The sequence below is a fragment of the Stenotrophomonas sp. PAMC25021 genome, assembly GCF_004795795.1.
Taxonomy (GTDB): Bacteria; Pseudomonadota; Gammaproteobacteria; order Xanthomonadales; family Xanthomonadaceae; genus Stenotrophomonas; species Stenotrophomonas muris.
Genome location: NZ_CP039255.1, coordinates 1,238,967 through 1,294,830, shown reverse-complemented (window position 1 = coordinate 1,294,830; position 55,864 = coordinate 1,238,967). Strand labels below are relative to the sequence as shown.

The 55,864-nt window shown below is 68.1% G+C and carries 54 protein-coding genes and 1 pseudogene (2 of these 55 only partly in view); 25 read left to right on the top strand and 30 right to left on the bottom strand.

The window, feature by feature from the left end:
• On the bottom strand, positions 1-1,124 hold the 5' portion of the coding sequence (metK, locus tag E5790_RS06290; RefSeq protein WP_010481882.1) for a methionine adenosyltransferase. It extends 88 nt beyond the left edge of the window; 1,124 of the gene's 1,212 nt are visible here — the first part of the coding sequence; the start codon lies at positions 1,122-1,124; its stop codon lies beyond the left edge, outside the window.
• Between the two features lie 335 nt (positions 1,125-1,459).
• Here metK and E5790_RS06285 point away from each other — a divergent pair, with 335 nt between their 5' ends.
• From E5790_RS06285 to E5790_RS06275, 3 genes are all read left to right on the top strand, one after another.
• Positions 1,460-3,175 (top strand): lysophospholipid acyltransferase family protein, encoded by a 1,716-nt coding sequence (locus E5790_RS06285; protein WP_014645963.1) that lies wholly within the window; start codon positions 1,460-1,462, stop codon positions 3,173-3,175.
• Positions 3,172-3,972 (top strand): UDP-2,3-diacylglucosamine diphosphatase, encoded by an 801-nt coding sequence (locus E5790_RS06280; protein WP_111205771.1) that lies wholly within the window; start codon positions 3,172-3,174, stop codon positions 3,970-3,972. The genes E5790_RS06285 and E5790_RS06280 overlap by 4 nt, the downstream gene beginning before the upstream one ends.
• 119 nt (positions 3,973-4,091) lie before the next feature.
• Positions 4,092-5,159: a metal-dependent hydrolase gene (locus E5790_RS06275; protein ID WP_049440175.1), complete on the top strand. Its 1,068-nt coding sequence runs from the start codon at positions 4,092-4,094 to the stop codon at positions 5,157-5,159.
• Between the two features lie 57 nt (positions 5,160-5,216).
• Here E5790_RS06275 and E5790_RS06270 read toward each other — a convergent pair whose 3' ends face one another.
• The 5 genes from E5790_RS06270 to E5790_RS06250 all read right to left on the bottom strand — a co-directional run bounded on the left by E5790_RS06270 (position 5,217) and on the right by E5790_RS06250 (position 10,122).
• A complete protein-coding gene (locus E5790_RS06270) occupies positions 5,217-6,044 on the bottom strand; it encodes a class I SAM-dependent methyltransferase (RefSeq protein ID WP_005415318.1) in 828 nt (275 codons plus the stop codon).
• A 64-nt stretch (positions 6,045-6,108) separates the two neighbouring features.
• A complete protein-coding gene (gene dusB, locus E5790_RS06265) occupies positions 6,109-7,104 on the bottom strand; it encodes a tRNA dihydrouridine synthase DusB (protein WP_111205775.1) in 996 nt (331 codons plus the stop codon).
• A 147-nt stretch (positions 7,105-7,251) separates the two neighbouring features.
• On the bottom strand, positions 7,252-7,683 hold the full coding sequence (locus tag E5790_RS06260; RefSeq protein ID WP_049406097.1) for a hypothetical protein: 432 nt from the start codon (positions 7,681-7,683) through the stop codon (positions 7,252-7,254).
• 149 nt (positions 7,684-7,832) lie between these two features.
• On the bottom strand, positions 7,833-8,798 hold the full coding sequence (locus E5790_RS06255) for a ribokinase (RefSeq protein ID WP_014645967.1): 966 nt from the start codon (positions 8,796-8,798) through the stop codon (positions 7,833-7,835).
• Positions 8,799-8,823: 25 nt separating this feature from the next.
• On the bottom strand, positions 8,824-10,122 hold the full coding sequence (locus tag E5790_RS06250; RefSeq protein WP_014645968.1) for a nucleoside transporter C-terminal domain-containing protein: 1,299 nt from the start codon (positions 10,120-10,122) through the stop codon (positions 8,824-8,826).
• 193 nt (positions 10,123-10,315) lie between these two features.
• Between E5790_RS06250 and E5790_RS06245 the strand changes: the two genes are divergently transcribed.
• From E5790_RS06245 to E5790_RS06225, 5 genes are all read left to right on the top strand, one after another.
• Positions 10,316-11,287, top strand: a complete 972-nt coding sequence (locus tag E5790_RS06245; RefSeq protein WP_111205776.1) for an aldo/keto reductase — start codon at positions 10,316-10,318, stop codon at positions 11,285-11,287.
• A 193-nt stretch (positions 11,288-11,480) separates the two neighbouring features.
• Positions 11,481-11,675 carry a hemin uptake protein HemP gene (locus E5790_RS06240; RefSeq protein ID WP_005412278.1) on the top strand — a complete coding sequence of 65 codons (195 nt, stop codon included), beginning with the start codon at positions 11,481-11,483 and terminating at the stop codon, positions 11,673-11,675.
• Between the two features lie 189 nt (positions 11,676-11,864).
• Positions 11,865-14,021: a TonB-dependent hemoglobin/transferrin/lactoferrin family receptor gene (locus tag E5790_RS06235; RefSeq protein ID WP_111205772.1), complete on the top strand. Its 2,157-nt coding sequence runs from the start codon at positions 11,865-11,867 to the stop codon at positions 14,019-14,021.
• A 4-nt stretch (positions 14,022-14,025) separates the two neighbouring features.
• Entirely contained in the window at positions 14,026-14,625 is a 600-nt protein-coding gene (locus tag E5790_RS06230) for a hemin transporter (protein ID WP_032956720.1), read from the top strand.
• 73 nt (positions 14,626-14,698) lie between these two features.
• Positions 14,699-15,634: a DUF6607 family protein gene (locus E5790_RS06225; RefSeq protein WP_032956723.1), complete on the top strand. Its 936-nt coding sequence runs from the start codon at positions 14,699-14,701 to the stop codon at positions 15,632-15,634.
• A gap of 102 nt (positions 15,635-15,736) precedes the next feature.
• On the opposite strand, the gene E5790_RS06220 is transcribed toward E5790_RS06225, so the two are convergent.
• Both E5790_RS06220 and E5790_RS06215 read right to left on the bottom strand, forming a co-directional pair.
• Positions 15,737-18,247, bottom strand: coding sequence for an FtsX-like permease family protein (locus tag E5790_RS06220; RefSeq protein WP_111205773.1), 2,511 nt, complete (start codon positions 18,245-18,247; stop codon positions 15,737-15,739).
• On the bottom strand, positions 18,244-18,891 hold the full coding sequence (locus tag E5790_RS06215) for an ATP-binding cassette domain-containing protein (RefSeq protein WP_111205774.1): 648 nt from the start codon (positions 18,889-18,891) through the stop codon (positions 18,244-18,246). The genes E5790_RS06220 and E5790_RS06215 overlap by 4 nt, the downstream gene beginning before the upstream one ends.
• A 75-nt stretch (positions 18,892-18,966) precedes the next feature.
• Between E5790_RS06215 and E5790_RS06210 the strand changes: the two genes are divergently transcribed.
• The 3 genes from E5790_RS06210 (at position 18,967) to E5790_RS06200 (ending at position 21,835) form a co-directional block, all read left to right on the top strand.
• A complete protein-coding gene (locus tag E5790_RS06210; protein WP_032956728.1) occupies positions 18,967-19,608 on the top strand; it encodes an arylesterase in 642 nt (213 codons plus the stop codon).
• Between the two features lie 87 nt (positions 19,609-19,695).
• Positions 19,696-20,409 (top strand): response regulator transcription factor, encoded by a 714-nt coding sequence (locus tag E5790_RS06205; RefSeq protein WP_002811889.1) that lies wholly within the window; start codon positions 19,696-19,698, stop codon positions 20,407-20,409.
• A gap of 154 nt (positions 20,410-20,563) precedes the next feature.
• Complete coding sequence (locus tag E5790_RS06200) at positions 20,564-21,835, top strand: HAMP domain-containing sensor histidine kinase (protein WP_014645975.1); 1,272 nt, start codon at positions 20,564-20,566, stop codon at positions 21,833-21,835.
• A gap of 135 nt (positions 21,836-21,970) precedes the next feature.
• Here E5790_RS06200 and E5790_RS06195 read toward each other — a convergent pair whose 3' ends face one another.
• Entirely contained in the window at positions 21,971-22,672 is a 702-nt protein-coding gene (locus E5790_RS06195; RefSeq protein ID WP_014645976.1) for an SGNH/GDSL hydrolase family protein, read from the bottom strand.
• A 213-nt stretch (positions 22,673-22,885) separates the two neighbouring features.
• On the opposite strand from E5790_RS06195, the gene E5790_RS06190 reads away from it, so the two are divergent.
• From E5790_RS06190 to E5790_RS06150, 9 genes are all read left to right on the top strand, one after another.
• Entirely contained in the window at positions 22,886-23,281 is a 396-nt protein-coding gene (locus E5790_RS06190; protein ID WP_014036025.1) for a diacylglycerol kinase, read from the top strand.
• 33 nt (positions 23,282-23,314) lie between these two features.
• Positions 23,315-24,064, top strand: coding sequence for a TerC family protein (locus E5790_RS06185; RefSeq protein WP_005408127.1), 750 nt, complete (start codon positions 23,315-23,317; stop codon positions 24,062-24,064).
• A 226-nt stretch (positions 24,065-24,290) separates the two neighbouring features.
• Entirely contained in the window at positions 24,291-25,451 is a 1,161-nt protein-coding gene (locus tag E5790_RS06180) for an MFS transporter (protein ID WP_014645977.1), read from the top strand.
• Between the two features lie 544 nt (positions 25,452-25,995).
• Entirely contained in the window at positions 25,996-26,616 is a 621-nt protein-coding gene (locus tag E5790_RS06175) for a LemA family protein (RefSeq protein ID WP_049404134.1), read from the top strand.
• 3 nt (positions 26,617-26,619) lie between these two features.
• A complete protein-coding gene (locus tag E5790_RS06170; RefSeq protein WP_136191709.1) occupies positions 26,620-27,507 on the top strand; it encodes a TPM domain-containing protein in 888 nt (295 codons plus the stop codon).
• A complete protein-coding gene (locus tag E5790_RS06165) occupies positions 27,507-28,001 on the top strand; it encodes a TPM domain-containing protein (protein WP_032955917.1) in 495 nt (164 codons plus the stop codon). Before E5790_RS06170 ends, E5790_RS06165 begins: the two co-directional genes overlap by 1 nt.
• A gap of 95 nt (positions 28,002-28,096) precedes the next feature.
• Positions 28,097-28,984 carry a prolipoprotein diacylglyceryl transferase gene (gene lgt, locus E5790_RS06160; protein WP_046428907.1) on the top strand — a complete coding sequence of 296 codons (888 nt, stop codon included), beginning with the start codon at positions 28,097-28,099 and terminating at the stop codon, positions 28,982-28,984.
• The gene (locus E5790_RS06155) at positions 28,981-29,775 is read left to right on the top strand and encodes a thymidylate synthase (RefSeq protein WP_046428910.1); all 795 of its coding nucleotides are present in this window, start codon (positions 28,981-28,983) and stop codon (positions 29,773-29,775) included. The genes lgt and E5790_RS06155 overlap by 4 nt, the downstream gene beginning before the upstream one ends.
• A gap of 5 nt (positions 29,776-29,780) precedes the next feature.
• On the top strand, positions 29,781-30,272 hold the full coding sequence (locus E5790_RS06150) for a dihydrofolate reductase (protein WP_168708243.1): 492 nt from the start codon (positions 29,781-29,783) through the stop codon (positions 30,270-30,272).
• 128 nt (positions 30,273-30,400) lie between these two features.
• On the opposite strand, the gene E5790_RS06145 is transcribed toward E5790_RS06150, so the two are convergent.
• The 10 genes and pseudogenes from E5790_RS06145 to E5790_RS06100 form a co-directional block, all read right to left on the bottom strand.
• Positions 30,401-31,048 (bottom strand): DUF1287 domain-containing protein, encoded by a 648-nt coding sequence (locus E5790_RS06145; protein ID WP_134808531.1) that lies wholly within the window; start codon positions 31,046-31,048, stop codon positions 30,401-30,403.
• On the bottom strand, positions 31,045-32,061 hold the full coding sequence (locus tag E5790_RS06140) for a symmetrical bis(5'-nucleosyl)-tetraphosphatase (protein WP_014645985.1): 1,017 nt from the start codon (positions 32,059-32,061) through the stop codon (positions 31,045-31,047). The genes E5790_RS06145 and E5790_RS06140 overlap by 4 nt, the downstream gene beginning before the upstream one ends.
• A gap of 15 nt (positions 32,062-32,076) precedes the next feature.
• A complete protein-coding gene (gene apaG, locus E5790_RS06135; protein ID WP_008268668.1) occupies positions 32,077-32,460 on the bottom strand; it encodes a Co2+/Mg2+ efflux protein ApaG in 384 nt (127 codons plus the stop codon).
• Positions 32,461-32,473: 13 nt separating this feature from the next.
• On the bottom strand, positions 32,474-33,277 hold the full coding sequence (gene rsmA, locus E5790_RS06130) for a 16S rRNA (adenine(1518)-N(6)/adenine(1519)-N(6))-dimethyltransferase RsmA (protein ID WP_014645986.1): 804 nt from the start codon (positions 33,275-33,277) through the stop codon (positions 32,474-32,476).
• A complete protein-coding gene (gene pdxA / locus E5790_RS06125; RefSeq protein WP_046428925.1) occupies positions 33,274-34,254 on the bottom strand; it encodes a 4-hydroxythreonine-4-phosphate dehydrogenase PdxA in 981 nt (326 codons plus the stop codon). Before pdxA ends, rsmA begins: the two co-directional genes overlap by 4 nt.
• A gap of 18 nt (positions 34,255-34,272) precedes the next feature.
• Positions 34,273-35,604 (bottom strand): annotated as a pseudogene (locus E5790_RS06120) (peptidylprolyl isomerase); the annotation flags it as partial.
• Positions 35,601-38,108: an LPS-assembly protein LptD gene (gene lptD / locus E5790_RS06115; protein ID WP_168708230.1), complete on the bottom strand. Its 2,508-nt coding sequence runs from the start codon at positions 38,106-38,108 to the stop codon at positions 35,601-35,603. The gene lptD and the pseudogene E5790_RS06120, both read right to left, overlap by 4 nt.
• An 89-nt stretch (positions 38,109-38,197) precedes the next feature.
• Positions 38,198-39,136 (bottom strand): histone deacetylase family protein, encoded by a 939-nt coding sequence (locus E5790_RS06110; protein ID WP_046428929.1) that lies wholly within the window; start codon positions 39,134-39,136, stop codon positions 38,198-38,200.
• A 9-nt stretch (positions 39,137-39,145) separates the two neighbouring features.
• Positions 39,146-39,700, bottom strand: coding sequence for a cob(I)yrinic acid a,c-diamide adenosyltransferase (locus E5790_RS06105; protein WP_014645991.1), 555 nt, complete (start codon positions 39,698-39,700; stop codon positions 39,146-39,148).
• An 8-nt stretch (positions 39,701-39,708) separates the two neighbouring features.
• Positions 39,709-40,293, bottom strand: a complete 585-nt coding sequence (locus E5790_RS06100; RefSeq protein WP_014645992.1) for a hypothetical protein — start codon at positions 40,291-40,293, stop codon at positions 39,709-39,711.
• Positions 40,294-40,402: 109 nt separating this feature from the next.
• Between E5790_RS06100 and ubiH the strand changes: the two genes are divergently transcribed.
• Positions 40,403-41,611, top strand: a complete 1,209-nt coding sequence (gene ubiH, locus E5790_RS06095) for a 2-octaprenyl-6-methoxyphenyl hydroxylase (RefSeq protein ID WP_014645993.1) — start codon at positions 40,403-40,405, stop codon at positions 41,609-41,611.
• Positions 41,608-42,789 (top strand): UbiH/UbiF family hydroxylase, encoded by a 1,182-nt coding sequence (locus E5790_RS06090; protein ID WP_049440151.1) that lies wholly within the window; start codon positions 41,608-41,610, stop codon positions 42,787-42,789. The genes ubiH and E5790_RS06090 overlap by 4 nt, the downstream gene beginning before the upstream one ends.
• 68 nt (positions 42,790-42,857) lie before the next feature.
• On the opposite strand, the gene E5790_RS06085 is transcribed toward E5790_RS06090, so the two are convergent.
• The 6 genes from E5790_RS06085 to E5790_RS06060 all read right to left on the bottom strand — a co-directional run bounded on the left by E5790_RS06085 (position 42,858) and on the right by E5790_RS06060 (position 48,247).
• Positions 42,858-43,256: an EF-hand domain-containing protein gene (locus E5790_RS06085; RefSeq protein WP_111206891.1), complete on the bottom strand. Its 399-nt coding sequence runs from the start codon at positions 43,254-43,256 to the stop codon at positions 42,858-42,860.
• A 64-nt stretch (positions 43,257-43,320) separates the two neighbouring features.
• Positions 43,321-44,388 carry a 23S rRNA (cytidine(2498)-2'-O)-methyltransferase RlmM gene (gene rlmM, locus E5790_RS06080; protein WP_046428937.1) on the bottom strand — a complete coding sequence of 356 codons (1,068 nt, stop codon included), beginning with the start codon at positions 44,386-44,388 and terminating at the stop codon, positions 43,321-43,323.
• Positions 44,372-44,932, bottom strand: coding sequence for a nucleoside deaminase (locus tag E5790_RS06075; protein WP_004154307.1), 561 nt, complete (start codon positions 44,930-44,932; stop codon positions 44,372-44,374). The genes rlmM and E5790_RS06075 overlap by 17 nt, the downstream gene beginning before the upstream one ends.
• A 98-nt stretch (positions 44,933-45,030) precedes the next feature.
• The gene (locus E5790_RS06070; protein WP_014645997.1) at positions 45,031-45,753 is read right to left on the bottom strand and encodes a DUF6348 family protein; all 723 of its coding nucleotides are present in this window, start codon (positions 45,751-45,753) and stop codon (positions 45,031-45,033) included.
• Positions 45,754-45,801: 48 nt separating this feature from the next.
• Positions 45,802-46,455 (bottom strand): membrane protein, encoded by a 654-nt coding sequence (locus tag E5790_RS06065; RefSeq protein ID WP_014645998.1) that lies wholly within the window; start codon positions 46,453-46,455, stop codon positions 45,802-45,804.
• 43 nt (positions 46,456-46,498) lie between these two features.
• Positions 46,499-48,247 carry a glutamine--tRNA ligase/YqeY domain fusion protein gene (locus E5790_RS06060; protein WP_049440148.1) on the bottom strand — a complete coding sequence of 583 codons (1,749 nt, stop codon included), beginning with the start codon at positions 48,245-48,247 and terminating at the stop codon, positions 46,499-46,501.
• Between the two features lie 190 nt (positions 48,248-48,437).
• Between E5790_RS06060 and E5790_RS06055 the strand changes: the two genes are divergently transcribed.
• Together E5790_RS06055 and msrA are read left to right on the top strand one after the other, a co-directional pair.
• Complete coding sequence (locus E5790_RS06055; protein WP_032956987.1) at positions 48,438-48,701, top strand: DUF2007 domain-containing protein; 264 nt, start codon at positions 48,438-48,440, stop codon at positions 48,699-48,701.
• 30 nt (positions 48,702-48,731) lie between these two features.
• Positions 48,732-49,397, top strand: a complete 666-nt coding sequence (msrA, locus tag E5790_RS06050; protein WP_032956996.1) for a peptide-methionine (S)-S-oxide reductase MsrA — start codon at positions 48,732-48,734, stop codon at positions 49,395-49,397.
• 589 nt (positions 49,398-49,986) lie between these two features.
• On the opposite strand, the gene E5790_RS06045 is transcribed toward msrA, so the two are convergent.
• From E5790_RS06045 to ahpC, 5 genes are all read right to left on the bottom strand, one after another.
• Positions 49,987-50,943 carry a transaldolase gene (locus E5790_RS06045; protein ID WP_032956985.1) on the bottom strand — a complete coding sequence of 319 codons (957 nt, stop codon included), beginning with the start codon at positions 50,941-50,943 and terminating at the stop codon, positions 49,987-49,989.
• A gap of 50 nt (positions 50,944-50,993) precedes the next feature.
• Positions 50,994-51,398: a nucleoside diphosphate kinase regulator gene (gene rnk / locus E5790_RS06040; RefSeq protein WP_014036052.1), complete on the bottom strand. Its 405-nt coding sequence runs from the start codon at positions 51,396-51,398 to the stop codon at positions 50,994-50,996.
• Positions 51,399-51,521: 123 nt separating this feature from the next.
• Positions 51,522-52,484 (bottom strand): LysR substrate-binding domain-containing protein, encoded by a 963-nt coding sequence (locus tag E5790_RS06035; RefSeq protein WP_014646003.1) that lies wholly within the window; start codon positions 52,482-52,484, stop codon positions 51,522-51,524.
• Between the two features lie 85 nt (positions 52,485-52,569).
• Positions 52,570-54,162, bottom strand: coding sequence for an alkyl hydroperoxide reductase subunit F (gene ahpF / locus E5790_RS06030; RefSeq protein ID WP_111206812.1), 1,593 nt, complete (start codon positions 54,160-54,162; stop codon positions 52,570-52,572).
• Positions 54,163-54,386: 224 nt separating this feature from the next.
• Positions 54,387-54,950, bottom strand: a complete 564-nt coding sequence (gene ahpC, locus E5790_RS06025; RefSeq protein WP_005408159.1) for an alkyl hydroperoxide reductase subunit C — start codon at positions 54,948-54,950, stop codon at positions 54,387-54,389.
• Positions 54,951-55,272: 322 nt separating this feature from the next.
• On the opposite strand from ahpC, the gene prmC reads away from it, so the two are divergent.
• Positions 55,273-55,864 carry the 5' portion of a peptide chain release factor N(5)-glutamine methyltransferase gene (prmC, locus tag E5790_RS06020; RefSeq protein WP_111206813.1) on the top strand. Its footprint extends 266 nt past the window's final position, so the window shows 592 of its 858 coding nt (coding positions 1-592); the start codon lies at positions 55,273-55,275; its stop codon lies off the right edge, out of view.

Below are 55,864 nucleotides of genomic sequence, written 5' to 3'. Positions count from 1 at the left end.
CCGTTGAGGTAGCTGAACTCCTTCGGCTTGCGGCCGAAGTGGCCGTAGGCCGCGGTCTGCTGGTACATCGGGTGCACCAGGTCCAGCATCTTGATGATGCCGTACGGGCGCAGGTCGAAGTGCTTGCGGATCAGCTTCTCGATCTTGTCGTCGCTGATCTTGCCGGTGCCGAAGGTGGTGACCGAGATCGAGGTCGGCTCAGCCACGCCGATGGCGTAGGAGACCTGCACTTCGCAACGGTCGGCCAGGCCGGCGGCCACCACGTTCTTGGCGACGTAGCGGGCCGCGTAGGCTGCCGAACGGTCGACCTTGGACGGGTCCTTGCCGGAGAAGGCACCACCACCGTGACGGGCCCAGCCGCCGTAGGTGTCGACGATGATCTTGCGGCCGGTCAGGCCGCAGTCGCCCACCGGGCCACCGATCTCGAACTTGCCGGTCGGGTTGATGTGGAACTTGGTGCCCTTGTGCAGCCACTTGGCCGGCAGCACCGGCTTGATGATCTCTTCGCGGACGGCCTCGATGAGGTCCTTCTGCTTGATGCCGGGGGCGTGCTGGGTCGACAGGACCACGGCGTCGATGGCCGAGACCACGCCGTTTTCATAGCGCAGGGTGACCTGGCTCTTGGCGTCCGGACGCAGCCACGACAGCGGCGAGTTCTTCTTCTTGCGGATCTTGGCCTGCTGCTCGACCAGGCGGTGCGACAGGTGGATCGCGGCCGGCATGTAGCTGTCGGTCTCGTTGGTGGCATAGCCGAACATCAGGCCCTGGTCGCCAGCGCCCATTTCTTCCGGCTTCTTGCGATCCACGCCCTGGGCGATGTGCGGCGACTGCTTGCCGATCAGGTTCAGCACGCCGCAGGTGGCGCCGTCGAAACCGACGTCGGAGCTGTCGTAGCCGATGTCCGTGATGACCTTGCGGGTCAGCGCTTCCAGGTCGATCCAGGCGCTGGTGGTGATTTCACCGGCCACGATGGCAACGCCGGTCTTGACCATGGTCTCGCAGGCCACGCGGGCGCGCTGGTCCTGGGTCAGGATCGCGTCCAGCACCGCATCGGAGATCTGGTCGGCAACCTTGTCCGGATGGCCTTCGGAGACCGACTCGGAGGTGAAGAGATAGCTGGACATCAGGCGTAATATCCCTTGATTCGGATGGAAAGATGGGCGCGCATGATACACGGGGTGCGCCGCCTGTGCATTGTGAACCTGTGCCGGTTGCCGGTGGTTAAGCCCGCGTAGGCCTGGAGGGGCCGTCCCTTGGGGATTGGGGCCCAGCCTTGAGGCCCAGTGTTCCACCAGCGTGACAACAGACGGGACGGCTGCCGGCCCCGACCGCGCAGGCAGCGACCTCGCCGCGAAGGCGGGCCGGCCGTCATCGTTCTGCCCCGAAACCGCCATCTGGCTGCCGCCTGCCGGGCGCAGGCTGTCGGCCAATCCGGCCGCCGGGCATCACTGGATCCGCCATGCAGGAACTCGAACAGCGTCTCCAGCAACGTTTCCCCGATTGGTTCCATGGCCGTCGCGGCCAACTGGCGCGGCCGCTGCTGCGCAGCGTCGGGCGCTGGTCGCGCCTGGACCAGATCGAAGCCTTCCTGCAGCGCAGCTCAGGACTGCGCGGCTTCGGTTTCGTCGCCGCCGGCCTGGAATTCATCGGCGGCCAGTACCAGGTGGATCCGGCCGCGCTGGCCAGGATCCCGGCCACCGGCCGCCTGCTGATCGTCGCCAACCACCCCTCCGGGGCACTGGATGCGCTCGCACTGCTGGACGCGGTTGGCCGTATCCGCCGCGACGTGCGGATCGTGGCCAACGATCTGCTGGGGGCGATCGCGCCGCTGCAGGACCTGCTGCTGCCGGTGCGCATCCTCGGTGGCAAGGCCCGGCGCGGCAGCCTGCATGCGGTGGAGGAAGCATTGGCCGCCGAGCAGTGCGTGATCGTGTTCCCGGCCGGCGAGGTCTCGCGCCTGTCGCTGCGCGGCATCCGCGATGGCCGTTGGCAGCGGGGATTCGTCCGCTTTGCCCGCGCGGCCGCTGCGCCGGTGCTGCCGGTGCGGGTGGAAGCGCGCAACTCGGCGCTGTTCTACGGCGCCTCGACCCTGTTCAAGCCGGCCGGCACCGCGCTGCTGGCGCGCGAAATGTTCGCCCGTCGTGGCCGCCCGCTGCGGCTGAGCATCGGCGAGCCGATGCAGCTGGGCAAGGGCGGTGACCCGGGCGCACAGCTGCTGGCGGTGCGCCGCGCGCTGTACGCGCTGGGCCGCAACGGCGCGGCCGGCAATGCCGCTGCGTGCGCAGGCCCCGAGCCATTGGCGTCTCCGGTGCCGCCTTCGCAGGTCGCCGCCGGCATTGCCGCGGCCACCCAGCTGGGCCAGACCGCCGATGGCAAGCAGATCCTGTTGGCGACCTGTACCGCCGATTCACCGCTGCTGCTGGAACTGGGCCGCCTGCGCGAGCTGACCTTCCGCCAGGTGGGCGAGGGCACCGGGCGCAGCCGCGACCTGGACGCCTACGATCCGCAGTACGAGCACATCGTGATCTGGGACGCGGCGGCGCAGCGCATTGCCGGTGCCTACCGCATCATGCGCGGCGCCCAGGCCCTGGCCCGGCACGGCCTGTCCGGGCTCTACAGCGCGTCGCTGTTCCGCTATTCCGACGATGCCATCACCCACATTGCCGAGGGCCTGGAGCTGGGCCGCAGCTTCGTGGTGCCCGATTACTGGGGCAGCCGCAGCCTGGACTACCTGTGGCAGGGCATCGGCGCCTACCTGCAGTGCCGGCCGGGCATCCGCTACCTGTTCGGCGCGGTCTCGATCAGCGCAGCGCTGCCGCGCGATGCGCGCGAGCAGCTGGTGGCCTACTACCAGCGCTACTACGGCGGAACCGCCGGGCTGGCCGAATCGAACCGCCCCTTCCAGTACTTCGCCGCACCGCCAAGTTTCGGCGAGCTGGATGCGGGTGCCGCGTTCGATGTGCTCAAGGCCAACCTGGCCGCACTGGGTACCGGCGTGCCGACGCTGTACCGCCAGTACACCGATCTGTGCGAACCCGGCGGCGCGCGCTTCCTCGCCTTCGGCGTGGACCCGGACTTCAGCGATTCGATCGACGGCCTGATCGAAGTGGACCTGTGCGCGATCCGGCCGAACAAGCGCAAACGCTATCTGCGCGACGCGGGTGCGCCGGCATGAGCACGCTGGCGAACCTGTCGCCGCACCGGCGCGCAGTGTTCGTCTCCGACGTGCACCTGGGCTCACGTCATTGCCACGCCACCGAACTGGCGCGGTTCCTCTCGCAGCTGCGCTGCGAGCGGTTGTACCTGGTCGGCGACATCATCGACCTGTGGTGGATGGCGCATCGCCGCGCCAATTGGCGGCAGTCGCACAGCGAAGTCATCCAGGCCCTGCACGCGCTGCGCCGTGCAGGGACCGAGATCATCTACATTCCCGGCAACCACGATGCCTCGCTGCGCCAGGTGTGCGGGCTGATGTTGCCGGCCATGCAGGTGCGCCGCCGTGCCATCCACGTGACCGCCGATGGCCGCCGGCTGCTGGTCGCGCATGGCGACGACTACGACGGCGTTACCCATTTCGGTGGCCTGCAGGAAAAGTTCGGCGACTGGCTGTACTACCGCATCCTGACCGGCAACCAGGCGCTGAACGCGGTACGGCGCCGGCTTGGCATGCGCTACTGGTCGCTGTCGGAGTTCCTGAAGAAGCGCAGCGGGGCCGCCGAACGCTACATCGAGCGCTTCGTGCAGGCCGGGCTGGACGACGTGCGCCGGCGCGGCCTGGATGGCATCGTCTGCGGCCACATCCACCGCGCGGCGCTGGTCGAACGCGAAGGCCTGGTCTACGCCAACGACGGCGACTGGGTGGAGAGCCTGACCGCACTGGCCGAGGACCATGATGGTGCGCTGCGCCTGCTCGACCACAACGGCCAGACCCTGGTGGAACTGCCAGGCGCGCGGTTGTCGCAGGCGGCATAACGCGCGTCTGTCCTACTGTAGAGCCGAGCCCATGCTCGGCTGACGTGGCGCCGAACGAAGCGCAGCCGAGCATGGGCTCGGCTCTACATGCACCGCCCGCAAGCCGCTAGCATCGGCCCATGGACTCCCTGACCCAGATCGTGCTCGGTGGCGCCGTCGCCGCTGCCATCGCCCCGCCCGGACATCGCCGTGCGGCCCTGCTCGCTGGTGCCGCGCTTGGCACCCTGCCGGATCTCGACGCGCTGTGGCTCGGTTTCACCGCAGCCGATCCGGTGGCGAACATGATCGAGCACCGCAGTTTCAGTCATTCGCTGCTGGTACTGCCATGGGTGGCGGCATTGATCTGGTGGCTGTTCAAGCGCTTCGGCAATGGCCGCGTCGCGCAGTCACCGCTGCGCTGGTTCTGGGCGATCCAGCTGGCGCTGGTCACCCATCCGGTGCTGGATGCGTTCACCGTGTATGGCACCCAGTTGTGGTGGCCGCTGCGCCCGCATCCGACCATGGGATCCAGTGTCTTCATCATCGACCCGGGGTATACGGTGTGGCTTCTGCTGGGCTGCGTGCTGGCCTGGTTCGGCCGCGCCCGGCCCTGGGCGGGCAGGGTGCTGGGCGTGGCCCTGCTGCTCAGCAGTGGCTACCTGGGCTGGGGCCTGATCGCCAAGTCACAGGTCGACCGTGCCGCACAGCAGAGCCTGGCCGCGATGGGCCTGGGCGATGCGCCGCGCTTCTCGGTACCGATGCCGTTCAACACCCTGCTGTGGCGGGTGGTGGCGATGACGCCCAATGGCTACGTGGTGGGTGACCGCTCGCTGGTGGCCGACCACGGGCCGATGCGGTTCGAAGGCCATGCGTCCAACGTACAGGCCTTGCGCGAAGCGCAGGCCATCCCGGCGGTGCAGCAGCTGACGTGGTTCAACCGCGGTTTCATGCGTGCGCAGGTGGTTGACGGCCGGTTGGTGCTGAGTGACCTGCGCATGGGGCTGGAGCCGGACTACACCTTCAACTTCGTCGTGGCCGGGCAGGCCGACGGGCAGTGGCGGGCGATCGTTCCCAAGCAGGTGCGGGTGGACTACAGCAGTCCCGCCGCGCGTGCCGACGCCGGTCGCCGCCTGGCGGCGATGTGGCAGCGGATCTGGCAGGAGCCGGCGGCGGCGCCGGGCGCGGCCGACCACACCGCCGTGCATTGATCAGTGGATCCACGCATGGCGTGGCTCTACGGCCCCGATCGGCAGCAGAACACCGGATCAATACACCGTGGCGCGGCCCTGGACGAACGAGTAGAAGAACACGGCGTTCGGGTCGTTCTGCACCAGGCGGAACTCGCGGCGCATGCCTTCCACGGTTTCCTCGTCCACCGAGCCGGCCTGCAGCAGCTGGTCGGCGGCCGACAGCAGGAGCTGTTCCCAGAACGCGATCATCGTCTTTCGACGCGCCGGTTCGCGGTTGTCCAGGTGGATGGTCTTGATCTCGGTGTGCACGTCGCGGAAGCCGCCGGCCAGCAGCAGGTTGCCCAGCTTTGCACCGACGAACGGGTCACCGCCATGGTCGTACTGGAAGTCGTTGAAGGCCATCCAGTAGCGCCAGATGTGCGGCGAGTACGGGTCGAGCAGGAACGAGGCATTCATCACTTCGGTGATGTAGACCGGCGAACCCGGAGCCAGCACGCGGCGCACTTCGCTCAGCACCCGCGCCGGTGAAGGCACGTGTTCCAGCACCCAGCACAGGAACGCCGAGTCGAAGCTGCGTGCCTCGAACGGCAGCTCGCCGGCGTCGGCCTGCTGCAGGGTGTATCGGTCGCTGCACCACGGCGTGCGCGCCAGGTTCTCGCGCGCGGTGGCCAGCTGCGTTTCGCTCAGGTCCACGCCGGTCACGTGCAGCTCGGGGAAGCGGCGTAGCAGGATCTCGGTCTGCGCACCGACGCCACTGCCGACTTCCAGCAGGCGCCGCGCGCCGCTGTAGTCGATCTGGCCGAAGATGCTCGATTCCAGCAGCCGGGCCTGGGTCATCAGGCGCTGCTGTTCGGTGCCGGAAAATCCGTGCAGGTAGGTCGGGGAGGAAATCGGCGGGGTCATGGAGGCGGGCTCTCGGAGTTCAATTCGGTCGAGCAGGCTCGACGTTGCGACGCGGCGGGGGCGGTCAGGCGGCCGAAGACAGCGCCGGTTCCCCGGCGATCAGGCGGTCGAAGTACTCGGTGGTCAGCGCGATCTGGCTCTGTGGGTCTTCGGCACGGTTGACCACGGCGCGGAAGGCGGCGTTCTCCGGCCGGTCCTTGGCATACCAGCCCAGGTGCTTGCGCGCGATGCGCACGCCCTGCGGCTCGCCATAGAACGCATGCAGCGCATGCAGGTGGCCGAGCAGGATGTCGCGCACTTCCGCCAGCGACGGCGGTGGCAGTTCCTCGCCGGTGGCCAGGTAGTGCGCCACTTCGCGGAAGATCCACGGCCGGCCCTGCGCGGAGCGGCCGATCATCACTGCATCCACCCCGGTCTGCTGCAGCACGTGGGCGGCCTTCTGCGGTGAATCGATGTCACCGTTGGCGATCACCGGGATGCGCAGCGCAGCCTTGATCTCGCCGATGGTGGCGTACTCGGCCTGGCCGGTGTAATGCTGGTCGCGGGTGCGGCCATGCACGGCCAGCGCGGCGATGCCGCTGGCCTCGGCGATGCGGGCGATCACCGGGCCATTGCGATGGTCGCAGTCCCAACCGGTGCGGATCTTCAGCGTGACCGGCACGTCCACTGCGTTGACCACGGCTTCGAGGATGCGCGCCACCAGCTGCTCGTCGCGCATCAGCGCCGAGCCCGCCCAGGCGTTGCACACCTTCTTGGCCGGGCAGCCCATGTTGATGTCGATGATCTGCGCGCCGTGGTCGACGTTGTAGCGCGCGGCCTCGGCCAGCTGCTGCGGCTCGGTGCCGGCGATCTGCACGCTGATCGGGGCTGGCTCGCCATCATGGTCCATGCGGTGGATCGACTTTCGCGTGTTCCAGAAGCGCGGGTCGCTGATGGTCATTTCCGAGGCGGCCAGTCCCGCACCCAGCCGTTTGCACAGCAGGCGGAAGGGCTTGTCGGTGACGCCGGCCATGGGTGCCAGCACGACGTTGGGGGCAATGGTGTACGGGCCGATCTGCATGCGCCCATTGTAGGGCGCGGGCGGCGGTACGGCCGTGCCGGGCGCGGTCCGGTTCAGGCCGATCGGCACCGACCTCATGCCGTACCGGCATCAGCAGATGCTTGACGGTTGCTTCCGCCGCCCCCACGGGCGGGCGATGGTGGGCGGCTACCCCAGGCTCTGCCAGGCCTGGCGGGTACCCAGAGCGAAGGCCAGCCCCAGGCCCAGGCAGACCAGCGAGCTGACCGCCCAGAAGCGCGTGCCGTTGTACCCCGGCCGGAACAGCGCCAGGCCGAAGCCCATCGCGGCACGCAGCAACAGCAGCGCGGCGATGCCGGGCAGGACCAGGCGGCTGGCCGGCAGCGGCGAATGCCAGCCCGCGGCGGCCAGTGCGTACAGGGTCCAGGCCACCAGCACGGCAGTGATGCCGGCGGTCATCAGCGGTGGCCACCAGTGCCCCGCATGCGCCAGCCGGACCACGCGCTGGCCGGCACCGAAGTACCTGTACCACGCGGCGCCGAAGGCGATGCAGCCGATATGCAGCAGCGCCGCCACGGCACTGCCGGCGGCCGCGACCAGCAGCCAGGGGAATCCGTCCATGTCCTGCCCGTGCGAGGAAGCTGCGCGGATGGTGGGCGAGGGGCAGGATGTGGGCAATGCGACAGGCGGTCGCAGGGGCTGGGCAATGGGCAAAAGAATGGCCCGGGTGTCTGCACGCCCGGGCCTTGTCATCCACGCGTGGCGTGGAATTACCTGGCTTCAGCGTCGGCCGGGGTGAAGCGCGGCATCGCCGCAGCGGCGCCTTCCTTCTCGGTCGAACGGCCGGCGAACTGGTTGGCGAAGCGCACGTGGCGGGCGAACGGGGCGTCGGCCACCTGCGCCAGCGACGCGGCCAGCGCACCGTTGAAGGCGTCACCGGCACCGGTGGTGTCGATCGCCTGCACCTGCTCGGCACCCACGCGGTAGTACGGCTGGGTATCGCCGCGCAGGTTCTCGTCGGCATGCGACACGAACACGCCCACCGAACCCAGGGTCACCACCACGGTGCCGTTGCCGACCAGCTTGCGGCACAGCGCGTGCAGGCTGGCGCCATCCAGCGCGGCGACGTCGTTGGCATCCACGCGCTCACCGACATGGCGGCCGAGCAGGGCAGCGAACTCGGTTTCGTTCGGGGTGATCACATCGGCCAGCTTGAGCAGGCCGATGGTCGAGGGCGCATCGGCCGGTGCGGTATTGAGTACGGTTGTGACACCGGCCTCGCGGGCCGTGGCCAGCGCCGCTTCGATGGTCTGCACCGGCGATTCCAGCTGCACCAGCACCACCTTGGCGCGGGTCAGCAGGGCCTGCTGCTGTTGCAGGAAATCGGTGCCCAGCGCGGCGTTGGCACCCGGGCCGATCACGATGGTGTTGCGGCCACGCGCGTCCACGTAGATGCCCGCGGTGCCGGTCGGTTCGCTGCTGGCCTCGGCGATCAGCGCGAAGCCATCCTGCGCAGCCAGTTCACGCGCGGTGGCGCCACCGGCGTCATCGCCCAACGCGCACACGAAGTGCGTGTCGGCACCGGCGCGGCAGGCCGCCACCGCCTGGTTGAAGCCCTTGCCCCCGGGGCCGGTGCTGTAGCGGCCGGCAATGGTCGCACCCGGTGCCGGCAGCGACTCACACCGCCACACGTGATCGACATTGAAGGAACCGACGACAACGACACTGCTGCTCATAGGGAATCTTTTCTCAACCAAGGGTTCAACTGAAGTGCGTCAGCACGCCGGCGATGGTCGCCGTCATGAAGGTGGCAATGGTACCGCCCAACACCGCGCGCAGGCCGAACTTGGCCAGGTCGTGGCGACGTTCCGGGGCCAGGCCGCCGATGCCGCCGATCTGGATCGCGATCGAGCTGAAGTTGGCAAAGCCGCACAGCGCGTAGGTGGCGATCAGGCGACCTTCCTCGGACAGGCTCACGCCGGCCACCTGGCCGTTCACGATCTGCGACAGTTCGGTGTAGGCGACGAATTCGTTGATCACGACCTTCTGGCCGATCAGCGAACCGACGGTGGTGGCATCAGCCCACGGGGTACCGATCACCCAGGCGATCGGGGCCAGCACGTAACCGAAGATGGTCGACAGGTTGGTCGGCTTGCCGATGGCAGCGGCCAGGCCGGTCACCTCGCCGATCCAGGTCAACGGGGCGTTCAGCAGCGCGATCAGGGCGATGAAGGCCAGCAGCATCGCGCCGATGTTCAGCGCCAGCTTCAGGCCGTCACCGGCACCGGCAGCGGCCGCGTCGATGATGTTGCTGGAGGTCTTTTCGACTTCCATCTTCACCGTGCCGCGGGTCAGCGGGGTGCCGGTTTCCGGAATCAGCAGCTTGGCCACGACCAGGGTGGCCGGTGCGGCCATGATGCTCGCTGCCAGCAGGTGCTTGGCGTAGAAGGCCTGCTGCGCCGGGTCGCCACCGCCGAGCATGCCCACATAGGCCGCCAGCACGCCGCCGGCGATGTGGGCCATGCCGCCGATCATCATGGTCAGCAGCTCGGACTGGGTCATCCTGGCGATGTACGGGCGCACGGTCAGCGGCGCCTCGGTCTGGCCGATGAAGACGCTGGCGCAGACGCTGGTGGTTTCCGCGCCGGACACGCGCATCACCTTGGTGATCGACCACGCCATCACGCGCACGATCGCCTGCATGACGTTGAGGTGGTACATCACCCCCATCAGCGCCGAGAAGAAGATGATGGTCGGCAGCACCTGGAAGGCGAAGATGAAGCCGTAGTTCTTGGTGTCCATCAACGAGCCGAAGATGAAGCCCGAGCCTTCGTTGACGAAGCTGAGAACCTTGACGAAGCCCTTGCCCAGCGCATCGAACACGTCGCGGCCGCCCGGCACCAGGATCACCAGCGCCGCGAACGCGATCTGCAGGGTGATACCGGTGGCAACCAGCTTCCAGTCAACCGCACGCTTGTTGTTGGAAAACAACCAGGTGATGCCGATCAGCACCGCCAACCCGAACAGGCCGAAGCCGATCCTGCCCAAACCTTCGACCATGTGAGTGACTCCCCTGGGGCGTCGCGAAAAACGGGAAGCCTAGTGCAGGGCAGGGGCCGGGGCAAGAAAAAGCAGCGTGCGCGCATCTATCGGTACCGATCAGGCCAGCAACGGCAAGGGCTTGCGGCCGGCGGCGGCAGGTAGAATGGGGCTCGATCCCGGCCCGGATGCGGGCCCGCAGCAGGAGATTCGCATGCAATACCGTCGCCTGGGCTCCACCGGCCTGCCGATTTCCGCCCTGTCCTTCGGCGCCTGGGTGACCTTCGGTGACCAGATCCCGCGCGACGAGGCCCGCAACCTGGTGGCCGCCGCCTGGGACCACGGCGTCAACTTCTTCGACAACGCCGAGGGCTATGCCAACGGCCGCGCCGAACAGGTGATGGGCGATGTGATCGCCGACCTGCGCCTGCCGCGCGACGGCATCTGCGTCTCCAGCAAGGTGTTCTTCGGCAGCGCCAAGGACCCACGGCCGACCCAGCGCGGCCTGTCGCGCAAGCATGTGACCGACGCCTGCCATGCGGCGCTCAAGCGCCTGCGGGTGGACTACCTGGACCTTTATTACTGCCATCGCCCGGATCCGGACGCGCCGGTCGCCGAGACCGTGCATGCCATGGATACCCTGGTGCGGCAAGGCAAGATCCTCTACTGGGGGACCTCGGAGTGGTCGGCGGTGCAGATCCAGCAGGCGCTGGACATCGCCGAGGCGCGCAACCTGCAGGGCCCGTCGATGGAGCAGCCGCAGTACAACCTGCTGCACCGCGAACGGGTCGAGGTCGAGTACGCGCCGCTGTATGCCGGTGCCGGCCTGGGCACCACCATCTTCTCGCCGCTGGCGTCGGGCCTGCTGAGCGGCAAGTACGACCAGGGCATTCCGGCCGATGCGCGGCTGGGCCGCGAGGGCATGGAATGGCTGCAGGCGCTGGTGCTGGGTGACGACGCCGAGGCCCGTCTGGCCCAGGTGCGCCGCTTCAGCGAGATGGCGCGTGCGCTGGGGCAGACGCCGGCCACGCTGGCCATCGCCTGGTGCCTGCGCAACCCGAACGTCTCCAGCGTGATCCTCGGTGCCAGCCGGGTCAGCCAGTTGCTGCAGAACCTGCAGGCGCTGGAGGTGCTGGAGCAGGTCGACGCCGCCGGCTGGGCGCAGGTCGAAACGGTCTTTGTCTGAACCCCGGGGCCGAGCGGGCCTCGGGGGCCTCGGTAGAGTCGACTCTACACGGCTGCGTCGCCATTTGATTGACATGATCTATCGAATTTCAGAATTTGATCATTAATCTCATCAATCAAATTGAGAATGGTTGTTGATTGTCAACTGAGAATCATTATCATTTGACTCGTCCCTCGCACGAGTCCAGATGCTCATGAATGCTCAACCTGTACTGCTGCGCCCCGAAACGCTGACCCTCCGCGATCGTCCGGTCCGTGTCGTTCCGCCGGAAGAGGTCATCGACAGCGAAGCCCTGCTCAAGGGCCGTCGTGAAATCCTGATCCAGCACGGCGACCGCTTCTATCGCCTGCGGCACACCAGCAACGACAAGCTGATCCTGACCAAGTAATCGCGGCCTGGTCGCCCGCCCCCCTCCCTCCTGCCGGCCGCGCCGGCAGGGTGGGCGACCCGTCCGCTCCCGCTCTCTCCCCCTCGGTCTACCGCGTGCACCCTCCGGGTGTGCCGGTAACCGGGGGTTCCCCTGCCTGACCGAACGAACCCGATGACCCGCCCTACCGCCCTTTGCCTTGCCGTCTGGATGGCCCTGCCGCTGTCCGCCCATGCTGCTGCCGCGGCCACCGCCGCGCCCGATGCGCGCGAATTCGACCGTGTGCAGGTCACCGCCACCCGCACCGAGCGGGCGGTGAGCGATGTGGCGGCCACCGTGGACGTCATCGACCGCGAGCAGATGGACCGGCACCTGGTGCAGGACATCAAGGATCTGCTGCGCTACGAGCCGGGCCTGTCGGTCAGCCGCAGCGCCGCGCGCTTCGGCCTTGGCAGCATCCGCATCCGTGGCCTGGACGGCAACCGCGTGCGCGTGCAGACCGACGGCATCGCCATGCCCACCAGCTTCAACATCGGCTCGTTCTCCAACGCCAACCGCAACTTCACCGATCTGGATACGCTCAAGCGCGTGGAGATCGTGCGCGGCCCGGCCAGCTCGCTGTATGGGTCCGACGCGCTCGGGGGTGTGGTGGCCTTCGTCACCAAGGATCCGGCCGATTATCTGAAGGATGGCAGGGACAGCTACGTCGGCCTGAAGTTCGGCTACGACGGTGAGTGGAAGGGCCTGCTCGGCGGCGTGACCAGCGCGTTCGGCGGCGAACACTGGAGCGGCATGGTCAACATCAACCATCGCCAGGGCCAGGAAACCGGCAACAAGGGTGATGTACGCAGCCTCGACAATACCCGCACCGCGCCCAACCCGCAGGACCGCGATGGTCGCAGTGGCCTGGCCAAGCTGGTCTATGCACCCAGCCAGGACCAGCGCTTCCGCCTGACCGTGGAAGGCAACGAAGACAACACCGATACCAACGTGCTGTCCTCGATCGACCGCACCACCACCACCGGCATGAAGGCGCGCGATACGCAGAACCGCACCCGCGTGTCGTTCGCCCATGAAATGGATGCGCTGGACAAGGGCTTCGCCGACAGCCTGCATTGGCAGCTGTATACCCAGCACAGCGAAACCACCCAGATCACCGATGAGGACCGCGCCAACCGCAGCCGCCGCCACCGCGCGTTCAGCTTCGACCAGCGCGTCTACGGCCTGCAGGCGCAGTTCAACAAGGCGTTCAGCACCGGCAGCGTCGAACACGCGCTGACCTACGGTTTCGAGGGCGCGCATACCGAGATCCGCCAGAAGCGCGACGGCTACCAGGTGCTGGCCAATGGCCAGACCAGCACCACCATCCTGCCCGACGCCTTCCCGGTGCGCGATTTCCCGATCAGCAAGACCACCGAGCTGGGCCTGTACGCACAGGACGAAATGCGCATGGCCAACGGCAAGCTGTCGCTGGTGCCGGGCGTGCGCGTGGACCGCTACGAGCTGAAGCCGGAGGTGGACAGCATCTTCGCCGACGACAATCCCGGCGTTGCGGTGGCCAGGCTGACCAAGACCAGCGTCTCGCCGAAGCTGGGCATGGTCTATCGCTTCACCGACGAATGGTCGCTGTTTGCCGGCTATTCGCATGGCTTCCGCTCGCCGCCGTACAACGACGTCAACCTGGGCTTCACCAACTTCGCCTTCGGCTACACCGCCATTCCCAATCCGGACCTGAAGCCGGAAACCAGTGACGGCATGGAGCTGGGACTGCGCTTCCTGTCGCCAGCGGCCTACGTCAGCCTCAGCGGCTACTACAACGAGTACAAGGACTTCATCGAGTCGCAGTCGCTGGTCGGCACCAACGCCCAGGGCCTGATGGTGTTCCAGTCGCGCAACATCGCGGATGCGCGCATCTACGGTGCCGAGATGAAGGCCGGCGTCGACTTCGGCCAGATCAGCCCGGCGCTGCAGGGCTGGGCGCTGCGCAGCTCGGTGGCCTGGTCGCGCGGCGACAACAGGACCGAAGACACCCCGCTGGATTCGGTCGACCCGCTGCGTGGCACCGTCGGCCTGATGTACGACACCGACACCTGGGGCGTCGAACTGGCCGGTACCTTCGTCAAGCGCAAGGACCGCGTCACCGCCGCCACGGTGTACCGCCCGGCCGGCTACGGCGTGGCCGACCTGATGGCGCACTGGAACTTCGCCCCGGGCGCCACCTTCAACGTCGGCGTGTTCAACCTGGGCGACAAGCGTTACATCGACTGGTCCAACGTGGGTTCGACGCTGTCGCCGGGCAGCCGCGTGCTGGACCGCTATACCAACCCGGGCCGCACCCTCTCCGCCAGCCTTGCCGTTTCCTGGTGACCTCATGAGCCGAGCCTTGTCCGCACGCAGGAACGACGCCATCGCCGCGCAGGGCAGCGCGGCCTGGCCGACGCCGGCACAGCTGGCCACGCTCGGCACCGTGTTGTGCCTGTACCGCGCCGACGGCAACGAGCTCGGTGGCTGGCGCCAGGCAGTACGCGTGCATGCCTGCCAGGGCGTGGACAGCGAGGGCGTGCGCGAAAGCCTGTGCTTCCTCGATGCCCGCGGCCGCTGCGTGTGGCGGCTGTACCTGTTGCCCGACAGCGATTTCCTGGCCTGGGACCGGCTGGTCGCGGCGCTGCCGCCGGGCCCGGAGCATGACAGCGAGGGCAGTGTCGGCGAACGCCTGTGGCGGCGCCTGGCCGGCCATCTCGGTGGCCAGCGCTGGCGACTGTGCGCGCTGCGCCTGCATGCCGCCGACGACGGCCGCACCCTGGCTGCAAGCCTGTCGACGTTGTCCTCGCTGGGCGCAGCCACCGCGCGTCGCATCGCGCGGCTGGAAGGTGCCGAAGGCGAGCTGGCGATCGACGATTGCTGCTGCGCCGATGCTGCACGTCGCTCGGCGCCGCGGGTTCCCGGCGACCTGCCGCTGATCCGGCTGTAACCCTTTCCCGATGGAACGCCTGTCGGCCACGGACGGCCTCTCACTGCATCTGCAACCCCGAAGGAAGACCCCGATGAAGCTCCAGACAGCCAGCGTCCTGCTGCTGCTCGCCACCAGCGGCGTGGCCAGCGCGCAGCCCTCCGGCATCGCCCGCGACCACGACAGCATCCTTGCCATGCAGGGCGAGTACACCGTCGATTTCGCATTCGACGAGACCGTGCTGCTGAAGCCCGGCTACGAGCGCGCCCCGGCGATGCGCAGCGGCGGCAACGAACTGGTGATCGTGGTCGAGGACACGCCGAAGCGCATCGTGCTGCAGCACCTGCTGCTGGACGAGAAGAGCGGCCACATCACCAAGCACTGGCGCCAGGACTGGGTCTACGAAGCACCGAACCGATTCGAGTTCAGCGCCGACCAGACCTGGCAGGTACGCCGCATTCCCGCAGCGGTGAACCAGGGCGCCTGGACCCAGTGCGTGTACGAAGTGAGCGACGCACCGCGCTACTGCGGCACCGGCAAATGGACCTACACCAACAACGTGCCGAGCTGGACCAGCGACCTCAGCTGGCGCCCGTTGCCGCGCCGTGAGTACACCAAGCGCAGCGACTACAACGCGCTGGCCGTCGTCAACCGCCACACGCTCACGCCCAATGGCTGGACCCACGAGCAGTTCAACACCAAGGTGCAGCGCAACGCCGACGGCAGCCAGGTGGAGATCGCACGCGAGTTCGGCTTCAACGACTACGTGAAGACCACCGAGGTCGACTTCACCCCGGCGCGTGACTACTGGAAGGCCACTGCCGGCTACTGGGCCAAGGTGCGCCAGCGTTGGGACGGCTTCCTCGGCCAGGCCCCGGGCGTGCACCTGAAGACCAAGATCGATGGCATGGCGATGATCATTCCGCTGTTCACCCAGGCCGAAGCGATCCAGTCCGGCAAAAAGGTGAAGGACAAGCAGATCGACGAGGTGTTCGCCAAGTACGTGGAAAAGGCGCCGAAGGAAGGCTGATCGCCGCGATGGAGAGAGGTGCCGGGGGTACCCGGCACCGCATTCACCGGCTGCCGGTGGGGGCCGGGCTTGCTCGGCACGCCATCCGGAGGCGCAACCGATTCAGGCCTCGCGCAGTGCCAATGCCGGCGGCGTATGCAGGATCGCCCGCGTACCCCACCAGCCCGCCAGCAGGCTCAAGCCGATGCCGACCACGCCGCCGATCAGCAGGCCCGGCCACGGCGGCAGCAAGGGCAGCTCGAACACCTTCTGCGACACCGCCACGCCGATCGCTGCGGCCGCGCCCACCGCCAGCAACGCCGACAGCGTGCCCAGCGCGCCGAACTCCACCAGCACCGCGCCGCGCAGTTGGCGCCGGGTCGCGCCCAGCGTGCGCAGCACCGCGCTGTCGTAGCGGCGCTCGCCGGCGGTGGCCTGCAGCGCCGCCAGCAGCACCAGCACGCCGGCCAGCAGGCTGAACACCATCACCAGCTGCACTGCCTGCGCCACGCGCTCCATCACATCGCGCACCTGCGAGATCACCGCGTCCACGTCCAGCAGCGACAGGTTCGGCTGCGCGCGCACCAGCTCGCCCAGCCCGGCCGCGTTGCCGGACGGCAGATGGAAGGCCGACAGCAGGTTGTGCGGGGTATCGCCCACCGCATTGGGGTTCAACAGCACGAAGAAATTCGGGCGGAACGTGTTCCAGTCCGCCTTGCGGATGCTGGTGACGGTGAACTCGCGCTGCTGCTCGCCTACGGAAATCGTAATGCGATCACCCAGGTGCGCGCCGTAGCGCCGCGCCCAGCCGGTTTCCACCGAGGCTTCCGCCGCGGTGCTGCCGGCCTGCCAGAAGCGGCCCTCCAGCAGCGCATTGGCGGGTGGGAAGCTGCTGCGCCAGCTGAAGTTCAGCGGCCGGTTCTCGTCGTCGTCCTCGCGCGGGCCGTTGTTCGCGCCGTTCCCCTCGGCGGCGGCCTGGTCCACGCGCAGCGGCGGCTTGCCGTTGATCGCGATCAGGCGGCCGGTCGCCATCGGCTCGATACTGGCGTCGCCGGCGCCCAGTCCACGCAATGCGGCCAGCACACCGTCGCGTTGTTCGGGCTGGATGTTGATCAGGAAGTAGTTCGGCGTATCCGCAGGCAGGCGCTCGCGCCACTGCTGCAGCAGGCCGGGTCCGGTCACCGCCAGCAGCAACAACGCGCACAGCGACAGCGACAGCCCCACCAGCTGCATCACCGCCAGCAGCCGGCGCCGGGTCAGCGCGGCCAGGCCCAACCGCCAGTTGCCATGCAGGCGGTGCTGCAGGCCGCGCAGCAGCTGCAGAAGCACGAAGCCGACCGCACCGGCCGCCAGCGCCAGCGCGGCCAGGCCGCCCAGCACCCACAGCGCCAGTTTCAGATCGCCGGTGACCTGCACCGCCAGCAGCAGGCTGGCCGCCAGCGCCGCCACATAGGCCAGCAGCGACGCCGGCGGCAGGGCGGCGAAGGAACGGTTGAGCACCCGCATCGGCGGCACCCCGCGCAGGCGCAGCAGCGGTGGCAGGCCGAAGCCGAACAGCAGCAGCAGGCCGATGCCGGCACCGGTCAGCGCCGGCATCGCTTCCGGCAGCGGCAGGCGCTGCGGCACCAGGCTGCCCAGCACCTGCACCAGGCCTTCCTGCGCGGCCATGCCCAGGCCGATGCCGAGCGCACAGGCTGGCACCGCCAGCATCAGCAGCTGCAGCGCCAGGCCCAGCAGGATGTCGCGCTGGCGTGCGCCCAGGCAGCGCAGGATCGCCACCTGGTCGATGCGACGCAGGGCGAAGCGGTTGGCCGCCAGCGCGGTGGCCACACCGGCCAGCAGTACCGCCAGCAGCGCGCTCAGGCCGAGGAAGCGCCCGGCCAGATCGAATGCCTGGCGCACGCCACGCTGGGTGTCGTCCACGCTCAGCAGGCGCAGGCCTTTCACCTGCGGCAGCAGCCACTGGCGCAGCGCCGCGATCGGCTCCGCTGCGCCGGCGAACATCAGCCGGTAGTTGATACGGCTGCCCGGGCCGAGCAGGCCGGTGCCCTCCACATCAGCGCGGTTGACCAGCAGGGTGGGCGAGAGTGTCAGCAGGTCGCCACCGCTGTCCGGCTCGGCCTCGATGATGCCGGCGATGCGCAGCGTGCCGGCGCCGAACTCGAGGTCATCGCCGGCCTTCAGCCCCAACCCCTGCAGCAGGCGTGGGTCGGCATAGGCCTGGCCCTTGGGCGGCATGCCGGCATCGGCGATCAACGCACCGCCGGGCGTGGCCCGGACCCGCAGCGTGCCGCGCAGCGGATAACCCGCCTGTACCGCCTTGATGCTGGCCATCTGGCTGGCATCGCCGTTGAACAGCACGCTGCCGAAGCTGGCGATGCGGGTATGCGCCAGGCCGCGCTGTTGCGCCTCGTCGGCGAATGCCTGCGGCGGATCATCGCGCCCGGCGATGCCGAGGTCGCCGCCGAGCATTTCCGCCGCGCTGCCGGTCAGCGCCAGGTTGACCCGGTTCACCAGCGTGCCCACCGCAGTCATCACCGCCACGCCCAGCACCAGCGCGGCGAACACGGTCAGCAGGTCGCCGGCCAGCGCCTCGCGGCGCAGCGCGCGCCACGCGTGGCGCAGCACGTTCATGCCTGTGCCCCACGCTCGACCGGCAGCAGGCGGCCGTCATCGATGCGGTGGATGTACTGGCAACGCTGGGCCAGGCGCAGGTCGTGGGTGACCAGGACCAGGGTGGTGCCGCTGCCGGCGTTGAGTTCGAACAGCAGGTCGCTGATGTGCTGGCCGGTGGCATGGTCCAGCGAGCCGGTCGGTTCGTCGGCGAACAGGATGCGCGGGCGGGTGACGAAGGCACGTGCCAGCGCCACGCGCTGCTGCTCGCCGCCGGACAGCTGGCGCGGGTAGTGGCGGGCGCGATGGGCCAGGCCGACCTGCGCCAGCACCTCGTCCACCCGCGCGCGGTCATCGCGTCCGGCCAGTTCCAACGGCAGCGCGACATTCTCGGCGGCAGTCAGCGCCGGCAGCAGGTGGAAGCTCTGGAACACGAAGCCGACCGCACGCGCGCGCAGCTGGGCCCGTGCTTCTTCATCCAGGTCGCCCAGGTTCTGGCCCGCCAGCGCGACGTGGCCGCGGCTGGGCAGGTCCAGTCCGGCCAGCAGGCCGAGCAGGGTGGTCTTGCCGGACCCCGAAGCGCCGACGATGGCCACACTGGTGCCTTCATGGACGGTCAGGGTGATGTTGTCCAGTATGTGGACTTCACCCTCCGGGCCCTGCACGGACTTGCCGACCTGGTCGACGGCGATGGCGACGGGCGTGCTGCGGGGGGACAGGCTGTCGATGAGGAGACTCCAATGCGCAAGACGGGATGGAGCCGGCGAGCCGGCGCGATGATGGTGCTGCTGCTGGGATTGCTGCTGCCCGGGCTGGCCGGAGCCAAAGACCCGGCAGGTACGGTGCTGGTGCTCGGCGACAGCCTCAGTGCTGCCCACAATATCCCTGCCGACGCCGGCTGGGTCAGCCTGTTGCAGCAGCGGGTCAGGCAACAGTCGAAAACACCGGCGCGCATCGTCAATGCCAGCATGAGCGGGGAAACCACGGCCGGCGCGCTGACCCGCCTGCCGGGCCTGTTGGCGAAGGAAAAGCCGACGGTGGTGGTGATCGCGCTGGGCGGCAACGACGCGCTGCGCGGGCTGACCCCGGCACAGGTGCAGGGCAACCTGGAAAAGATGGTACAGGCCAGCCAGAAGGCCGGCGCCAGGGTGCTGCTGCTGGGCATCGACGTGCCGCCCAACTATGGGCCCGCTTACCGCCAGCGCCTGGCGGCGGCCTACAAGGCGCTGGCCACGCAGTACAAGGTGCCGCTGCTGCCGTTCCTGCTGGAGGGCGTGGCCCTGCAGCCGGGCATGATGCAGGCCGATGGCCTGCACCCCACGGCGCAGGCGCAATCGAGGGTGCTGGACAACGTCTGGCCACTCCTGCGGCCCCTGCTCTGAACGATTTACAACCCTCTTGACGGAACTTCACATCGCGTCCACCGTCGATCCGGCATGTTTCACAAAGCTGAAGTTAGAGGGAATCACATGCGTCAGACGAAGGAGACCTCCGGCTTGGTGCTGGTGGTCGAAGACAACCGCAACATCTCCGAGATGATCGGGGAATACCTGGAAGGTCGCGGCTTCGAAGTCGACTATGCACAGGACGGCCTGGATGGCTACCGCCTTGCGGCGGAGAACAGCTATGACGTCGTGGTGCTCGACCTCATGTTGCCGCGCCTGGATGGCATCGAAGTATGCCGTCGCCTGCGCAACGATGCGCGCAAGTCCACCCCGGTGCTGATGCTCACGGCACGCGACACGCTGGACGACAAGCTCACCGGCCTCGGTTTCGGCGCCGATGACTACCTGACCAAGCCGTTCGCGATCCAGGAGCTGGAAGCCCGCCTGCGCGCGCTGATCCGCCGTGAACGCCGCCAGGTGGGTTCGGAAGTGCTGAAGGTCGCCGACCTGGTGCTCGATCCGGTCAGCATGCGGGCCACCCGTGCCGGTACCGAACTGCAGCTGTCGCCGATCGGCCTGCGCCTGCTGACCATCCTGATGCGCGAATCGCCGCGCGTGGTCACCCGCCAGGAGATCGAACGCGAGATCTGGGGCAATGGCCTGCCGGATTCGGACACCCTGCGCAGCCATCTGTACAACCTGCGCAAGATCATCGACAAGCCGTTCGACCGTCCGCTGCTGCACACCGTGCAGAGCGCCGGTTACCGCATTGCCGATATCGCCCAGCCGATGGCCTGATCGGGGCCAGGCCGGTGCAGCATCAGGCCCGGCCGGGCAACGACCCCCGCACCGGGCACGGATGACCGGCCGGCACTGCCGCCGGTCATCCTCCGTGCACGACTACGGCGCAGCGCGCTGCCTATAATCGCAGCGCTCTGACCGGGACCCCGCAATGCCGCACGGCCTGCCGCGCAAGATCCGTATCGCCTTCATCCTGCAGGCAGTCCTGGCCAGCCTGGGCATCCTGCTCGGTGCCTGGCTGGTTTCGCTGGTGATCAAGCACAGCCTGGTCGGCGCCGCCCTGCGCGAGGAAGCGGCCTATTACTGGACGCTGCACGAGGCCTCGCCGGTGCAGCCACCGCCCAACACCCAGAACATCCGCGGCTACCTGCTGGAAAGCGGGCAGTCGGCGCTGTCGTTGCCGGCCAACCTGCGCAACCTGGAACCCGGTTTCCACGAGCTGCCCAAGGATGACCAGCTGGTACTGGTCGATGTGCGTCCGGCCGGCCGCCTGTACCTGGTGTTCCTGCGTTCGCGTGCGGAGATGCTGGCGTTCTGGTTCGGCATCGTGCCGGTGCTGCTGACCCTGTTGGCGGTGTATGGCGCCAGCTGGGTCACCTACCGGGCCTCCAAGCGCCTGGTGTCGCCGGTGAACTGGCTGGCACGGCGCGTCTCGCGCTGGGACCCGGGCCACCCGGAGGCGGCCGACCTGGAACCGAACAAGCTGCCCGCGGACATGCAGGGCGAGACCCGGCAGCTGGCGGCCGCGCTGCATTCGCTGGCCAACCGGGTCAGCGCGCACGTGGCGCGCGAGCGCAATTTCACCCGCGATGCGAGCCACGAGCTGCGCACGCCGTTGACCGTCATCCGCGTGGCCAGCGACATGGCCCTGGGCGATGAAACCCTGCAGCCGCGCCTGCGCCGCAGCCTGCAGCGCATCCAGCGCGCCGGCCGTGACATGGAAGCGGTGATCGACGCGTTCCTGATCCTGGCCCGCGAGGCCGACGTCGAACCCCAGATCGAGCTGTTCGACGTCAACGACATCGTCCGCTACGAGGTGGACAACGCCAACGAACTGCTGGGTACGCGTCTGGTGTCAGTGCACCTGCACAGCGAAGGCCCGGTGCAGCTGCACGCGCCGCCGCGGGTGCTGCAGGTGGTGGTCAGCAACCTGGTGCGCAACGCCTGCAGCTACACCGACGAAGGGCGTATCGACGTGCACGTGCTCAATGACCGGGTGGTGGTGCGCGACACCGGCATCGGCATGTCCGCCGAGGCGCTGTCGCGCGCGTTTGAACCCTTCTACCGCGCCGAGCCGAGCCGCCCGCAGGGCACCGGCCTGGGCCTGTCGATCGTGCGCCGGCTGTGCGACCGCTTCGGCTGGAAGGTCAGCCTGGCCAGCCAGCCGGGCAAGGGCACCGAAGCCACGGTGGTCTTCCGGTAACGCGGCGACCTGCCGGGGTCGGATCCCGTTGCGGCGCAACCGGCTCTGACCCCATCCCGCTGAAATGTCGGTAGATCCAGGCCATGCGTGGATGGGGTGCGGTAGCGCCGGGCCATGCCCGACGTCCACAGTGCCTCAGTTGCAGTTGACCTTCGGCGCCAGCGCCTTGGTCCAGATCGCATAGCCGGCCGGGGTCATGTGCAGCATGTCCTCGCGGAACAGCGTCGCGTCCGGCTGTCCATCGGCGCCGAGCATCGGCGTGTAGATGTCGGTGAAGCCGGTGTTGGGCAGCCTGGCCAGCGCAGCCTTGATCAGCGCGTTGGCTTCGTTGATCGCCGGCAGCAGGTGCGCACGCGACGGGCTCGGCTTGATCGACAGGTACTCGACCCTGGTCTTCGGCAGGTCGCGGTGCACGCGCTGCACGAAGGCGACCACGTCATCTCGCACCTGCATGGCGCTGCGGCCGCTGTTGAGGTCGTTGTCACCGGCGTAGAAGAACACCTTGCACGGCGCATACGGCACCACGATCTGGCCGGCATACCAGGTGCTGTCGCGCACTTCCGAACCGCCGAAGCCGCGGTTGAACACCGGCTGGCCGGGGAAGTCGGTGGCCAGGCTCTCCCAGAAGCGGATCGAGGAGCTGCCGATGAACTCGATGCCACCACGGGGCGGCGGGTTGGCCTGGTCGGCGCTGGCGAAGCGGGCCATGTCGCCGGCCCAGGCCACATTGGAGACCTGTTCGGGCACCTGCGGCGGCCTGGCCGGGCTCAGGGCCTGGGCAAGCGGTGCGGCAGTCAGCAGGCCCAGCATCAGCAGGCAGGTACGGCGACGGGACATCAGGCGCTCCAGCAGGCAAGGGGAGCTCCATCATAGAAGCACGGCCCAGCCCGGTGCTTGCCCCTGGCAGGCCGTTCAGCGGGCCGGTGCGGGGTGCGGTTGGCGGCCTTGTGGCAAAATGGCGGCCATCTGCCTATTCCTGTGCACCCATGATTTCCTGCCGTGCGTCTGAGCGGTCGCTGCGCCGCGCCCCTGTTGCTGGATGTTCCACCCGTGGCTGATCAGTTCGGCCACATGCCCCGCGGCCCGCGCCGCATCTTCCAGGCCGCCCGCTGGTCCTGGCAGGGCCTGCGCGCCGCCTGGCTGCACGAGTCCTCGTTCCGGCTGGAGGTATACCTGCTGGTGATGCTGACTCCGGTCGCGATCTGGCTGGGCCAGACCCCGGTCGAACGCGCGCTGCTGATCGGCTCGATGCTGCTGGTGCTGGCGATGGAGCTTGCCAACTCGGCCATCGAAGCGGTGATCGAACGCTACGGCAGCGAGATCCACGAGCTGGCTGGCCGCGCCAAGGACATGGGCTCGGCAGCGGTGTTCGTGCTGATGATGAACGTGCTGCTGTGCTGGGCGCTGGTCGTGGTTCCGCACGCGCTGGCCGGCAGCTACGGCTGAAACCCCATTCCCCCACTGCCTTGAAGAGTTTCCATGTCCTTTGAGTTCCTCGCCGACCCCAATGCCTGGGTGACCCTGTTCACGCTCAGCGCGCTGGAAATCGTGCTCGGCATCGACAACCTGGTGTTCATTTCCATCGCGGTCAGCAAGCTGCCGGAAGAGCGTCGTCCGTTCGCACGCAAGCTGGGCATCGCGGTGGCCTGCATCACCCGCATCGGCCTGCTGGTCTCGCTGGCCTACCTGGCGCACATGGCGGCCAACCTGTTCACCGTGGCCGGCATGGGCATTTCCATCCGCGACCTGGTACTGATCGTTGGTGGCCTGTTCCTGATCATCAAGGGCTGCATGGAGATCAAGGAACTGATCAGCGGTGGCGAGGACGAAGACCCCAGCACCACCAAGGCCTCGGCCGTGTTCGGCTACGTGATCGCCCAGATCGCGGTGATCGACATCGTGTTCTCGCTTGACTCGGTGATCACCGCCGTCGGCATCGCCGACCACATCCCGGTGATGGTGGCGGCCATCCTGCTGTCGGTGCTGGTGATGCTGCTGGCCGCCAACCCGCTGGGCCGCTTCATCGACGCCAACCCGACCGTGAAGATGCTGGCCCTGGCCTTCATCCTGATGATCGGTGCGGTGCTGATCCTGGACGGCCTGGACGTGCACGTGCCCAAGCCCTACATCTACGCCGCGATGGGCTTCTCGGTGCTGGTGGAGTGGCTGAACCTGCTGATGCGCCGCCGCGCCCGCGAACACAACGTGCCGGGCGCCGGCAACTGGTAAGCGCGCCATTGGCACGTGTGTCCCAGAACCCCCGGCCTGGCCGGGGGTTCTGCGTTGTGGGCGCGGCTCTACAACGAACGGCGCTGCGGTTTTTGCACTTGCGGCGGCGTTCCGGCCTCCACTTGTGAATCAGGATCAACAGTGTTTTCCCGGGCCGAGGCTTAATCCGGCGCAGCAAAGCGCGCAGGCTACGCACTCCCGATTCCCGCCCCCCAGGAAACCCCCCATGAATTCCAGAGCCGCCTTGCTGGCGCTTGCCGTTGGCGCCTTCGCCATTGGAACCACCGAATTTGCCCCGATGGGCCTGTTGCCGGTCATCGCCGACGGCGTGGGGGTTGGCATCCCCACCGCCGGCATGCTGATCACCGCCTACGCCGTGGGCGTGATGCTGGGCGCGCCGGTGATGACCCTGCTGATGGGCCGTTTCGGCAAGCGCACCGCGCTGATGCTGCTGATGTCCATCTTCGTGGTCGGCAACCTGCTGTCCGCGCTGGCGCCGAACTACGGGCTGCTGCTGCTGTCGCGCCTGGTCACCAGCCTCAACCACGGCGCCTTCTTCGGCATCGGTGCGGTGGTCGCCGCCAGCCTGGTGCCGAAGGAAAAGCAGGCTGCCGCCGTGGCCACCATGTTCATGGGCCTGACCATCGCCAACATCGGCGGCGTGCCGCTGGCGACCTGGGTCGGCCAGCAGCTGGGCTGGCGCCTGTCCTTTGCCGGTACTGCGGCGCTGGGCCTGATCGCAATCACCGCGCTGGGCTTCGCGCTGCCGGCATCTGCACCGGGGCCGCGCCCGGACGTGCGCCGCGAACTGAAGGCGATCCTGCAGCCGCCGGTGCTGCTGGCGATGGCCACCACCGTGCTCGGCGCCGGTGCCATGTTCACCCTCTATACCTACGTCGCACCGGTGCTGACCGAATTGACCGGCGCCTCCAATACCTTCATCGCGATCTCGCTGGCGCTGATCGGCATCGGCTTCACCCTCGGCAACGGCATCGGTGGGCGCATGGCCGACTGGTCGCTGGATGGCGCCACACGGATCCTGCTGGCCGTCCTGGCGGTGCTGATGTTCGTGCTGCCGCTGGCCTTCATGAGCCACGCCACCGCCGCCCTCGGTGTGCTGCTGTTCGGCGCGGCGACCTTCGCCCTCGTACCGCCGCTGCAGATCCGGGTGATGCAGGCGGCCAGCGAGGCGCCGGGCCTGGCGTCGTCGATCAACGTCGGTGCGTTCAACCTGGGCAATGCGGTGGGTGCGGCGCTGGGCGGTGCGGTGATCAGCTCGGGCCTGGGCTATGCCGCGATTCCGGTGGCCGGTGGCCTGCTGGCGGCATCGGGCCTGCTGCTGGCGTGGCTGGGGCGTCCCCGCACTGCGGTGGCTGAGGCCTGCTGAGGGGTGTTGGATTCCGGCAGGGCTTGCAGCCCTGCACCCGCCGAATCAACGTCAACGTCAACGGCAAAAGCCTGCATTCCGTGGGTTGGCGGGTGGGTCCGGTTGAGGGGGACGCTGCAAGTACGTCCATGTAAGCTCGGTCGCCGCATCCACGCGGCTCACGCCCCCTCAACCGGACCCACCCCGCCTTCGACAGATTCCCGCGATCTGTCGTAACGGCGTTCCGCTCTGGTAGGTGTCGACCTTGGTCGACACGAATGCCTGAAGAACCGGCTTTTGCTTTTGATTTTTTCTTTTGATCCTCCCGCGGTGCGCAGGAAATTGTCCGTGGCCGGGAGGGTGGGTTGGCTGGGGGCGTGAGCCGCATGGATGCGGCGACCGAGCTTACATGGACGTACTTGCAGCGCCCCCCAGCCAACCCACCCTCCCGGCCGACCCCGATAACGCTTCCTTGCCACCCACCGCGGAGGGGGCGGCGCCCGATGGCCGGTCTTTCACCCGAACCGTGGCATGCTCGGTGCCCAGTCCACCCGGAACCTCCGCCATGCGCCTGTTCACCCGTGTCCTGCCCCTGATGCTGCTGGCCTCCCTGCTGTCCGGCTGCGGCTACAACGCCATCCAGCAGAAGGATGAGGCGGTCAAGGCCAGCTGGTCCGAAGTGCTCAACCAGTACAAGCGCCGCGCCGATCTGGTGCCCAACCTGGTGCAGACGGTGAAGGGCTTTGCCAGCCAGGAAGAGCGCGTGCTGACCGAAGTCACCAACGCCCGTTCGCGCGTCGGCCAGATCAACGTCAACGCCGACGACGAAGCCTCGCTCAAGCAGTTCCAGCAGGCCCAGGGTGAACTCGGCAGCGCACTGTCGCGGCTGCTGGTGGTCACCGAGAACTACCCGGTGCTGAAGTCCGACCAGAACTTCCGCGACCTGCAGGCCCAGCTGGAAGGCACCGAAAACCGCATCACGGTTGCGCGCGGCCGCTACATCCAGCAGGTGCAGGACTACAACACCTACATCCGTTCGTTCCCGCAGGTGGTCACCGCCAAGATCTTCGGCTACAAGACCAAGCCGAACTTCACGGTGGACAACGAAGCGCAGATTTCCAACGCGCCAGCGGTCGATTTCGGCAACGCGCCGCAGCAGCAGCCGGCGCCGCAGCCGGGTCACTGACCGATGCGCCTGGCCACTGCGCTGCTGGCCCTGCTGCTGTGGCTGCCGTTGGCAACGCAGGCACAGCAGCTGGCGCCGATTCCTGCGCTGGACTCGCCGGTGGTCGATACCACCGGCACGCTGGACGCCACGCAGAAGCAGGCGCTGGTGCAGCAGGCGATCGAGCTGCAGCAGCGCAAGGGCAGCCAGCTGCAGGTGCTGGTGGTGCCCACCACCCAGCCGGAGGACATCGCGCAGTACACCACGCGGGTCTTCGATCAATGGCAGATCGGCCGCAAGGGCGTGGATGACGGCGTGCTGCTGGTGGTGGCCAAGGATGACCGGCGCGTGCGCATCGAGCCGGGCTACGGCCTTGAAGGCGCCATTCCCGATGCCATCGCCAACCGGGTGATCCAGGAATACCTGGTCCCGCGCTTCCGCAGCGGCGACTATGCCGGCGGCATCACCGATGCCACGGCGGTGCTGGTCAAGCTGATCGACGGCGAACCGCTGCCGGCACCGGTCAGCGGTCATCGCGGGCGCGAGCCCGGTGGTGGTGGCGATACCTGGTTCCTGGCGCTGTTCATCGGCGTGTTCGCCGGCAGCATCCTGCGCGGGGTCTTCTCGCGCGTGCCGCGTCCGCTGCGCGGCCTGCTCGGCGGCGCGGGTGCGGCGCTGGCAGCATTCCTGTTCACCTCCACGCTGCTGGCCAGTGGCCTGGCCGGCGTGGTCGGCCTGATCGTGGCGATGCTGTCCGGCCACCCGGGTCGCTTTGCCGGCGGTGGCGGTTGGGGCGGTGGCGGCTGGGGTGGCGGAGGCGGTTTCGGCGGGGGCGGTGGATTCGGTGGTGGTGGTGGCTGGGGCGGTGGCGGCGGCCGTTCCGGTGGCGGTGGCGCTTCGGGAGGCTGGTGATGATCCAACGTCTGTTCCGCCATGTATTCTCGCCCTCGGTGCGGCGTGCCTTCCCGCCGGCCACATTGCAGGCGATCACCGAGGCCATCGCGGCCGGTGAGCAGCGCCACGGTGGGCAGGTGATGTTCGCGGTGGAAGCGGACCTGCCGCTGGGTGCGCTGTGGCACAGGGTGACCCCGCGCCAGGCCGCCGAGCATGCCTTTGCGCGCCTGCGAACCTGGGATACCGCCCACAACAACGGCGTACTGATCTACCTGCTGCTGGCCGATCACGCGATCGAGATCGTTGCCGACCGTGGCCTGCACGGCCGGGTCAGCCCGGCGCAGTGGCAGCGGGTCTGCACCCACCTGCGCGAGGGCCTGCGCGGGGCCCATCCGGTCGAGGCATTGCAGGATGCCATCGACGAGGTCTCCAGCCTGATCGAAGGGCACTTTCCGGCCGCCACGCGGTCCGAGCATGACGCGTTGCCTGACGCGCCGCAGATCCTGGACTGAACCCTGATCTGCGGCGTGGTCCTCCGCCCGTGCCGGCCCCGGCCCCGGGCGGGGCAGGGACGCTAAAATACCCGTACTCCCGCCAGGCGTTTTCCATGATCTATTTCCACGACATCGACCCCATCGCCCTTTCGCTGGGGCCGATCAAGGTGCACTGGTACGGCATCATGTACCTGCTCGGCTTCACCGCAGCGTGGCTGCTGGGCCGCACGCGCATTGCCGCGGGGCGCCTGCCGGGCGTCGATGCCAACGGCTTCTCCGACCTGCTGTTCTACGCCATGCTCGGCGTGGTGCTGGGCGGGCGCATCGGCTACATGCTGTTCTACGCGCTGGGCGATTTCCTGCACAACCCGCTGCTGCTGTTCAAGGTGTGGGACGGCGGCATGAGCTTCCACGGTGGCCTGCTGGGCGTGCTGGGCGCCTGCTGGTGGTGGTCGCGCAAGCACAAGCTGCATTTCTTCGACACCATGGATTTCATGGCGCCGCTGGTGCCACTGGGCCTGGGCTTCGGGCGCATCGGCAACTTCATCGGCGCCGAGCTGTGGGGCAAGTACACCGACGGGACCTGGGGCGTGGTGTTCCCGTCCGGCCTGCCGGCCCCGCTGAACCAGCTCGACCACGCGACGCTGCAGGCGCAGTTCGCCACCGGCGCATTGAACCCGTACGCCCGCCATCCGTCGCAGCTGTACGAAGCGTTCCTGGAAGGCCTGGTGATGTTCGTGGTGCTGTGGGCGGTGTCGGCCAAGCCGCGCCACCGCTACCTGGTGGGTGGCCTGTTCGCGTTGATGTACGGCCTGTTCCGCTTCGCGGTGGAGTTCGTGCGCATGCCGGACAACGGCGTCTACGTGGCCTTCGACTGGCTGACCCGTGGCCAGATCCTCAGCCTGCCGCTGATCGCCTTCGGCCTGGTGCTGCTGGTGATGTCGCGCCGCGCGCCGGTGCTGCAGCCGCAGTTGCCGGTGGCTGCCGAGGGCAAGCCATGAAGCCCTACCTGGACCTGCTGGCGCACGTGCTCGAGCATGGCGCCGAGAAGAGTGATCGCACCGGTACCGGCACCCGCAGCGTGTTCGGCTGGCAGATGCGCTTCGACCTCACCGAAGGCTTTCCGCTGGTCACCACCAAGAAACTGCACCTGCGCTCGATCATCCACGAGCTGCTGTGGTTCCTGAAGGGCGACACCAACATCGGCTACCTGAAGGACAACCAGGTGCGCATCTGGGACGAGTGGGCCGACGAGAACGGCGACCTCGGCCCGGTCTACGGCAAGCAGTGGCGCAGCTGGGCCACCGCCGACGGCCGCCAGATCGACCAGATGCAGTGGCTTGTGGACGAGATCAAGCGCAACCCCGATTCGCGCCGGCTGGTGGTCAGTGCCTGGAATGTGGGCGAGCTTTCGCAGATGGCGTTGATGCCATGCCATAACCTGTTCCAGTTCTACGTGGTGGACGGCAAGCTCAGCTGCCAGCTGTACCAGCGCAGCGGTGACATCTTCCTTGGCGTTCCGTTCAACATCGCCAGCTACGCGCTGCTGACCCACATGGTGGCGCAGGCCACCGGCCTGGGCGTGGGCGACTTCGTGCATACGCTGGGTGACGCGCACCTGTATTCGAACCACTTCGAGCAGGCCCGCGAGCAGCTGTCGCGCGCGCCGCGCGCGCTGCCGAAGCTGTGGTTGAACCCGGAGGTGACCGACCTGTTCGGCTTCCAGTTCGACGACATCCGCATCGACGGCTACGACCCGCACCCGGCGATCAAGGCGCCGGTGGCGGTATGAGCGCCCTGAAGCTGTCGATGATCGTGGCGCTGGACCGCAACCGTGGCATCGGCCAGGGCAATGCCATGCCCTGGCACCTGCCGGATGACTTCAAGCACTTCAAGGCGCTCACCCTGGGCAAGCCGATCCTGATGGGGCGCAAGACGGCCGAGTCGATCGGCCGCGTGCTGCCGGGGCGGACCAACCTGGTGCTGACCCGCAGCGGCCAGGTGCCGTTCGAGGGCATGCGTGCGGTGGCGTCGCTGGACGAGGCGAAGGCGATTGCCGAAGGCGAGGGCGCCAGCGAGCTGTGCATCATCGGCGGCGGCGAGATCTTCCACCAGTTGCTGGACCAGGCCAGTGACCTGTACCTGACCTGGGTCGATGCCGAAGTCCCCGCCGATACCTATTTCCCCGAAGTGGACGTGCAGGACTGGCAGGAAGTGAGCAGCGAGCCGCACCCTGCCGACGAACGGCACGCCTACGCGTTCCGCTTCGTGCACTACGTGCGCCGCTGATCGCGGAAATACCAACGAAAACACCGACGGGGTAGAGTCGACTGTTGGTCGACTGCTCTCGGCGGTCACCCGAAAAACCCGCGCTGCGCGCGATAGTCGACTAACAGTCGACTCTACCGGGACTGTCGCTACGGCATCCGGTAATGCCCGATGATCGCGTGCTGGAACAGCAGGTTCTCTTCGCGCGTGCCGCGCGCGATGTTGTGCAGCACCAGCGGTGTGCCGTTGGCCAGGCGCCGGTCAGAAACGATGCCCACGTGCAGCAGGCCGTTGCCATTGAGCTTCCAGGCAACGATGTCGCCGGCCGCGTAGTCGGCGGCGAGGGCCGTGACCGGTTGCTGCCAGCCCTGGCGCTCGAACCAGCGCATCAGGTTCGGTACACGACGATGATCGATGTTGCGGTCCGGCCGTGACAGGCCCCAGATCGCCGGATAGGCACTGAAACTGCCGCGCATGTCCTCATGCACGCGTGCCTGCAGGTCCAGGCCCAGATCGCGCAGGGCGCGCACCACCACGTCCGTGCACACGCCCCGATCCAGTGGCACGTCGCCGCCGGGATAGGCCAGTACCTGGTAAGCAGGATCGTAACGGGTGGTGACGCCGACCTGCGCGCGGGCTGCGGCCACCAGTGGCGGCGAAGGGGCCTGCGGCTGCGTCGGCGCATGTGCGGCACCATCCGCAGCCGTGGGAGCAGGCGGCGAGCCGGGCTGGCAGCCGCTGGCCAGGGCCAGCGTCAGCAGCAGCACCGTCCCTGGTGCCCAGCCGCGCCGCGTCACGCCTGCGGCGGGGGACTGTTGTGGGTGCCGCCACCCGCGCCGCCCCCTCCGCCACCACGACGGCGACGGCGGCGTGGGCCACGGTTGCCCGGGGTGGCAGCGGCGTTGCCGCCCTGTTCCTTGCCCTGCGTCGCGGCGCCGGGGCGCTCGTGCGCCGGTCGCGCCGGCGGGCGGGCGTTGGGCACGGGTGCCGGTACGTCGCGGCCCGGAACCTGCACCACGCGCAGCTCGTCGGTATCAAGCTGGAGCGCGGTCAGCTTGCCGCCCCAGACCGCGCCAGTGTCGATGGCGTGCACGCCCTGGGTGATGGTCAGGCCCAGCGCCGACCAGTGGCCGCAGACGACCTTGAGGTCGCGCTCGACCCGGCCGGGCACTTCGAACCAGGGATACAGCCCCTGCTCCTGCGTGCCCGGCGTGCCCTTGTCCTCGATGCCGATGCGCCCCCGCGGGGTGCAGTAGCGCATGCGGGTGAGCACGTTGATGATCGCGCGCGAGCGGTCGTAACCGGACAGGTTCGGGGCCCAGCTCGGCTTGTCGCCGTACATGTTGCGGAACAGCTTGCGGTAGCCGGCGCCATGCAGTTGCACCTCGACCTCGGCGGCATGCTTCTCGGCCATCTGCGTGGTCCACTTCGGCGCCAGGCCGGCGTGCACCATCATCCAGCCCAGCTCGCGGTCCACGTGCACCAGCTTCTGCAGGCGCAGCCAGTCCAGCAGTTCGTCGCGGTCCTCGGCCTGCACGATGCGCAGCAGGTCCGGGTTGACCTTGCGCTGTTCCTCTTCGGTACGCGAACCGACGGCCAGCAGCGAAAGATCATGGTTGCCCAGCACCACCACGCTGTGCTCGCGCAGCGAGTGCACCAGCCGCAGCGTTTCCAGCGACTGCCCGCCGCGGTTGACCAGGTCGCCGCAGAACCACAGGGTGTCCTGCGCCGGGTCGAAGCGGATCTTCTCCAGCAATCGCTGGGTGACGTCATAGCAGCCCTGCAGGTCGCCGATCGCCCACACACTCATCGTTCGGCCTCCGTGTCAGTGCAGGGTACGCGGCACGGCCAGCACGAAGGGTGCGACCGGCGCGGCAAATTCGGTGCCATCGTCGGCGACCATGTCGTAGTGCCCCTGCATGGTCCCGTGATCGGTCCCCAGCATGACACCGGACGTGTAACGGAAGTCTTCACCGGGGCGCAGCCGCGGCTGCTCGCCGATCACCCCGTCGCCATCGACATGCTCGACACGACCATTGGCATCGGTGATGCGCCAGTGGCGCGCGACCAGGCGTGCCGCGACCCGCCCCTGGTTGTGGATGCGGATCGTGTAGGCGAACGCAAAGCGACCGTCTTCCGGCGCGGATTGATCGTCGAGGAAGCGCGGCGCGACTTCGACGGAGATGGCATAAACGTCAGCGTCTTCCATACCGGCAGTGTAATCAGGAGGCATTGGCCAAAGCGATGAATTCGGCCACGTCCAGCTGTTCGGCGCGGGCATCGGGACGCACGCCGGCGGCGATGAACTGCTCGGCGGACACCACGTTGTTCAGGGCATTGCGCAGGGTCTTGCGGCGCTGCCCGAAGGCGGCCTTGACCACCTCGGCGAAGCGCTTGTGGTCGTTGATGTTGATCGCGGCCGGGTCACGCGGCACCAGACGCACCACGGCCGAATCGACCTTCGGCGGCGGCCGGAACGCGCCCGGCGGCACCACGAACAGCGAGGTCACCTGGCAGTAGGCCTGCAGCATCACGCTGAGGCGGCCATACACCTTGCTGCCGGGGCCGGCTGCCATGCGGTCGACCACTTCCTTCTGCAGCATGAAGTGCATGTCGCGGATGACCGCGGCATGCTCCAGCGCATGGAACAGGATCGGCGAGGAGATGTTGTAGGGCAGGTTGCCGACCAGGCGGATCGGCTGGCCGGCGGCCAGTTCGGTGAAGTCCACGCGCAGCACGTCGCGATGAACGATGGTCAGCTCGCCCAGCGGCTCGGCGGCGGCGGTCAGCGGCGCGATCAGGTCGCGGTCGAACTCGATCACCGTCAGCGTGGGGTGCACGCGCAGCAGCGGCAGGGTGATCGCGCCCTGGCCAGGGCCGATCTCGACCAGGCGGTCGCCGTCTTTCGGGTTGACCGCCATCACGATCTTGTCGATGTAGTGGCGGTCGGCCAGGAAATGCTGGCCAAGCTGCTTCTTGGCCGGTGCGGTGAACACCGGGCCGGAGGGGGAATGCGGGGAATTCATGCGCCCAGTGTACGTTGCCGCGCAAGCTGCGCACACAGCGTCGTTGCCGCCTGCAGGCTGGAGGGATCGGCGATGCCGCGGCCGGCCAGCTCCAGCGCGGTGCCATGGTCCACCGCCACGCGCGGATAGGGCAGGCCCAGGGTCAGGTTCACCGCCTGTTCGAAGCCGGAATATTTCAGTACCGGCAGGCCCTGGTCGTGGTACATCGCCAGCACGGTGTCGAAGCCGGCCAGCTTGGCGGGCAGGAAGGCGGTATCGGCCGGCAGCGGCCCGACCAGGTCCATGCCCTCCGCGCGCAGGCGCTGCAGCAGCGGGATGACCAGATCCAGTTCTTCGCGGCCCAGGTGGCCATCTTCGCCGGCGTGCGGGTTCAGGCCGAGCACGGCGATGCGCGGCGCAGGCAGGCCGAACTCACGGCGCAGTGCGGCGTGCACCGTGCGCAGCGTGTGCTCCAGGCCGGGCGCGGTGATCGCATCGGCCACCTCGCGCAGCGGCAGGTGGGTGGTGGCTAGGGCCACGCGCACGATGTGGTTGGCCAGCATCATCACCACCTTTACCCCGGCCTGGTCGGCCAGCAGTTCAGTGGTGCCGCTGTAGGCGATGCCGCCTTCATTGATGACCGCCTTGTGCACCGGGCCGGTCACAACACCGTGCAGTTCGCCGGACAGGCAGGCCTGGCCGGCGCCGAGCAGCGCGCCGATGACCGCGCCGGCATTGGCCGGATCGGCCTGGCCGAAGCGGCTGGGCGCAGCGTTGCGGACAGCGCGCAGGCGCAGATCGCCGGGGGCGCGTGCTTCGGCGTCCTCGGGCAGCAGCTGCAGGGGCAGGTTCAGCGCGGCCGCGGCCGCGTGCAGGGTGTCCGGATCGGCGAAGGCCAGCAGCCGGCAATCTTCACGCGGCTGCTGGACGAGGCGGACACATAGCTCCGGGCCGATCCCGGCGGGCTCGCCCGGTACCAGAGCGAGCTCGGGGCGCATCGGTCAGGACTGCGGCGGGGTGGCGGTGTTTTCCGCGCGGTCGCCGCTGCGGAAGCTGACGTAGGCTTCGCCACGCAGTTCCTGCAGGAAGCGGTTGTACTCGTCTTCCAGCTTGCGGCGGCCGATGGTCTCGCGGACCTGGGCACGCTGGTTGTCGGTGGTCACGTCGGTCTGGCGGGTCGCCACGCGCTGCACGATGTGCCAACCGGCATCGGTACGGAACGGCTGGCTGACACCACCGTCCTGGAGGCCTTCCACCTGCTGGCCGAAGGCCGGACCGAACGCGTCGGCCGGGAACCAGCCCAGGTCACCGCCCTGGCCCTTGCTGTTGTTGTCCTCGGAGGATTCCTTGGCAACGGTCTGGAACTCGGCACCACCGGCGATGCGGGCACGCAGGGTGTCGATCTTGGCCTTGGCGGCGGCGTCGGTCTGGTGGTCGTCCACGCGCACCAGGATGTGGCGGCCGTGGAATTCGGTGACCGTATGCTCACCGGCGGCGGCGGAGCTGGCGTCACGCACTTCCACCAGCTTCAGCAGCTGGAAGCCGCTCGGGCCACGGATCGGGCCGACCACTTCGCCGGGCTTCATCTTTTCCATCATCTGGGCAAAGGCCTGCGGGATTTCATCCAGGCTGCGCCAGCCCAGGTCACCGCCTTCCAGTGCATTCGGGCTGTCCGAATAGCGCACGGCTGCAGCGTTGAAGTCCAGCTCGCCCTTGTCCAGCAGGGTCTTCACACCATCGGCCTTCTTCTGGCCGGTGGCGATCTGGTCGGCGTTGGCACCGTCGGGCAGGGCGATCAGGATGTGCGCCAGGTGGTACTGGTTGCCCACCGTGGCCTGCTGCTTCAGCGCGGCGTCGACTTCACCCTCGCTGACGCTGATGCGGCTCTGCGCGAAGCTCTGGCGCAGGCGCTGCACGGTGATCTCGTCACGCACCGAGGCGCGGAAATCGTTGAAGTCGATGCCGTCATGGGCCAGGCGCTGGCGCAGGGCGTCCAGGTTCGAACCGTTCTGCTGGGCGATGGAGTTCATCGCCTGGTTCAGCTCCTGGTCGCTGACCCGGATGCCGCTGCCCTGGGCGCGGGCCACCTGCAGCTTGACCAGCACCAGGCGCTCGAGCACCTGGCGGCTGAGCACGTCTTCCGGCGGCAGCTGGTTTTCGCGGCCGGCGTACTGCGCCTTGATGTTGGCGATCGCACGCTGGAGCTCGCTCTGCAGGATCACGTCCTCATCGACGACGGCGGCGATGCGGTCAAGCGGCTGCGCCTCCTGGGCAAGCACCTGCAGGGGGGCGGACACGCTGGACACCGCCAGCAGCGAGGCGAGAAGAACGGGGAAGCGCTTGGTCATGGGATCAGGTTCGGATCGTAGTCATCCCGGGTCGCCCCGGTGTTGCTCGGCGGCACGAGATAGAGGTCGTCGCGGTTGTAGCCGAGGATAGCACGGCGCAGGGTACGGTCCGTGTCCTGGCCCAGGGAGCTCAGGCCCTTGAGCACGAACTCCAGCTGGATGGCGTTGTTCATCTCGCCTTCGCGGTTGCGGACGTAGCGGCGGGCGACCGCACGCACGGCCAGGCAGCAGCTGTCCCACTGGACGCCGGCGATGATCTCCAGCGGTTCCTTGTCCTGCAGCGAGTAGTAGTAGCGGCCGACCAGGCTCCAGCGCGCATTCAGCGGGTACAGGAACGACAGGTCGGCCTGTTCCAGCAGCGTGCGGTCATGCTTGTTGGCGGTGGCCGGGGCGCCGGAGTTGATGCGGTAACGGTAGCTGAGGTTGATCACGCCATCGTTGGGCATCAGGTAGCGGGCGCGGACGCTGGCCAGATCCTCGCGCTTGTACTTGGGGTCCCACTGGTAGGTGGCACCCAGGGTCCAGCGGTCGTTGATCATGTAGTTGCCGTCAGCGATCCACGCCGACTTGCCCTTCTCCACCGGCGCGCCACCCGGGGTGACGGTCACCCGCGATTCGTCGAAGTACTGGATCTGGCCGATGGAGGCCGAGAAGCGTTCCTTGCCGGTGGTCTGGTCGATGAAGCGGGTGCTCAGCGCCATGGTCAGCTGGTTGGCGTCGTTCTGGCGATCGGCGCCGGTATAGCGAGAATCGCGGAACAGCTGGCCCCAGCTGAAGGTGAAGTCGCGGGTGTCGAAGATCGGCAGCTCGTCCTGATCGCGGTAGGGCGTGCGCAGGTAGAACAGGCGCGGTTCCAGGGTCTGCAGGAAGGACTTGCCACCGATGCGGGTCTCGCGATCGAAGAACAGGCCGGCGTCGATGCTGCCGATCGGCAGGCTGCGGCTGGGCGAGGTGTTGCCGCGCAGCTGTTCCGGTGTGGCGGTGTTCGGGTCGATGCCCTGCGAACGCAGGATCTGGCCGCGGATGCCGTTCACGCCATCAACCAGGCCACGGTCCAGCTGGTAACCGGTATAGCGGTAGGCCAGGGTCGGCGTGACATACCAGGCCGCGCCGCTGATCGGGAACGACACGTAGGGTTTGACATCCAGCCGCGAGCCGCCGCTGACACCGATGCCGTCGGTCTGACGGCTGCCGTTGCGGGTGTACTGCAGGTCCGGTCCCGCATCAGCGCCGTACTTGAAGTTGATGTCGTCGTGGGTGAAACGCACGGCTTCGGCGTAGATGCCGGTTTCCAGCCACGGCAGGACCGGCTTGTCCCAGTTGAAATACAGGCGCGGCTGGCGGTTGTAGGCCAGCGCACCCTCGTTGAGGGTGTAGTCGGTCAGCTGCCAGCGGTCGGCCATGATGCCGGCCGTCCAGTTCCTGCCAGTGCCGTACAGGCCGATGGTGCTCTGCAGGTTCGACGCGGTGACCCCCACCAGGCGGTTGGCGAAGTCTTCCACATAGCGTTCGTCGCTGACCCAGGCCAGGTTGGCGCGGGCCTGCCAGTGGTCGTCGAGGTTGTGGTAGCCGCCGAACATCACCCGGCCGCGGTCGCGGTCGCGCAGTTTGTCGTTGGGCATGAACGCGGTCAGCAGTTCGCCGCGGCCGCCGTTGTAGAGGTAGCGGAATTCGTTGTCGAGCATCAGGCCGCGCCGGCTCATGTAGCGCGGGGTCAACGTGTCGTCGTAGTTCGGCGCCAGGTTGAAGTAGATCGGCTGTGCGTAATCGAAACCGTTGCGGCCGGACATGCCCAGCTGCGGGAACAGCAGGCCGGTCTTGCGGCGGTCGTCGATCGGGAACTTGAAGTACGGCGCCCACAGCACCGGCACCTTGCCGATGCGAAGCACGGCGTTGCGGGCGGTACCGAAGCCTTCGTCGTTGTCCACTTCGATCTGCGGCGCCGACAGCTTCCACACCGGCTGCGACGGGTCGCAGGTGGTGTAGGTGGAGCGGTGCATCTGGCCGACCGCGCCCTGCAGGTCGACCGATTCGGCATCGCCGTTGCCGCGGCGCGACACCAGCTGGTACTTGATGTCGGTGATCTTGTGGGTGTCGCTTTCCTGGTTGCCCTCGGCGCGCTTGGCGACCATGCGGATCGAGGAGTCCTGGTAGCGGACATTTCCGTCGGCGATGTAGTTGCCGGTCTCGGTATCGAAGCTGAGCTTGTCGGTGCCGACGAACTGGTCGCCACGGCGCAGGGCCACGTTGCCTTCGTACTGCGGCACGGTGGTGGTGCCCAGCAGCTGGTCACCCTCGATGTCGGTCGGCTGCTGCTCGCGCGCGGCGCTGGCGGCGGCCTTGTCCTGCCCCGGGACCGGGACCGGGACAGGGGCATCGGTGAACGCGGGAATCACGTCGGTAGCCGGGCACAGGCCCCAGTTGAGCGGCTTTTCATCGGCCATTGCCGGCAGGCAGATGGCGATGCTCAGAGGCAGGGGAAGCAGGCGGAGGGCTCGGCGCACGCGGTTCGGATTCGGGCGAAAACGGACGGTAGCTTGCCCCATCCCTTGCATAGGGGCAATGAAGGGCGTCGGATCCTGCCGGTTCGGGTTCATCCGGAGACGCTGCCCGGTGGGGGGGGCAGCAGGGCCCGGACATGGGCCACGCTGCACTCGGCAAGGGCCAGCAGGTCATAGCCGCCTTCCAGCATCGAGACCACCCGGCCGGCCGCATGGCGGCGCGCCAGCGCATGCAGTTCGCGGGTGATCCAGGCGAAATCGTCGGTTTCCAGCATCAGGTCGGCCTGCGGATCGCGCAGGTGGGCATCGAAGCCGGCCGAAATCAGCAGCAGCTGCGGCCGGAAGTCGTCGATGGCCGGCAGCATCTCGTCGGCCCACACATTGCGGAAGCGGAAACCGCCGCTGCCGGGGGGCAGCAGGATGTTCATCAGGTTGCCGGCACCGCGGTCGCGGCGCAGGCCGGAGTTGGGGAACAGCCCGGCCTGGTGGGTGCTGTAGTACGAGACCCGGGCGTCGTGCTGGAAGATGTCCTGGGTGCCGTTGCCATGGTGGACATCGAAATCGACCACCGCGATCCGCTCCAGGCCATGACGGTCACGGGCGTAGGCGGCGGCGATGGCGATGTTGTTGAGCAGGCAGAAGCCCATCGCAGTGCTGCTGGTGGCGTGGTGGCCCGGTGGCCGCACCGCGCAGAACGCCAGCGGGTCCTCGCCCAGCATCACCGCATCTACCGCCGCCACGCCGGCGCCGGCGGCATGCACGGCGGCACTGGCCGAGCCGGGCGAGGTCCAGGTGTCCATGTCCAGCTGTCGCAGCGGCGCGGTCTGCGGCTGCAGCACGAAGTCGAGCAGGGCGCTGTCGTGGACCCGGGTCAGTTCGCCGAACTTGGCCGGCGGCGCCTCGCGCCAGTCCAGCTGGCCGGGGAAGGCGGCGTGCAGGGCATCGAGCACATGCTGCAGGCGTTGCGGGCACTCCGGATGGCCAGGGCCGGGGTCATGCAGCAGGCAGGACGGATGGGTGAAGACCAGCATCGTGCCGACTCAGCGCTGGCGCTGCTGTGGCTGCCACAGCGCTTCGCCATGGCCATCGGCACGGGCCAGCACCCGGGCCAGCACGAACAACAGGTCCGACAGCCGGTTGAGGTACTGCAGCGCCTCGCTGCGCACGGCGTCGTGGCGGGCCAGGGTGACCGTCTCGCGCTCGGCCCGGCGGACGATGGTGCGCGCCAGGTGGCAGCGTGCGGCGGCCTCGCCACCGGCTGGCAGGATGAATTCCTTCAACATCGGCAGGCTGGCGTTGTAGTGATCCAGCTGCTGTTCCAGTGCCGACACATCGGCGGCGTGGATCGCGGCGTGGCCGGGGATGCACAGTTCGGCGCCCAGGTCGAACAGCTGGTGTTGCAGATGCACCACCAGCGCGCGCACGTCGTCGGGCAGCGCCGTGGCCAGCAGCAGGCCGAGTGCGGCATTGGCTTCGTCGACAGTGCCGTAGGACGCCACGCGGGCATCATCCTTGGCCACGCGCTGGCCGTCGCCAAGGCCGGTACTGCCGTCGTCGCCGGTGCGGGTATAGATGCGCGAGAGGCGATGACCCATGGCGCGGCTCAGTGCCGGATGTCGCGGCGGGCCTGCTGGAGCTTCAGTACCTGCTCCACGGCCAGCTGCAGGGCGGCGGCCAGCGCCACGTAGATGGCGGTGGTGCGCAGGTACGGCCCGAACCACTGTGCGTAGTTCTGTGCCCAGCCGGCCAGCGTCGGTTCGGCCACGTTGCGGCTGGTCCAGTAGAAGCCGCCCTGCGCGAGCAGGTGACAGACCGCCACCGAGGCCACCAGCAGCAGCGCGCCCTTGGCCAGTACCGGCCAGCGTGCCCCCTGGTAGTTGCGGCCCAGCAGCATGCCGCCGGCCCACAGCGAGAAATACGCCGGCAGCAGCAGCCAGTAGCCCGGCGACACGCAGTAGTGCTGCCAGAAATCCAGGCCGCTGCTGCGGATCACGATCCAGTCCACCAGCACCGCGAACACCATCAGCAGCGGGAACGCCCAGCGGGTCCAGCCAGCCAGGTAGAAGCCGCCGATGAAGAACACCGCCCAGGAGGCATCCGGGATCGCCGCGAAGTGGTTGACCCGGGTCGCCGCCAGCAACAGCACGAGTACGGACAGGACGAAGGCACGGTTGGCGGTGGCGGACATGGCAGCGGGCCCGGAGCGGATTCAGGTTTCATTCTAGCCCGCCGCGCCGGTTGGCGCAGGTCGGGGGCTGTTGGGTGTCCGGGCGGGGCGAGCGCGTATCATGAACACCATGAGTGAACGACATGACGTGCTGATCGTCGGTGGCGGCCTGGTCGGTGCCAGCCTGGCCATTGCCCTGGACCGGTTGGGCCGCGACGTGGGCCTGCTCGAAGCCAGCCCGGCCGGCGAGCTGCCGGCGGTGTTCGACCAGCGCAACCTCAGTTTCGCCGCGGCGACCGTCAACGCGCTGACCGCGTTGGGGGTCATGCAGAAGCTGGCGATGGCGCCGGGCCCGATCCGCCGCATCCATGTCAGCCGCGCCGGCGATTTCGGCCGCGTGCAGCTGGAGGCTTCCGACTACGACCGGCCGTGGTTCGGCCAGGTGGTTGTCGCGCGTGACTTCGGCCAGGCGCTGGAAGCGCGCCTGCAGGAGCTGCCGCAGCTGCGGCGCTACCGGCCGATGCGGTTCCTGGGCCTGGGCGAGGTGGTCGACGGCTACCGCCAGGTGCGGGTGGCCGACGAGACCGGCGAGCGCGTACTGCTGGCACGGCTGGTGGTCGGTGCCGATGGCACGACCAGCGGTGTGCGTGGCGCGCTGGGCATCGAGGTCGACCGGCATGATTTCCAGCAGACCCTGTTCGTGGCCCGCGTGCGCAGCCAGCGCGCGCCGGATGGCACGGCCTGGGAGCGCTTCACCGATACCGGCCCGACCGCCCTGCTGCCGCGCGGTGACCGCCACTTCGGCACCGTGCATGGCGTGGCCCGCGATCAGGCCGATGCGGTGATGGCGCTGGACGATGCGGCCTGGCTGCAGCGCCTGCAGGATGCGATCGGCTGGCGTGCCGGTCGGCTGCTCGAATCCGGCCCGCGCAGCGCTTACCCGCTCATCCAGGTGCTGGCGCGCGCATTGGCCGGTGAACGCACGGTGCTGCTGGGCAATGCCGCGCAGACCATCCATCCGCTGGGTGCGCAGGGCTTCAACCTGGGCCTGCGCGATGCGCTGACCCTGGCCGAACTGCTGGAGGATGCGCACGAGGATGCCGGCAGCGATGTGCTGCTGCAGGCCTATGTTGCGCGCCGCCAGGAAGACCGACGGCAGACGGTGGCGTTCTCGGGTGGCCTGGCACGGCTGACCAGCAATCCGGCACCGCTGATGCGGCCGCTGCGCAGCCTCGGCCTGGTGGCCGCGCAACGCGCCTCGGTGCAGTCGATGCTGGTCGGTGGCGCGATGGGCTTCCGCGGCGAAGTGCCGCGCCTGTGCCGCGGAGAAGCCGCATGAGCCGGCGCATGCGCCTTGATGTGGCCATCGTCGGTGGTGGCGTGGTCGGTGCCGCGTGCGCGCTGGCGCTGGCCGATGCCGGCCTGTCGGTTGCGCTGGTGGAAGGTCGTGAGCCCGCGCCGTGGCAGGCCGCACAGCCTGACCTGCGCGTGTTCGCCTTCGCTGCCGACAACGTTCAGCTGCTGAACCGCCTGGGCGTGTGGCCGGCGATCGCGCAGGCCCGTGCCTGGCCCTACCGGCGCATGCAGGTGTGGGACGCGGCCGGTGGCGAAGATCTGCTGTTCGATGCCGATCGCTTCGGCCGTCGTGAACTGGGCTACATCGTCGAGAACGGCCTGCTGCAGGATCGCCTGTGGGCGGCGTTGCCGGCGGCGGGCGTGCAGCTGCACTGCCCGGCGCGGGTGGACGCGCTGGAGCAGGACGACGACGGCGTGCGCCTGCGCCTGGATGACGGTCGTCGCCTGGAAGCGGCGTTGGCGGTGGCCGCCGACGGCGCCGAATCGACCCTGCGCCAACTGGCCGGGATCGAGGTTGAAAAGCATGACTACCACCAGCGTGGCGTGGTGGCCTACGTGGACAGCGATCTTCCCAACCAGGCCACCGCCTGGCAGCGTTTCCTGCCGGGCGGGCCGCTGGCGCTGCTGCCGGTGGCCGAGCGCCGCAGCTCGATCGTCTGGACCCTGCCCGAGGACGAGGCGGCACGTGTGCTGGCCTTGGACGAGGACGCCTTCAACCGGGAACTGACCCGCGCCTTCGCGGCACGGCTGGGTGAGCTGCGACTGGCGTCACCGCGTGCGGCCTTCCCGCTGCGTCGCCAACTGGCCCGTCACTACGTGGCCGGCCGCGTGCTGGCATTGGGTGATGCCGCGCATGTGGTGCATCCGCTGGCCGGGCAGGGCGTGAACCTGGGCCTGCGCGATGTCGCCGCCCTGCAGCAGTGGCTGGCGCCGTCGGCCGAGCGCCGTGGCCAGCCGCGGCTGTCGCCGCAGCGCCTGCAGCGCTGGGCACGCGAACGGCGCAGCGACAACCAGATCGCCGCCTACAGCTTCGATGCGATCAACCGCCTGTTCTCCAACGACGAGATGCACTTGACCCTGGCCCGTGGCCGCGCGCTGGGCTGTGTCGGCAAATGGCCGCCGCTGGTACAGGCGTTCTGGAAGCGCGCCGCCGGCGTCTGAAGCAAAAAGGGGACGGAGGGGATTAAGTCGTTTGTGCACATACGACTTAATCCCCTCCGTCCCCTTTTTCAATCCACCAGCCAGCCGGCCAGGTCGGTGCGGTCCAGCTTGCCGCGGTGCATGCGGTCCAGCGAATTGAATTCGTCGGCCAGCGCCGGATTGGCCTGTGCTTCCTCGCGGCTGATGAAGCCGTCGCCATTCACATCCAGCGCGGCGAAATGGATGCGGTACTGGCCGACCACGCTGCTCGGTTCCAGCGAACGCACGGTCACCTGTGCCTCGCCGGCCGGCTGCGGAATCTCGACGCTGCCGCTGACCCGGCCCGCATCCAGCGGTTGCTGGCGGATCGCGCCGCCGGTGGGGCCCAGCGGCTGGCTCTGCGCCGGCGTGGACGGGCCGTGCTGGGCGATGGCCGGTACCGAGGCCAGCAGGATGGTCAACAGCAGCGCAGTACGCGGAAGGTTCATGACAGCCTCCTTGCCAGAGGGTACCGGGAGCGTACTCCCGGCAACCTGTGCCGCCGATGACGGATCAGCGCAGCGGCGAAGCCAGCACGGTGATCTCTTCACGATCGTGATAGAGCTGCTTGGCGCGGACCACCAGCGGCTTGCCGGCCTGGTCCTGGAACAGGTCCAGGCACAGCCGGGTTTCGTCCCAGCGCTTCTTCATCGGCAGTTTCAGATTGAAGATCGCATGCCGGCACCAGCCCTCGCGGAACCAGGTGGCCATGCGTTCGGCCACGCGGCGCGGCTGCTCGACCATGTCGCAGACCATCCAGTCCAGCGGCTGTTCCGGGTGCCAGTGGAAGCCATCGGCGCGCAGGTGCTCGACCAGTCCGGTGTCCAGCACGTGCTGGCGCAGCGGGCCGTTGTCGATGCTCAGCACGTGCATGTGCTGGCGGGTCAGCACCCAGGTCCAGCCGCCGGGTGCGGCGCCGAGGTCGGCCGCACGCATGCCGGGCTTGGCCAGCGCCTCGCGTTCTTCCGGCGTCAGCAGGGTCAGCAGCGCCTCGTCCAGCTTCAGCGCCGAACGCGAAGGCGCCTCGGGCAGCAGCTTCAGGCGCGGGATGCCCAGCGCCCACGGTGCGCTGTCGGCCGGGTCGGCCACGCAGACGAAGGCATGGGTGCCATCGACGAACACCACATGCAGGCGCGGCAGGCGGTTGTTCGGCTTATCAGTGAGCTTGCCGGCCTTGCGCAGCGCCGGGCGCAGTGCATTGCCGAAGGCACGGGCCAGACCGGACAGTGGCTTGCCGGCGTCCGAATCGGGGTGTTCCACCCACAGGTCGCCGAAGCGCGGCGCATCGGCCAGCACTTCCAGCATCGGGGTGATCCGGTCCGCCGGGTCCAGCTGCGGCAGTTCGGCCAGCACCACCAGCTTCTGCCGCGCGAAGATCAGCTCGCGCCAGCGCAGGCGCGGCGCCAGCGCGGCGGCTTCGTCGCACATGAAAAGCACGTAGCCGTCATTGCGCTGGGTGCGCGCATAGCCGGCGAAACCGGCTTCACCGGCGCGGAACTGCAGCTCGCCGGCCAGCTCGGGCTCGAAGCCCTGCCGGCACAGGCACAGCAGGCCGATGCCGGTTTCAGTAACGGGCGCCATCGCTTTCCCCATAGGCACGCAGCACGCTGCGCGCGGCGTCGCGGTTCAGGCCTTGCACCACTTCGATGCCGCGCTTGTTGAGTTCACCCACCCAGTCGGCCGGCAGCGGGCCTTCATCGAACGGGGTCAGTTCCTCGACGTCGGCCGAGTTGGCACCGATCAGCAGGCGGTCGATGCCGGCCCACACGGTGGCGCCGTAGCACTGGCAGCACGGCTGCGAGCTGGTGGCCAGGGTGACCGGCGACAGCACCGCGTTCAGGCGCGGGGTCTGCAGGCGCTGCTGGGCCAGCATGTAGGCCATGTTCTCGGCGTGCGCCAGCGAGGTCGCGTGCGGCATCACCCGGTTCACGCCGGCGGCGATGACCTTGTCGTCCGGTCCGAACACCACCGCACCGAACGGACCGCCACTGGCGTGCTCGACGTTCAGCCGCGACAGCTCGATCGCCAGCGCGACCTTGGCCTCATCGCCCGGATATCGACGATCCAGGTCGATCTGGTCGTGGATCCAGGCGGGAAGGGTCAGGTGGACTTGCGCGTACAGCATCGCGGGGGTGCCTCGTGTGGGATGGGAAAAAGTGCGGTTGCTTGGGGAAACCGGCGCGCAGTGTAGCCGCACCGGCCTGTACCGCGCGTGGGCCGGGCTCAGCCCGGCGAGCCGGTGCGGATCACCACGTACTGCTTGCGGAATTCCAGCCCGGCCTGCGGCCAACTGGCAGCATAGGCGCGCAGCAGGGGCAGGGCGGCGGCGAAGTCGTGGCCGTTGACCCGGCAATCGGCCTCGCACAGGCCGTCGGCATCGCGCGAGGCGAACAGGCGGATGGCGAGGAAATGGCGGGCTTTCAGCAGCTCGTCGAAGGCCTCCATGCTGCGGGTGAACAGGCAGCAGGGGCAGGAGCCATGATCGTCTTCGCTGCAGGTGGAGGCATCCACGTCCTGTGCACGGTAGTGCGCCAACGGCCCCAGCACCACGGTGCGCTGATGTTCCTCACCCTCGTCGCCGACCGGATAGGTCAGGCCCATCATCGGCAGGCCCTGTGCGTCTTGGGCGCCGATCGCGGTCTGCAGGGTCACCAGGTCCACCCGGGCCCAGGCCTGGAAGCCGGACAACAGCGATGCCTGCTCATCGGCACCATTTGCGTGCTGGTACTCGAACAGGCCATCGGCGAACAACTGCGGATGCTGGCTTTCAATGACGGTGGAGGTCTGCCAGCCGCCGTTGTCGCGCGCTTGCGCGGCCATTGCATGCGGGGTCAGGCGCAGGCCGCTGTCCAGCAGCAGCGCGTTGCCGTCGATGCGGCTGGCGGTGCCGGTGTCCTGCAGGGCCTGCTGCAGCAGCGGGAGGAGGGCGGTGGCGCTCGTGGTCATGTCAGGCCTGTGGATGGATGGGGAGGAACATCCAGGCAGGGCCTGGGGCTAGCGGTCGAGTGCGTCGAGCTCGGCGCGATATCGCTGCGCGTCGGATTGCTGCTGCGGATCGTTGCCGTGGTCGCGCAGCCAGGTTTCCAGCTCGCGGCGATAGTCCGCGCGGAAACCGGCATTACCCGGGCTGAAATGCAGCTTGCGTGCCGCCACCTCCACCCGCTCGCGCGCGCTGGCCCGGGCCTGGGCGACGCCGTGCGGTGACTCGTTGGTGAGGATGACGAAGTTGCGTGGGAAGCCCGGCGTGTACTTGACCACGAACGGCTGGTCGCGCGCCGGGATACGGATGGCGTTTTCCAGCGGCCACAGCGAAGCGGTGTTGGTGTGGAACACCACGTCCACGTCGCGGCCCTCGGCGGTACGCAGCACCCCTTCGTAGCGCCAGATGTACTGCTCGTTGAGCGTGGAGCTGGTTCGCTCGGTCTTGACGATCACCGCTTCACCACGCTCGCCCACCACGTTGAGGAAGGCGGCGTTGAGGAAGTGGCCGAGGAACATGTTGAGCATCGCCAGCGGGAACACCACGATGGCGTAGCCCGGAAAGCGCCGCCACCACGAGACCAGCCCGGCCAGCACCATTGCTGCAAAGAACGTCAGCAGCGGATGCTGCGAGATGAACCAGAGCAGGACGGAAAGGGCGGTGATCATCGTCGCGGTCCTGCGGGCGCCATCCAGGCGCCCGCGCAGGCCCTCAGGCCGACCAGGTATCGCGCAGGGTCACGCTGCGGTTGAATACCGGCGTGGCTGCGGTATGGTCGCGGCGGTCGGCCACGAAGTAGCCGGTACGCTCGAACTGGAACGACTGCTCCGGCGCGGCGCTGGCCGCGGCCGGCTCGACATAGCCGGTGACAGTGCGGCGCGATTCCGGGTTGAGGTAATCGCGGTAGGTCTTGCCTTCCGATTCGTCGTCCGGGTTCGGCACCGAGAACAGGCGGTCGTACAGGCGGATCTCGGCCGGTACGCCGTGCACGGCGCTGACCCAGTGGATGGTGCCCTTGACCTTGCGGTTGGCGCCTTCCATGCCCGGGCGCGATTCCGGATCCAGCCAGCCACGCAGCTCGGTGATGGTGCCGTCGGCATCCTTGATCACTTCGTCGCAGCGGATGATGCCGGCGCCGCGCAGGCGCACTTCGCCCCCCGGGACCAGGCGCTTCCAGCCCTTCGGCGGCACTTCGGCGAAGTCCTCGCGGTCGATCCACACTTCGCGTGCGAACGGTACTTCGCGGCTGCCGAAGCTTTCGTCCTTCGGGTGGTTGCTGAAGGTCAGCTGCTCTTCGTGGCCTTCCGGCAGGTTGGTCAGCACCAGCTTGACCGGATCGACCACTGCCATGCGGCGCGGTGCGGCACTGTCCAGGTCCTCGCGCAGCGCGCCTTCCAGCACGCTGAAGTCGATCAGCGAATTCTGCTTGCTGATGCCCACGCGCTCGGCGAACAGGCGCATCGCGGCCGGGGTGTAACCACGGCGACGCAGGCCCTGCAGGGTCGGCATGCGCGGGTCTTCCCAGCCGTCCACCAGCTGTTCGGTGACCAGCGCCATCAGCTTGCGCTTGCTCATCACCGTGTAGTTGATGTTCAGGCGCGAGAACTCGATCTGGCGCGGCTTGGCCGCTTCGCGCGGCAGGCCGGCATCGACCAGCGGCTGGGTCAGCGCGTCGTCATGGGCGAAGTCGACGTTGTCCACGCACCAGTCGTACAGCGGGCGGTGGTCTTCGAATTCCAGCGTGCACAACGAGTGGGTGATGCCTTCGATCGAATCACCCAGCGCGTGGGCGAAGTCGTACATCGGGTAGATCGGCCACGCATTGCCGGTGTTCTGGTGCTCGACGTGCTTGATGCGGTACAGCGCCGGATCGCGCAGGTTGATGTTGCCGCTGGCCATGTCGATCCTGGCGCGCAGGGTGCGCGCACCATCCGGGAATTCACCGGCGCGCATGCGGCGGAACAGGTCGAGGTTTTCCTCGACGCTGCGGTCGCGCCATGGCGACGGGCGGCCCGGCTCGGTCAGGGTGCCGCGGTAGGCGCGCACTTCCTCGGCCGACAGGTCGCAGACGTAGGCCTTGCCCTGTTCGATCAGCTTCTCGGCGGCCAGGTAATAGGCCTGGAAATAGTCCGAGGCGTGGCGCAGCTCGTTCCACTCGAAGCCCAGCCAGCGCACGTCGTCCTGGATCGCGGCCACGTATTCCGGATCTTCCTTGGCCGGGTTGGTGTCATCGAAGCGCAGGTTGCAGACGCCGCTGAACTCGCCGGCGATGCCGAAGTTCAGGCAGATCGACTTGGCGTGACCGATGTGCAGGTAGCCGTTCGGCTCCGGCGGGAAGCGGGTCTTGATCGCCTGGTGCTTTCCGCTGGCCAGGTCCTCGCGCACGATCTGGCGGATGAAATCGCGCTTTTCGTGGCTGTCGGCGGGGGTCTCGGGGCTGGCGGGGGTGTGCTCGGACATGAGTCGGCGAAAAGAAAGGCAGAAAGACCAACAGTCTAGCGCGTACGGGGCAGGGCTGCCCGGTGGGGTGTGGGGATGCCGGCCCCGCCCTCTGGTAGTGCCGGCCGCTGGCCGGCAACTCTCCGATCCCGCCCCCGGCACCATTCAGCCCCCGGGCGTATGCTGGAGCCCTGCCCCGAGGAGCCGCCGCATGCACATCGTGTACAAGGCCGACAACCTGTTCGACGCCCATCTGGTCAAGCACGCGCTGGAAAACGCCGGCATCCCCGCCTTCGTGTTCGGCGAGCAGCTGCTGGGGGGCATGGGCGAGCTGCCGTTGTTCGGTGTGTTGCGGGTCGGCATCCCCGACGCGGCGCGGCCGCAGGCGGAGGACATCATCGCGGCGCTGGACTTGGGCCAGGCCGCCGCCGACCCCATTTCCGATGCAGACGATATGGCCGGACTGCCGGCGTAGGAGCGCATCATGTTGGGAATTGGCCAGGGCATCCTCGGCATCGGGGCCTTCAAGCAGCGCCTGCCGCGCCCGGAAGAGGCACTGCCGGGGCGCGAGCAGCCATTGCCGCTGCACAGCAACCAGCACTTCGTGAACAGCCATCCGCTGAAGGACCGCTTCGCCGGCCTGCAGCAGATCCGCTTCGCGCTGGGCTGTTTCTGGGGCGCCGAGCGCAAGTTCTGGACCGAGCCGGGCGTGTACAGCACCTCGGTCGGCTACGCCGGCGGCATCACCCCGAACCCGACCTATGAAGAAGTGTGCTCGGGCCTGACCGGGCACACCGAAGTGGTGCAGGTGGTGTTCGACCCGGCGGTGGTGAGCCTGGAACGGCTGCTGCAGCTGTTCTGGGAAAGCCACGACCCGACCCAGGGCATGCGCCAGGGCAACGACACCGGCACCCAGTACCGTTCGGCGATCCACGCCACCGACGAGGCACAGTACGCTGCCGCGCTGGCCAGCCGCGAGGCCTACCAGGCCCAGCTGGATGCGGCCGGCTACGGCCCGATCACCACCGAGATCGTGTACCCGGCACCGGCGTACTACTACGCCGAGGACTATCACCAGCAGTACCTGGCGAAGAATCCGAACGGCTACTGCGGCATCGGCGGCACCGGCGTGAGCTGCCCGATCGGGTTGGATGTGGAGGCGCCGCGCTGACGCGCGGTGGTCCGCCTGCGGCGGGCAACGTCAACGGCTGAAAGCCAAAGCCAAAGCCAAAGCCAAAGCCAAAGCGGCTCTGGGTTGCTGCTTGTTGGGTGGGGCGGTGTGGGTTGGCAGGACACGCCGTGAACCCGTCCCTGGGGGCTCGATGGCGCCATCCATGGCGCCAACGGTCCTGCCAACCCACACCGCCCCACCCCCGACAGTTTCCCGGTGACGGTGGGAAAGAGCATTGGGTTACTGACGAACTGATGGAAAACAAAAAGGACGCGGCGTTCGCCGCGTCCTTTTTATTTGGTTCTGCATTGCCCTTGTAGAGCCGAGCCATGCTCGGCTCCGAGCAAGCGAAGCGCGCGACCCGCTGTTGCTCTTCTTTCTTTCTTCCGTGGCGGGTGACCACCGGAAACTGTCAGAGGGCGGGCGGGTTGGGTTCGCGGGAGTGTCCGCCGCATGGATGCGGCGGCCAAGCCTCCAGGGATGGATTCACGGCGTCTCCCGCGAACCCAACCCGCCCGACCCAGCGCGGCTTTTTGCTCTTTGCGACCAACCGACCCGCCACGAGGGGCTCAGCCGTTGGCCGGAATCCTCACAGTGCCGCGCGGATCCGCTCGCGCAGTGCTTCCAGATCCTTGGCAAACGCATCGATACCGGTCGCCAGCTTCTCGGTGGCCATCGGATCGGCCGCCAGGTCTGCTGCGAACTTCGCCGCATCGATCGGGGGCACCGCCGCGCCATCAGCGGCACCGGCCACCAGCTTGCGCGGCAGCGCGCCGTGGTCGGCGTCCAGCTTCTCCAGCAGGTCCGGCGAAATGGTCAGGCGGTCGCAGCCGGCCAGCGCCTCGATCTGTGCGGTCGAACGGAACGAGGCGCCCATCACCACCGTCTTCGAACCGCGGCGCTTGAATTCGGCATAGACGCCGCGCACGAACTTCACGCCCGGGTCTTCGTCGATGCTGGCCGGGGTCTGGCCGTTGGCCACGTACCAGTCCAGGATGCGGCCGACGAACGGGGAGATCAGGAACGCGCCGGCCTCGCTGCAGGCCAGCGCCTGGGTCGGGTTGAAGATCAGGGTCAGGTTGCAGTCGATGCCTTCGGCCTGCAGGATGCGCGCGGCTTCCACGCCTTCCCAGGTCGCGGCGATCTTGATCAGGATCTTCTCGCGCGGCACCCCGGCATCGGCGTACATCTGGATGAACTGGCGGGCCTTGGCCACGGTGGCGGCGGTGTCGTGGGCCTGGTCGGCGTCCACTTCGGTGGACACACGGCCCGGCACCAGCGTGCTCAACAGCGCGCCGACGCCGATGGTCAGGCGGTCGGCCACGGCGTGCACCACGGCTTCGCGGTCGCCCGCCTGCTGGCGGCCCCAGGCCAGTTCGCGTTCGATCAGTTCGGCGTAGACCGGCAGGTCCAGCGCCTTCTTCACCAGGGTCGGGTTGGTGGTGCAGTCCACCGGCTGCAGGCGCTTGATCGCCTCGTAGTCACCGGTATCGGCAACGACCACGGACAGTTCGCGCAGCTGGGACAGTTTGGACGGGGTACTCATTACGGCTCCTGGTGCAGGGGGATCGAATCGCGCGCGGTGCGCAGCGGTAATCAGGGGCGGTCGTTGTGGACCGCAGTCACGCGCAGGCGCAGCTTGCGGCCGCCGGGCGCGTTCCAGTCGATGCTCTGGCCGATGGCCAGGCCGAGCAGGGCACTGCCGACCGGGGCCAGCACGGAGACCTTGCCTTCATCGACATTGGCTTCGCGGGGGAAGACCAGGGTCAGGACGTGCTTTTCGCCCGACACTTCATCTTCGCACTCCACGCGCGAATGCATCATGACGATGCCTTCGGGAATCTGGTCCGGTGCCAGCACGGTGGCCCGGTTGAGTTCTTCAGCAAGCGCGAGCGCGGCAGGCGTCTGGCTCAGCGCAGGGGATTCGAGCATGGCGTCCAGGCGGTCCATGTCGAAGGTAGAAACGGTGATCGACGGCGGCAGGCCGCTGGCGGTGTTCATGGTGAAGCTCCTTGGTTGAAAGCCATGCAAAAGGCGGCACCTGCTGGCGCCGCCTGTCTGTATTGTGGGGACAAATGCGGCCGGAATCGACTCCTGCCGATTCCGGGCCGGTGCTGCGGGGGCTCAGCCGTTCAGCGCGGGGCCGGGCAGGGCCGGTGCATCGCTGCCGGCATCGAGCGCCTCCAGCGTGAACAGTGCCTGCGGCAGGCGCTTGAACTGGTCGGCCAGCTCCATCAGGAAGTCGTTCATGGCCGAGCTGCGGCGCCAGATCATGGCGATGCGGCGGCTGGGACGGCCTTCGCCGGTGAAATCGAGCAGCCGGATGTTGTTCGAGCGCGGCACCGGCGGCTGCACCGACAGGCTCGGCAGCAGGGTGATGCCGACGTCGGCGGCGACCATCTGCCGCAGGGTTTCCAGGCTGGTGGCGCGGAATTCGGACTTCTCGTTGGCGCCGAACAGTCGGCAGACTTCCAGCGCCTGGTCGCGCAGGCAATGCCCGTCTTCCAGCAGCAGCAGCTTCTGCGTGGCCAGTTCCTGCACGTCCAGGTGTTCGCGGCGGGCCAGCGGGTGGCGCCCGGACACGGCCAGCAGGAACGGTTCCTCGAACAGGAATTCGGCATGCAGCTGGTCGTCGATCACCGGCAGGGCCAGCAGTGCGGCGTCGAGCTTGCCTTCGCGCAGGCGGTCCAGCAGCACGTCGCTCTTTTCCTCGACCAGCAGCAGTTCCAGCTCCGGGAAGCGCTCGCGGATGCGCGGGATCACATGCGGCAGCAGGTACGGGCCGAGGGTCGGGAAGATGCCCAGGCGCACCGTGCCGGCTTCCGGATCGCGGCTGCGTCGCGCCGCCTCCTTCAGCTGTTCCACTTCGGACACGATCACCCGCGCCCGTGCCGCCGCTTCCTGGCCGGCCGGGGTCAGCATCACCTTGCGCGGTGCGCGTTCCACCAGCGGCAGGCCCAGCTCTTCTTCCAGCTTGCGGATCTGCGTCGACAGCGTGGGCTGGCTGACGAAGCAGGAGGCGGCAGCCCGGCCGAAATGCTTGTGGTCGGCCAGGGCTACCAGGTACTTCAGATCACGTAGGTTCATCCTTACACCCCAGGGGTAACGGACCGGCTGACGGCGTGGTTACCCGACAGGCAGACAATGTTCCCGGTGATCTGGGAACGGTGGATCAGGCTGCTTCAGCAACGGCACCGCTGCTGTTGCTCACCGACGAGCGGATCAGGTGGTCGAACGCACTCAGTGCGGCGGTCGAGCCGGCGCCCATGGCGATGATGATCTGCTTGTAGGGCACCGTCGTGCAATCGCCAGCGGCGAACACGCCCGGCAGGTTGGTCTGGCCGCGGTCGTCGATGACGATCTCGCCGCGCGGCGACAGCGCCACCACATCCTTCAGCCACTCGGTGTTGGGCAGCAGGCCGATCTGCACGAAGATGCCTTCCAGCTCGACGCGGTGGGCATCGCCGCCGACGCGGTCCTTGTAGACCAGGCCGGTGACGCGGCTGCCGTCGCCCAGCACTTCGGTGGTCTGCGCGCTGGTCAGCACGGTCACGTTGCCCAGGCTGCGCAGCTTCCTCTGCAGCACTTCATCGGCGCGCAGGCTGGAATCGAACTCCAGCAGGGTTACATGCGACACGATGCCGGCTAGGTCGATGGCCGCTTCCACGCCGGAGTTGCCGCCGCCGATCACCGCCACGCGCTTGCCCTTGAACAGCGGGCCATCGCAGTGCGGGCAGTACGCCACGCCCTTGTTGCGGTACTGGTCTTCGCCCGGCACGTTCATCTGCCGCCAGCGCGCGCCGGTGGACAGGATCACCGAACGCGACTTCAGTACCGCGCCGTTTTCCAGCTGCACCTGCACCAGGCCGTCTTCGCCGGCCGGCACCAGCGCACTGGCGCGCTGCAGGTTCATGATGTCCACCTCGTACTCGCGCACGTGCTGCTCCAGCGCCGTGGCCAGCTTGGGGCCCTCGGTCTCCTTCACCGAAATGAAGTTCTCGATCGCCATGGTGTCCAGCACCTGGCCACCGAAACGCTCGGCGGCGATGCCGGTACGGATGCCCTTGCGTGCGGCGTAGATCGCCGCTGCAGCGCCGGCCGGGCCACCGCCCACCACCAGCACGTCGAAGGCGTCCTTGGCGGCGATCTTCTCGGCATCGCGCTTGCCGGCGTTGGTGTCCAGCTTGGCCACGATCTGCTCGAGGGTCATGCGGCCCTGGTCGAAGATTTCACCGTTGAGGTACACGGTCGGCACCGACATGATCTCGCGCTTCTCGACTTCGTCCTGGAACAGGGCGCCATCGATGGCCACGTGCTGGATGCGCGGGTTGAGCACCGCGGCCAGGTTCAGCGCCTGCACCACGTCCGGGCAGTTCTGGCAGGACAGCGAGAAGTAGGTCTCGAACCGGTAGTCGCCTTCCAGGTTCTGCACCTGCTCGATCAGCTCGGCGGTGGCCTTGGACGGGTGCCCGCCGACCTGCAGCAGCGCCAGCACCAGCGAGGTGAACTCGTGGCCCATCGGCAGGCCGGCGAAGGTCAGGTGGATGTCCTGGCCCGGGGTGCCCAGGTCGAAGGACGGCACGCGGCCCTGGCCATCGCGCAGCACCTGCAGCGAGATCTTGTCCGACAGGCTGTCCAGGGTCTGCAGCAGTTCCAGCATTTCCTGCGACTTGGCGCCGTCGTCGGCGTGCGCGGTGATCTGGATCGGGCGGGTCACGCGCTCCAGATAGGTCTTCAGCTGCGACTGCAGGTTGGCGTCCAACATCGGTCTTCTCCTGGCTTCAGGCAAACAGAGGGCGTGGCACCGCTGTACAAGGTAGCGGACCAGCTGGGGGTAGGGGTGAACCCAAGACAGCGACCGTGGAAGGGGCTGGCTGGCCAAGGCGGGCGAGCGTTGGCTGTCTTGGGTTCACCCCCACGCCGGCGGGGGGACCGGCACGGGGATGAAGGGCGCGCCGCGGCGTGGGGCCACGGCAGGCCGGTACTGCCTTAGATCTTGCCGACCAGGTCCAGCGACGGGGTCAGGGTCTTCTCGCCTTCCTTCCACTTGGCCGGGCACACCTGGTTCGGGTTGGCGGCGGTGAACTGGGCAGCCTTCAGCTTGCGCAGGGTCTCGGACACGTCACGGGCGATCTCGTTGGAGTGGATCTCCAGGGTCTTGATCACGCCTTCCGGGTTGATGATGAAGGTGCCGCGCAGGGCCAGGCCTTCTTCCGGAATGTGCACGCCGAAAGCGTTGGTCAGCTGGTGGGTCGGGTCGCCGACCAGCGGGAACTGGGCCTTGCCGACGGCCGGCGAGGTCTCGTGCCACACCTTGTGCGAGAAGTGGGTATCGGTGGTGACGATGTAGACCTCGGCGCCGGCCTTCTTGAACTCGGCGTAGTGGTCAGCTGCGTCCTCGATCTCGGTCGGGCAGTTGAAGGTGAAGGCGGCCGGCATGAAGATCAGGACGGACCACTGGCCCTTCAGGCTGGCGTCGGAAACCTTGATGAACTCGCCGTTGTGGTAAGCGTTGGCTTCGAACGGCTGGATCTGGGTGTTGATGAGGGACATCATTTTTCCTCTTGGTGAAGGGGAGTGGGTGAATCGACAGGAGCTAGGTTACCCATTCGCTGGCGATAAGAACAATGCATTGATTGCATCTATTTGATAGATGGAGTCTATCAAAAGGCACTTAGCAGGCACTGAACCCGGCCGCTTTCATCCTGCAACTGACTGTGTGACAAGGAAAATCTCGCCGGACCGCTGCCTGGGGCCGATAGCCCCTCCTTATCCCGTCCGGAGGAAACTGAACGGATTCCGATTTTGTAGAGCCGAGCCCATGCTCGGCTGTTCCAGAAGCAGCCGAGCGTGGGCTCGGCTCTACAATTGCGGAATGCCTTTCCAAACCGAACCCACCCTGCGCCAGATCGTGGCCGACGCCAGTGCCCGCTTGGGCGGCGTCGAAGCCCGCCACGAGGCGGAGCTGCTGCTGCTGCATGTGCTGGACCGCCCACGCAGTTGGCTGTTCGCGCATGCCACCGATCCGCTGGCCGCCGCCGACCAGGCCGCCTTCGAGACGCTGTTGGCCCGCCGCGTGGCCGGCGAGCCGGTCGCCTACCTGACCGGCCGCCGCGGATTCTGGACGCTGGATCTGGAGGTCGATCCGGCCACGCTGATCCCGCGCCCGGAGACCGAACTGCTGGTCGAGCTGGCGCTGGAACGCCTGCCGCAGGACCGTGCGCTGCGGCTGGCTGACCTGGGCACCGGCAGCGGCGCGATCGCCTTGGCGCTGGCCAGCGAGCGGCCACAGGCACAGGTGCTGGCCACCGATGCCAGCCCGGGTGCGCTGGCCGTGGCCGCGCGCAATGCCGCGCGCCATGAACTGCGCAACGTCCGCTTCGCCGAGGGCGGGCACGATTGGTACGCGCCGTTGCAGGGCATGCGCTTCGACCTGATTGCGAGCAATCCGCCGTACATCGCCAGCG

Coding starts and splice junctions, on each gene's coding strand:
- E5790_RS06280 (WP_111205771.1), top strand. CDS start 3,172: ATGAGCACGCTGGCGAACCTGTCGCCGCACCGGCGCGCAGTGTTCGTC.
- E5790_RS06085 (WP_111206891.1), bottom strand. CDS start 43,256: ATGAACCTTCCGCGTACTGCGCTGCTGTTGACCATCCTGCTGGCCTCG.
- ahpC (WP_005408159.1), bottom strand. CDS start 54,950: ATGTCCCTCATCAACACCCAGATCCAGCCGTTCGAAGCCAACGCTTAC.
- E5790_RS06285 (WP_014645963.1), top strand. CDS start 1,460: ATGCAGGAACTCGAACAGCGTCTCCAGCAACGTTTCCCCGATTGGTTC.
- lgt (WP_046428907.1), top strand. CDS start 28,097: ATGATCTATTTCCACGACATCGACCCCATCGCCCTTTCGCTGGGGCCG.
- E5790_RS06155 (WP_046428910.1), top strand. CDS start 28,981: ATGAAGCCCTACCTGGACCTGCTGGCGCACGTGCTCGAGCATGGCGCC.
- E5790_RS06065 (WP_014645998.1), bottom strand. CDS start 46,455: ATGATCACCGCCCTTTCCGTCCTGCTCTGGTTCATCTCGCAGCATCCG.
- E5790_RS06205 (WP_002811889.1), top strand. CDS start 19,696: ATGCGTCAGACGAAGGAGACCTCCGGCTTGGTGCTGGTGGTCGAAGAC.
- E5790_RS06240 (WP_005412278.1), top strand. CDS start 11,481: ATGAATGCTCAACCTGTACTGCTGCGCCCCGAAACGCTGACCCTCCGC.
- E5790_RS06105 (WP_014645991.1), bottom strand. CDS start 39,700: ATGGGTCATCGCCTCTCGCGCATCTATACCCGCACCGGCGACGACGGC.
- E5790_RS06055 (WP_032956987.1), top strand. CDS start 48,438: ATGCACATCGTGTACAAGGCCGACAACCTGTTCGACGCCCATCTGGTC.
- E5790_RS06210 (WP_032956728.1), top strand. CDS start 18,967: ATGCGCAAGACGGGATGGAGCCGGCGAGCCGGCGCGATGATGGTGCTG.
- ahpF (WP_111206812.1), bottom strand. CDS start 54,162: ATGTTGGACGCCAACCTGCAGTCGCAGCTGAAGACCTATCTGGAGCGC.
- E5790_RS06110 (WP_046428929.1), bottom strand. CDS start 39,136: ATGCTGGTCTTCACCCATCCGTCCTGCCTGCTGCATGACCCCGGCCCT.
- apaG (WP_008268668.1), bottom strand. CDS start 32,460: ATGGAAGACGCTGACGTTTATGCCATCTCCGTCGAAGTCGCGCCGCGC.
- E5790_RS06180 (WP_014645977.1), top strand. CDS start 24,291: ATGAATTCCAGAGCCGCCTTGCTGGCGCTTGCCGTTGGCGCCTTCGCC.
- E5790_RS06270 (WP_005415318.1), bottom strand. CDS start 6,044: ATGACCCCGCCGATTTCCTCCCCGACCTACCTGCACGGATTTTCCGGC.
- E5790_RS06140 (WP_014645985.1), bottom strand. CDS start 32,061: ATGAGTGTGTGGGCGATCGGCGACCTGCAGGGCTGCTATGACGTCACC.
- E5790_RS06200 (WP_014645975.1), top strand. CDS start 20,564: ATGCCGCACGGCCTGCCGCGCAAGATCCGTATCGCCTTCATCCTGCAG.
- E5790_RS06220 (WP_111205773.1), bottom strand. CDS start 18,247: ATGAACGTGCTGCGCCACGCGTGGCGCGCGCTGCGCCGCGAGGCGCTG.
- E5790_RS06045 (WP_032956985.1), bottom strand. CDS start 50,943: ATGAGTACCCCGTCCAAACTGTCCCAGCTGCGCGAACTGTCCGTGGTC.
- E5790_RS06225 (WP_032956723.1), top strand. CDS start 14,699: ATGAAGCTCCAGACAGCCAGCGTCCTGCTGCTGCTCGCCACCAGCGGC.
- E5790_RS06070 (WP_014645997.1), bottom strand. CDS start 45,753: ATGACCACGAGCGCCACCGCCCTCCTCCCGCTGCTGCAGCAGGCCCTG.
- E5790_RS06255 (WP_014645967.1), bottom strand. CDS start 8,798: ATGAGCAGCAGTGTCGTTGTCGTCGGTTCCTTCAATGTCGATCACGTG.
- E5790_RS06250 (WP_014645968.1), bottom strand. CDS start 10,122: ATGGTCGAAGGTTTGGGCAGGATCGGCTTCGGCCTGTTCGGGTTGGCG.
- pdxA (WP_046428925.1), bottom strand. CDS start 34,254: ATGCGCCCCGAGCTCGCTCTGGTACCGGGCGAGCCCGCCGGGATCGGC.
- E5790_RS06170 (WP_136191709.1), top strand. CDS start 26,620: ATGCGCCTGGCCACTGCGCTGCTGGCCCTGCTGCTGTGGCTGCCGTTG.
- rlmM (WP_046428937.1), bottom strand. CDS start 44,388: ATGGCGCCCGTTACTGAAACCGGCATCGGCCTGCTGTGCCTGTGCCGG.
- E5790_RS06175 (WP_049404134.1), top strand. CDS start 25,996: ATGCGCCTGTTCACCCGTGTCCTGCCCCTGATGCTGCTGGCCTCCCTG.
- E5790_RS06185 (WP_005408127.1), top strand. CDS start 23,315: ATGTCCTTTGAGTTCCTCGCCGACCCCAATGCCTGGGTGACCCTGTTC.
- rsmA (WP_014645986.1), bottom strand. CDS start 33,277: ATGAATTCCCCGCATTCCCCCTCCGGCCCGGTGTTCACCGCACCGGCC.
- E5790_RS06165 (WP_032955917.1), top strand. CDS start 27,507: ATGATCCAACGTCTGTTCCGCCATGTATTCTCGCCCTCGGTGCGGCGT.
- E5790_RS06035 (WP_014646003.1), bottom strand. CDS start 52,484: ATGAACCTACGTGATCTGAAGTACCTGGTAGCCCTGGCCGACCACAAG.
- dusB (WP_111205775.1), bottom strand. CDS start 7,104: ATGCAGATCGGCCCGTACACCATTGCCCCCAACGTCGTGCTGGCACCC.
- rnk (WP_014036052.1), bottom strand. CDS start 51,398: ATGAACACCGCCAGCGGCCTGCCGCCGTCGATCACCGTTTCTACCTTC.
- E5790_RS06235 (WP_111205772.1), top strand. CDS start 11,865: ATGGCCCTGCCGCTGTCCGCCCATGCTGCTGCCGCGGCCACCGCCGCG.
- E5790_RS06060 (WP_049440148.1), bottom strand. CDS start 48,247: ATGTCCGAGCACACCCCCGCCAGCCCCGAGACCCCCGCCGACAGCCAC.
- E5790_RS06195 (WP_014645976.1), bottom strand. CDS start 22,672: ATGTCCCGTCGCCGTACCTGCCTGCTGATGCTGGGCCTGCTGACTGCC.
- E5790_RS06090 (WP_049440151.1), top strand. CDS start 41,608: ATGAGCCGGCGCATGCGCCTTGATGTGGCCATCGTCGGTGGTGGCGTG.
- E5790_RS06100 (WP_014645992.1), bottom strand. CDS start 40,293: ATGTCCGCCACCGCCAACCGTGCCTTCGTCCTGTCCGTACTCGTGCTG.
- E5790_RS06275 (WP_049440175.1), top strand. CDS start 4,092: ATGGACTCCCTGACCCAGATCGTGCTCGGTGGCGCCGTCGCCGCTGCC.
- E5790_RS06075 (WP_004154307.1), bottom strand. CDS start 44,932: ATGCTGTACGCGCAAGTCCACCTGACCCTTCCCGCCTGGATCCACGAC.
- E5790_RS06260 (WP_049406097.1), bottom strand. CDS start 7,683: ATGGACGGATTCCCCTGGCTGCTGGTCGCGGCCGCCGGCAGTGCCGTG.
- ubiH (WP_014645993.1), top strand. CDS start 40,403: ATGAGTGAACGACATGACGTGCTGATCGTCGGTGGCGGCCTGGTCGGT.
- E5790_RS06230 (WP_032956720.1), top strand. CDS start 14,026: ATGAGCCGAGCCTTGTCCGCACGCAGGAACGACGCCATCGCCGCGCAG.
- E5790_RS06245 (WP_111205776.1), top strand. CDS start 10,316: ATGCAATACCGTCGCCTGGGCTCCACCGGCCTGCCGATTTCCGCCCTG.